Below are 55856 nucleotides of genomic sequence, written 5' to 3' on the forward strand. Positions count from 1 at the left end.
TTCCGACCGGTGCTGTTCGATGAGGTCGCTGATATCGTCGCCGACCGGCGTGAACGGCAGCGGCGGGAACGGCCCACCCACCGCCACAGCCGAGGAGAAGATCGCCGAATCCTTCAGTACCTCAGCGGATTCCTCGTATCCGGTCACGGCGTAGACACCGTAGTGCGGCTCCTGGGTGACCGGGCACTTCGACCGCAAATGATCGAAATACGGATGTGGATCGGGAATCAGTTCGGGGTCGGTGAAATAGTTCACAGTGTCGAAATCGGTCACGGAGAGCTCCTGACGATCGAGAAGCCGCGACAAGCGCGCACTTCGATGGTAACAACCATATTCATATTTGAGAACCTCATTCCCGCTGGGCGACAACGAACCCGCTACCACCGCAGAGGAGGAGAATTAGGGGAGGTAGACCCGGCTCGCCAGCCAGCGGCCGTCGACCAGTTCCATCGTCATCTGGACCCGGCTGTGGTCGACGCGCGGATCGGTGACCGCGGCGTTGGTGACGGTCTGATCGATGAACAGCAGCACTTCGACCTTGGTCTCGGTCTTGGTCTTCACCGCCGCGTCGAGCACCGTGCCGGTGCCGGTCGCCTTGTTGTCCAGCAGCAGCTGACGCAACTGGCCGCTCGACCTGGTGTACATGTCCTTGAATTCGCCGGTCGACCCGTCGAGTACGGCGGCGAAATCACGGTCGAGGTGGTTGGAGTCCACGCTGGTGAGGGTGACGGCGTAGGCGCGCGCGGCCGCGAGACCCGCCTCACCGGCGGCATCGATATCGGATTTCTCCTCGAGCTTCCAGCCGAGGAAGCCGGCCACCGCGGTCGCCAGCACTGCGAGCACCACGACCGCCGGAACCGCGAGCTTGCGTGCGGTTCCGGCCCATCGGATGCGCCGGGCGGCCCGCACGTCATCCGGCTCACTCACCTCGGGGCTCTCGTCCGGCGTGGTCGCAGCCTCCTCGGCGACCGCAGGCTCCTCGGTGACAGGTTCCCGTGTGTCGGTGTCGTTCATGGTGATTCCTAACGTGGATGGTTGCTTGTCGCGCGGGCGGCCGGATCACCGTGGAACCGGTGTAGGCAGCTCCGGACCGCCGTATGTGAGCGGGATGGTCCATGGCCCCAGTGGCGTGGGAATCGCCTGGGTGTCGGCCGCTCGTCCCGGCGGCGGCGCACCGGGAATCGCTTCGCCGGGCGGCCGTGGTGCGTTGCGGGCGCCACGGATGAGCACCGACGGGTCGTCGTTCGGGCAGTAGGTGTAGAGGTACGGTTCCGGAAAGTCCGGCTGCGAGGGCGGGTGCCGCGGGAGGTCGTAGTCGCAGGAGTACCTCGGGTAGAGGTTGACCAGCCCCCACAGGCCACCGTCGTGGAACGCCGCGGTCAGGTTGCCCAGGGTGGAGCCGGGCCGTTCGGTCGGAAAGAAGAATTCGCTCAGCGCGGGCACCCGGGAGTTCGCCATCGCCGACACCGCACCGAGATTGCCGAGCAGACCGGTGACAGCGTGCGAATTCTGTGCCATCACCGCGTCCAACGCGCGCAGCGTTCCGGGCGCGACGCCGAGCAAATCGACGAATCCGCCGGTCTTCGCTTCCACACCGGCCATCAGTTCCTTTGTGTCCGAAGCGAATTCGCGCAGGGCGGGGGCGCCGTCGGCGGCGGTGGTGAGGACGGTTCGGCCGTCACGGATCAGGCTCACCGTTTGCGGCAGGACCGAGTCGAGCGTGGAGATCAGGAAGACGCCGCCGTCGATGATGTCGGCCAGTTTGCGCGGGCCCGCTTCGCTCACACCGAGTTCGGCGACGATCGCGCCCAGCTGTGCCGGATCCACCTGGGCGAGCGCGGAATCGAGCTGGGTGAGTGTCTGCCACAGCGGCACCGGCGTCGAGGTGCGGTCGACGCCGATCTCGGCGCCGTCGCGCAGAGCGGGCCCGCCGTCCCCGGCCGGGCGGAAGTCCAGGTACTGCTCCCCCGCCGGCGACAGGCTCGCGACGCGCACCGCACCGTCGGCGGGGACGGCGATATCCGCGTCGATGGTCGCGGTCGCGAGCAGACCGGTCGGGGTGAGTTCGACCGACTCGACCCGTCCGATCGGCACCCCACGTAGCGTCACGTGCTGTCCGGGTAAGAGGCCGCCGGACTGGGCCAGGTGCACCCGGACCGTCATCGTGGCTGCCGTGGGATCGACGCCGAGCGAACCGAAGACGAGATAGGCGGTCCCGAGCACGAGGGTCGCCAGCAGCGCGGTTCCGGACAGGAAGGATCGGTGCCGGTGCCCCCACCGCACCGAGGCGAGGACCATCCGGGCAGGCGCGTCGACCGATGCGGCCAGGCGCCCGCTCATCGGGCCGGTCCCGTCACTCGCTGCTGCAACCGGAGCAGGGTGTAGGTGAGGGTTCCGACGAAACTCTGCCAGTCGCTCGCGTCGGGCACGCGGCTCCCCGGATCGCCCGGGTGTGCCGGGTCGGGCAGCGAGCCGATCGTGATGTCCTGCAGGTCGGCGTTCACGTGGGCCGAGGTGCCGTTGGTGACATTGATGATCGGGCCGAGGATGGCGTTCATCGCCGCCAGGCTCGCGTTCGGCTCGGTCGCGGCGGCGTCGAGGCCTGCGGAGATCCGGTTGATGTCGGCGACCATGCCGACCGCCGCGGTGCCATCGATCGCGGGGAATTCGGCCAGTTCTCTGCTGATCGCGTCGATCTGCCGGATCAGCGTGAGCGCCTGCTGGGAGCCGCCGGTGACCACCGACAGCGCCGGGCCGGCCAGCTCGACCAGTTCACCGAGCGGACGGCGCTGCTCGCGCAACTGCCGGGTCAGCGCCTCGACTTCGACCAGGGCGGTGCGAATATCGGCCGATCGCGCGGCCAGCGCCTGCACGACCCGCGTCGACCTGTCCAGCAGCGCGGCGAGATTCGCGCCGCGATCACCCACCGCGCGACCGAGCCCGTTGACGATATCGGTGAGGTTGCGGATGACACCACCGTTGACCAGCAACGACGCGGTGGTCAGCAGTTCCTCGATGGTGGCGGCGGCCTGGGTGGAGGCGAGTGGAATGGTGTCACCGTCGCGCATCAGCGGCCCGCCGGGCGCGGCGGTCTCCGGTGGCGTGAGGGCCACGAAGACGTCGCCGAGCGGTGTGGCGGTGCGTAATTCGGCGCGGGTGCCCACCGGCAGGGCGACCCCGTCCTGGATCCGCATGGTGACCACGGCCGTGTAGTCGCGCACCGACATCTCGGCGACCTCACCGACGTCGGCACCGAGTACCCGCACCTTGGCCCGCTCGGGCAGATTCAGGGCGTTGGCGAACCCGGCGTGGATCTCGTAACTTGCCCCGCCGACACCGGGTGCGGGCAGCGGCAGGTCACCGAGGCCGGTCGAGCAGCCGGTCGCCGAACTCAGGACGAACCCCGTCACCAGGACGGCGGTTGTGCGACATCGTCTGGTCATCGCGGCAACCTCGACATCGCCTCGAGCATGTCGGTGATCCCGAAGTCGGGGCCGAAGTCCTGCAATGTTCCAGTGCTGCAACCGAGTTGGCGCAGGCCGAGAATATTGCAGACCTCCTTCACCAGCTGGCCGTCGAAGAACACCTTGTCCAGCAGCGCGTGCACGCGTACGCCCCGGTAGTCGACGTCGATGGCGTTGTAGGCGTTGTTGAGCAGTAGCGGGGTCACGTCCAGGAACTCCGCGACCTCGGTGCGGTAGTCGGCGAGCGCACGGGTCACCGTGTCCGCGTGCTGCACGGTGGAGCGCAGGCTCGCGCTGTTGTGCTCGAGCAGTTCGGTGCTCTGCCGCATGATCTCCACGATCTGCGCGCCCGTGTCGCCCGCGCCGATGTCGAGCTCGGCCAGCACGTCGCCCAATTGCGTGGTCGCCCCGCCGAATTCGCGGATCGCGCGGTCGTTGTCGGCCGCGGAACGCACCAGCACCGACAGTTCGTCGACCACCGCGGCGATCGCCGCCCTGGTCTCCGATCCCCCGTCCGCGCCGAGCCGAAGGGCGGTGGACAGTTCGTTCAGCGTGGTCCGCAGTTGCGGGCCGCTACCCGACGCGATCTCGGCGGACACCGCGAGCAGCCGCGCGATCGGGCCGTCGGTGGGTGTTTCCCCGGACAGCTCGGCGGCCATGCCGTCGGCGGCACCGAGCAGGCGGTCGAATTCGACCGGTGTTCGGGTGCGTTCCAGGCCGAGTCGTGCTCCGTCGGCGAGGGTTTCGCCACCCCGGTACACCGGTGTGAACTCGACATGCCGATCGGTGAGCACCGAGGTCGACACGGTCACGGCGGTCGCGTCCGCGGGGATGGGCACGTCCCCCTCGACGCGCAAACCCACCTCGACGTGGGAACCGCGCGGGGTCACCGAGATGACTTCACCCACCGGCATCCCGAGCACGGCGACCGCGTTGCCGACGTACAGACCCGCGGCATTGTCGAAGTGGGCGGTGACGATGATCGCTTCGTCCGCCGGATCGACCGCGCACCCGGCGAGCCCGCCGAGAGCGAGAACCAGGGCGAACCGGACCACGGTGGTGAGTGCGTTCATCGACAGTCCTGGAAGTAGGGCGACATCGCGAGCTGATCGGCGCGACCGCTCAGGGCGCACATCCACGAGTCGATCAGCGGCCCGGCGGGGGCGGTGAAATCGACCTCGTTGGCGGTGCCCGAGGCGTTCGCGAAGTTCCGGATGGGGACGGGCAGGATGTGCAGGATGTTGCGCAGCAGGTCGTCGTGCCTGGCCAGACTGCCGAGCAGCCCGTCGAAACCGCGCAGCAGCTCCTCGATCCGAGGCCGGTCCTCGACCACCAGAATTCTGACCTCGTCCGCCAGGCGCCGCGTGGCGTCCATCAGGGTCTGGAGGGCGCCGCGCCGGGCGAGGATCTCGGTGACCAGGTCGCGGCCCTGTGTCGTGATCGCCGCCAGGTCGCCCCGTTGCTCGGCGACCACGGTGGTCAGCTGCCGCACGCCGGTGAGCAGGCTGCCGAGCTCGTCGCGGCGACCGCCGAGGATCGCGGCGAGCGAGCGCAGATTGTCCAGCAGGCCGGGCAGGACCGTCGGCACCCCGTCGAGTTGGTTGGCCAGCGCGTCCAGGGACGTGGCGATCCGGCCGGCATCGATCTGCTCGAAGGTCGTCGTCGCATTGTCGAGCGCCTCCTGCAGATCATAGGGAACAGAGGTGTGGGACAGGGCGATCCGGTGATCGGCGATCTCGCCGTCGCCTGCCGGGCTGAGTTCCACATAGCGGGCACCGAGCAGCGTGGTGAGCTTGATAGCCGCCCGGGTCTCGGCTCCGAGCTGGGCCGACCGATCGACGCTCAAGGTCACCAGTACCCGGTCGCCTGCCAACCGCTGCCGGTCGACGGTGCCCACCGGCACACCGGCGATGGTGACCCCGTCACCCACGCGCAAACCGGCGGCCTGCGTGAATTCCACCTCGTAACGCTGCTGCCCGACATGCAGGGAGTTGAACCCCACCGCCCCGGCGACCACGGCCAGCAGCAGGCCCAGTGCCAGCAGCCCGAGCATGCTCTTGGACAAATGCTTCGATGTCATTGCCTCACCTGCAGATCGGTGATTGTCGGATGGTGCCGGTCGGCGAGGCCAGTCCCACGATGGTCGGGACGAGCGTCGTGAGCCCGGGCAGGAAGGTCACACCCATGTTGCACAGGTAGGTGTTGAGGTAGGAGCCCTCCTGACTGACCCTGGCCAGACCCTTCAGCAGTGCGGGCAGGTTGAAACCGAGGTAGGCGAAGCCGTCCTTGTTCTCCATGAAGTGGCGAGTGAATCCCGGTTCCCGCGTGAGGAATTCGTGCGCATGGGGACGCACATTCTCGACGACGGTCGCCAGTCGTCCGGTCGTCGACGCGGCCGTGGTCAACGCGGTGAGCACCTCGTCGCGGTGCCGCGAGAGCCCGTCGATGATGGACCGCGACCGGGTGAGCAGGGTGCTCACCGAACCGCTGTGCCGCGACAGGTCCGCGACCACCGCGCTGAGGTTCGTGATGACGGCACCGAGCACCTGATCCGGCCCGGCGAGGGATTCGGCGAGGGTGGAGACCTGGGCGATCAGCAGGACCAGCGAGGTGTTGTCGCCCTGCAACGCGGTGACGAGCGCGGCGGTCACATTGTCGACCTGGTGCGGGTCGAGCCCGCCGAACAGCGGTTCGAAACCGTTGAGCAGCACCGAGATATCGAACGAGGGTTCGGTGTGTTCGAGCGGGATCCGCTCGCCGGGGGCCAGTTGGCGCGGGTCGCCGAAGTCGGCCGGGGTGAGCCCGAGATAGCGCTGGCCGATCACGTTCTGATAGGTGATGGCGGCTCTGGTGTTGCCGTACACCTTCTGATCGGATTCCACCCGGAACCGCACCTCGGCGCGGTTGCCGACCAGCGAGATCCCATCGACACGACCCACCCGGACACCAGCCATGCGGACGTCGTCACCGACGCGCAATCCGGTGACATCGCTGAAGAGCGCCGAATACGTGGTGGTCGAGCCGTCTATCCCCCGGTGCAGTGTCACGAAGGTGACGCAGATCAGGCCGAGGGACACGGTGACGAACAGGCTCAGTCCGAGCAGGGATCGCCGGAAACTCATCGTCCACCTTCCAGCGGCAGTGGGCCGTCCGAAAGCAGTTGCGCCAGAACGAGTTCCGCGGCGTCACCCTGACCGCTCAGTACCCTGCGGATCAGCTCCTGAATCTCGGGTGACAGGTCGGGCACCGGGTAGGAAGCCGGGTCCATCGTCGGTGCCGGCTCCTGTTCGGCGATGGTGGTCGGTGCCGTGGCGCAGCTCGGTGCGGCCAGCTCGCCGTAGCGGGGGCAGTCCGCGCGGGTGTAAGGCGTGTGCGGGCTCAACCGGAACTGGAATTTGCCGGTGCCGGTGTTGGTTTCGGAGTTCCAGAACTCGGCGAACCACAGGTCGGAGATCGTTTTGATCCGTACGACGATCGGCGCGAAGGCACCCGCACCCGCACCGACCACGTCCAGCACTGGATCCAGATCTTTTGTCACAGTGACGATCTCGTCGCCGTGTTCGGCCAGACCGCGCGCCAGTGCCGAGGTGGTGGTCGCGCCCGCCGACAGCAGGTTCAGCAGCTCGGCCTGTCGCTCGACGACCGTGCGCAGCGGCAGTACCGCCGAGTGCAGCGTATCCAGCAGATCCGGTGCCGCCGCGTTCAAACCGCGGACGGCATCGGCCATGGCGGCGAGCGTGGAGGGAACGCCGTCGGGTGCGATCAGCGCGTCGAACTCCCTGGTGATCCGGTCGAGTTGCCGACCGGCACTGACGAGGTCGTCGCCCCGACGGTCGGTCGCCTCGGCTACCGCGGCGAGCAGGCCGACTGTTCCCGTCGACCCGACCCGCGCGGTGCTCGCGATGATCTCGCGCAGCTTGGTCAGCGCGGTCTGCAGCTGGACAGTGGCCAGGCTGCGATCCTGCGGAATCTCGGCACCGGCATGCAGCGCAGACCCGGGACCGTTGTCGACCAGCTGGATCGAAGACACCGCGAACACGTTGCTCGGCACCACCCGTGCGGTGACCGTCCTCGGCACGCCCGACGCGTACGCCGGGTCGAGCAGCAGCCGGACCCGGTTGGCGCCGCCGTCGGCGGCGAGGGTCACCTCCGCGACCGAACCGATCAGCAGGCCACGGAATTTCACATCAGAGCGGGCGGGCAGCCCGTCGCCCAGTTCATCGAGCAGGGCGATCACTTCCACTCGTGCGTCGAACCGGCCCGTCGATTTCATCAGCAGCGCCGTGACGACCATCGTCGTCACCACGATCAGCAGCAGCCCGCGCAACACGAGGGCGAGGCCACCCGGCCCACGTCCGTCCTTCTCCAGCATCGGCAGCGGCATCTACCCTCCCAGCCGTGCACTGGATCCGATGCCCCACATACCAACGGTGAGCAGCAGATTCACCACGATCATCACCGAGATGGCCGCCCGCATCGCCCGCCCGGCCGCTGTGCCGACCCCCTGGGGGCCACCCGCGGCGTAGAAGCCGTAGTAGCACTGGATGGTCGACGTGAGGACGACGAACACGATCGCCTTGAGCAGGGAGTACGCGATATCGGGACCGTTGAGCACGAGCTGGAAGTAGTGCTGATAGGTCCCCGCCGACAACCCACCCGACAGTCCGACCACCACTTCCACCGCGAGGTAGTTCGCGGCGAGGCAGACCAGATACAGCGGCACCATGGCGACCACCGACGCCAGGATCCGGGTGCTCACCAGATACGGGATGGCCCGCACGGCCATGGATTCCATCGCCTCGATCTCCTCGGCGATGCCCATCGCACCGAGTTGCGCGGTGAACCGGCAACCCGCCTGCGCGGCGAAGGCCAGCGAGGCCATGATGGGTGCGAGTTCCCTGGTCGAGGCCGTCGAGGCGATGAGGCCGACCGTCGGCTCCATCCCGAGCAGGTGCAGGGCGTTGTACCCTTCCAGCCCGACGATCGCGCCGCCCGCCGCACCGAGCACGATGATGACGCCCGCGGTGCCGCCGCCGACGACGATAGAACCGTTCCCCCAGGTGATGTCGGACAGGATGCGCACGAACTCGGCGCGGTAGTGGCGCAGCATCACCGGAATCGCGAACACTGCCCGGCACAGGAAGGTCCCGATGTGACCGAGCCGCATCGCCGCCGCCGCCAACCGGACCGCGGCCAGGTAGATGGGCCGAACCCCCGGCGGAAAGTACCGTGCCGCCATCACAGCCCCTGCCGCGGCAACAAGATCATGTACAGCTGGGTGAAGGCGACGTTGACGATCATCAACAGCAGGATCGACGACACCACGGTCGAGTTGACCGAATTCGCCACCCCTGCCGGACCGCCCCTGGTCGAGAGACCCTTCTCGCAGGCGACCACGGCGACGATGGCCCCGTACACCGTCGCTTTGATCATCGTCAGCGCCATGTCACCGACCGTGGCGAAGGACGAGAAGGTGGCGACGAAACTGCCCGGCGCCCCACCCTGGACGAACACATTGAACAGGTATCCCGCGAGAAACCCGACGAAGCACACGATTCCGGTGAGCGACACACCGATCAGCACACCGGCGGCCAAGCGGGGGACGACCAGCCGCCGGGTCACCGAGACGCCCATGATCTCCATCGCGTCGAGCTCGTCACGGATCTTGCGCGATCCCAGGTCGGCGCAGATCGCCGAGCCGACCGCCGAGGCCATCAACAGGGCGGCGACCATCGGCGCGCCCTGCCGGATCACCGCGAGCCCGCTCGCCGCCCCGGCCAGCGAGGTGGCACCGACCTGACCTGCCAGGAGACCGAATTGGATGGACAGCGTCACCCCGATGGGCAACGCGACGAAGATCGTGGGCAGCGCCGCCGACGACGCCATGAACGCGGCCTGCCGGACGAACTCGGTGAACGCGAAGCGGCCGGTCACGAGGTCGACGACGAGGAATCGCACGGCGCTTGTGCCGAGCAGGAATTGGCCGCCGACGGTTTCCAGCGCGGTGATCGGATGGCGGCGCAGATAGCCGCGTCCCCAGTCGCCGATCTGGGTCGCGGCCGGTTTCGTCTTCGACGCGCCGACCTCGATGTCGGCTCGGTCGGCTGAGGTCATCATCAGCTCGCGGAGACCAGCCCAGCGGTGTGACGCAACGCGCCGACGCTGAACACCTCTGTGGCACCGATCGTTTCGCCGGGATGACCCGCCGAGGCCACCGCACACGCCTTGAATGCTCGCGCCGCGCGGCTCACCGGGTGATGCGCGGTCCCGACACGCTGCGCGAATTCGTCGGGCAGAGCGTCACCCCAGAGCGCGACCTCGGCGGCACCGTGGTCGAGACAGTGCAGAATTCCCTCGCGCACCCGCGGGTCGGTGGCACACATCTGCGCGGGCGCGGCGAGCGCGTGCGGCCAGGTGTCGTGTTTCGGCTCGGCCAGAGACTGCTCGAAGTCCAGGACGGTGGCGCCGAGGATCCGGAGCGGGCGGACATCGGAGTGATCGATCACGAGAACCGTCACCTCCCAGCCCGCGGTGGTCTGATCGAAGAGCCAACCGCCTGCGTGCCGCACGACCTCCAGCGCGTTCGGCGCGATGATCGCCAAGCGGTAGCGGAGGGGATGCCTGCGGGCGTGGGCTCTCCAGTGCGCGGAATCGACGATTGCAGCCATGGTTCCCGTCCCGATCTTCGAAACTGACGATCGCGAAGGGGTCGATGGGCGGCGGATTGTTTCGGTGCCCGAACCCCCTGCGGAACCACACGGTAATCCGATTACTCATCGAGGCGCAGCGGTCTGCGGCAACTAAATAGTGATCTGCATCACATCACTGTGGCGGTCGATCCGGCCCGTACGGCCCGGCGAAGGAGGGGTCGACCACCGGTTCCGAGGCGGACGGACGCGGCGCCGCATCGACACCCGCACGCCGCGGATCGCCGTGCAGCGTGATCCTGCGGATCGCGCGGTCGAGGATCGGCAGAATGTCGGTGACCTCGATGTCCCGGTCGACGAACCGGCCGGTCAAGGCATAGATCATGTTTGTGAGGACCAGCGCGATGTCCTCGACGTAGTCCCGGTCCATCCCCTCGAACAACGCCTCGGCGAAGGGCCACACCGCACTCACACCCTGTGCGTCGAGTCGCCTGCCGGTGGCGGTGCGGCGGGCGCGATGGTAGGCCTCGAGCATGCGCGGATTGCGTTCCCACGGCTCGAAAACATGGTGCAGCACCCGCATCAGCCCATCGGCCAAGGACTCGTCCGGGCGCGGCTGATCGAGTTCGGCGTAGCTGTTGATGTCCATCCATCGCGCGACGGCGGCGACGATCAACTCGTCACGGGTGGTGAACTTCTTGTACACCGTTGCCAACGAAACCCGGGCGCGGCGGGCCACCTCTTTCACCTGCAGCGCGTCATAGCCTTCCGACATCAGCATGTCGACCACGACATTGATGATCTCCGTCGAAGAATCCGCGTCAGATGTCCGTCTCACTCCGTTACGTTAACCTCGCCGCCCGAACGAACGTGCGCCCCTCCCCCGCATCCTCCAGCCTCGGAAATCGGGAACACCGGAGGAGCGCGGTGAAACTGTCGCGATGCCGCACCGGTCCGGATTCGACACTGCGGCGACGAAGTGACACGGATGGTGTGGTTGCCGAAAACGGGGCAGCCCGGGTTGCGGCTCGTGGCGATTCGATGCCGGTAGGCACCGACATCGTCTGCCGGAACGACTTGTGATCAGTCGGGCAGATAGCGGATCGGGACAGCACGCTCGATCCCAGCTGCCTCGAGGTCATCCAGGGTGAACACCTGATTCGCTCGATCGCCGAGTAGACCGCCCAGGAGCAGGTCGAGCAATTCGCGATGCTTGGCTCGCGAGGCGTCCACTGCCGCGCACAGTTCGGACACGAACTCCCGATGCGCTTCACCGATTCCGAGGTGGTCCAGCTCTTTCAGCAGCGCTCCCGCCACCAGGTAACCGTCCCACGGGGTTCCCGTGCGCTGCAACGACTCCGCCGTGTCGAGTAGCAGGCCATGCACATACTGGTTGCGGCCTCGGCCGACACTCTGGCGTGAGGTCGGCAGATCCAGGTCGAACAACCCGCACAGCCCATCGAAGTAGGCGCGGCGTTCCGCGGCCATCCACCGCGGATTACGTTCGTCGGTAACGACGTCGACATAAGCATCGCGTAACTCACCCACCCCGAACCGGGTCGGCGGGTTCGGTACCAGGCTCTCGTAGTCCTCATCCGGCAGCACCGTGTCATTGTCGTGGAACCGCCTCACTGCCGCGATACGAACTATCGTCAGAGACCGAACCCCGGCATCCACATCGAATCCCCCTTATCGTCGACACCATCGGCCCGACCGGTGAAGCGGTGGCAAATTTCACCGTGCGTCATGCCCGCTACTTCGACCGCAATCTCGGTCGGTGCTCAGCTACTGCGGAGCCGCCGACATGATAGACCGCGTTTGTGGTCCCAGTACCAGCTCGAGGTCACCGCCTGAATCGGCTCAATGTAGACGCGCGGAGATAACGGTGGCGATGTCGATCGTCTTGGCGCACACGTCCCAGTCAACGCCGGAGGTGATCCCCGCTGCGGCGATCCCGAGATAGAACGAGCCACCGGAGGGCACCGATACGTGCACGCTACAGCTGCCGTTTCGGCCATCGGGACGTACCTCAGATTTCAACACCGCGCGCTGTCCCCCGATCGCGATCTGCTGTTCGAGTGGATCCGAAACCCTTCGCTGAGAGAGATCGCTGAGGTCTGCTTTGGCCGGAGCGAATCGAATGTTGAAACGCCCCGACAACGACGTCTGGATCGAGAACCACGAACACGCCGACAAGTCCTCCGGAGGTGTGTCGGCTCGAACTACTGGGTCGAGCACGAAACGTGCGAGATCCTCACTGTCCAGCACGCTACATGGATGAAAAGTGAGATCGGCCAATGTCCACGGCTGCGGTGCCAACGCGGGAGCCGGCGAGGTCATTGCGCTCGCCGTCGTCACGGCCGCAGGCTTCGAGCCGACATCGATGCCACACCCGGCCGTCGCCACGGCAACCACCCCCATAGCCGACCACCCCAGCCACCACGGACGGGCGCAGGAACCTATCGCCATCAGACATTCCTCCCGCCGCCATGAAACCAGAGCTCGCAACACGGCGCACAGCGCGCCGCTCCGAGGCCTGGGTGCTGCTGAAATCAACCGCGTAGTGGTGCGGACGAACTGTCGGTGAATTCGATGCCGACTCCGCTGGTGCAACGCAAGTGGTCCGTCAGGGTACGGGCCCTGTGTTGGCCTTGGATAGCGAAAAGCGCAGGAGGCCGACCGGCTCGGCTGTAACCTGTTCGAGGGCCTGATCGTGCTCATGCATGCGGGTCGCGTTACACCATGACCCGCGTCGTACAAAGGGCTGCGCGGATCAGCCTCGTGCACTGCGTAATCGGCTCTCCCGATAGCAGGCGAATGCCACCACCAGTCGTTTGGCGATTTCGGAGAACCCGTGGGAGTTATATGGAACCCGATCGGATCGAGTCCTCATGGCAGGCAATGACTCATCATGAGGGACTGCGATCTCGGAGATGCCGGTTCGATGTGTAATCCGTTGCGCCTGAGCTCAACTGAAGCAGCCCTCGATCTCGTGTGGACTGGTTGTCCGCTCGAAGACGGAGCGTCTAGCGTGTTGGCGTGAGCGTGTATCGGGATCCCGTGGACGGCAGCGAGTACCGCTTGGATGAGCCCCGGTGGCGGTCCGGGGCAGGACGCCCACTGTGGATCGACCCGGGAGCCGGACTCGACCGTTCCGATATCGATGTCTCCGCACGATCGCTGTGGCGGTACCGCGCGGCGCTGCCGGTGGAGTTCTCGGACCCGATCTCGCTCGGTGAGGGCTCGACGCCGCTGCTGGAACGGGAATGGGAGCGTGGCGGGCGACCGCTGTTCAAACTGGACTTCCTGAATCCGACCGGCAGCTTCAAAGACCGCGGCACGAGCGTGATGCTGTCCTATCTGCGCGATCGCGGGATCCGGTCGATACTCGAAGACAGCTCCGGCAATGGCGGCTCCTCGATCGCGGGGTACGGGGCCGCGGGCGGTCTACGGGTGAAGATCCTCGCGCCCGCGTCGACATCGTCGGCCAAGATCGCGCAGGTTCGAGCCTTCGGCGCGGAGTTGCAGCTGGTGGAGGGCCTGCGCGAGGAGTCGCAGAACGAGGCGATCCGTCAAGCCGAGGGCGACGCCTTCTACGCCAGTCACAACTGGCAGGCGTTCTTCCTGCAAGGCACCAAGACCCTCGCCTACGAGCTGTGGGAAGACCTCGGGTTTCGCGCGCCCGACAATGTCGTCGTCCCGGTCGGCGCGGGCAGCAGTCTGCTGGGATGCTGGCTCGGGTTCCGTGAACTGTTGCGCGCGGGACAGATCGAGCGGATGCCGCGTCTGTTCGCCGCGCAGCCGCTGAACTGCTCACCGGTCGATGCGAGCTTCAGCGCCGGCACCGACCAGCCGGTCGAGCGCGCGGTGGCGCCGACGATCGCGCAAGGCACGTCGATCGCCCGCCCGCTACGGCTGACACAGATGATCGCGGCGCTGCGCGACAGCGGTGGCGCCACAGTCACGATCCCCGAGAACGACATCGTGCACGCGCTGGAGAAACTGTGCTCGAGCGGCCTGTTCGTCGAGCCGACCAGCGCATGCGCGGCCGCGGCGTACTCTGCCCTGTTGACGTCGGGACACATCACGCCGGCGGAGGAAACCGTGGTCCTCCTCACCGGCTCAGGGTTGAAGGCCGCGCCCACAGTGGCCGAACTGCTGGATACAGCGCACGAATGAGCGGCATCGCACACAACCCCGCATTTCGCTCGGGACCGCGATTTGTCGAGGGTCTGGACTCCGATCCGGTCGGAAAAACGGCGATCTGCATACTCGCGATGACGGTCTACTACGGCAGAAGCCGGTTCAGGACGGAAGTCCGTCGGGGAAGCACACGGGACGCCAGATCGTGCCGCAGAAGAAGTTGTTCAGGTCAGCGGAACCGCTGGCGATAGCGCCGGTACCGATCGGGTGGAGTTCATGACTCTGCGGTACGGCGACAGCATGCGCCGGGGCAACAGACGTCAGAACCGCACCGCCCAGCAACGCGCTGGCGATGAGGACGCGATCGACGCGAATCATATGAAACCGATCTGCTCGAGTTAAATCCGGTCACGAATATGACCTCGCTCAGCACATCGATCACCGAACACCGGCCGTTACGAGCCCAATGCCGTTGTGGCGTAGCCGAACCGAGGACGGATTCTGCCAGCCGCCTTCGCGCGCCGGTCGTCACCACGCGTCGGTCTCAGCCGAACGCGAGCACCGTGGCTTAACGCGGTCATCTCTTCTTCGGCAGGTAGAAAGCTGGCGCGGGCCCATCCCGGGCGCCTGCGAGAACATGCAATCGCCCGGAAGCCTTGCCTCGTGTAGTGACCATCTGACAGGATTGGGTCACTACAAAGGAGCGCACATGCCCCGACCTCTACTTCCCGACCGCCGGGGGCGCATTCTTGCCGCAGCACAGCAACTGCTGCTGGACAAGGGGTGGCCCGCAACGACGGTGTCGGCGATCGCCGCTCGTGCGGGTATCGGCAAAGGTGCCATATACCTGGAGTTTCCGGACAAGCCCGCGATCCTCGCCGCTGTCCTGCAAGACCGGATGCGGCAGTTGAGCGTTCAGGTGCATACCCGGGTGGTCGAGGCCCCGGACCTCGTCGATCTGCCGGCGGTCTACCGCTTCGGGGTCGAGGCTCTCCTCGCGGATCCGTTGATGTGCGCGCTGTACACCGGTGATCAGAACGTGCTCGGCGACTACGTTCAGGCCGTCACCGACGACCGCTATCTCCAGCGCCAGGACTGGCTCGGCGACTACATCGCTCGCCTTCAAGACATCGGTGTCATCGACCAGACCATCCCCGCCGACACCATCACCCAGGTACTCAGCGTGTTCACCGTCGGTCTGATCCATGCGCCGGGAACGCTCGGCGCGACCAACGCGGAAATACTCTCGGCCACTGTGGGTTTGTTCGCTGATCTCGTCGGGCGCGGGCTCGCGACCGGCCTCCCCACCGACCCCGAAGCGGCGCGCGCGGCACAGCTCGAATTGCTCGAACGGCTGGAAACCCAACTCGATCCGCAGGAGCCGCCATGACCGACATTTTCGACACCTACACCGACGTGACCGTCGCCGGAGGCCCGGTACGGCTGTATCGCGCAGGCGATGTCGGGCCGCCGTTGCTCCTATTGCACGGCGGCATGCTTGACACCGCACAAGGTGTGTGGCGGCGGATCGTGCCCGACCTCTCCGCCGACCATCGCGTCTACGCCATAGACCTCCCCCGCCACGGCAACAGCCGCCCCTGGCAAGGAGTCCTCGACGACGCCTTCTACCGGCGGTTCCTCCACGAGCTGCTCGACACTCTCGACCTGCCCCGAGTCGCGATCATCGGAATCTCACTCGGCGCAGGCGTCGCGACCGGATACGCCTTGGACCACCCTGAACGAGTCACCGCGCTGATCGCCATCGGCCCCGGCGGAATCGGCGCAAAACGCCCAGCACAATTCCTCACCTGGTTACTCATCCGAACCCCCGGTGTCCTGCGGCTCACCAGCCGATACCTCGCTCGGCATCCCCGATCGATCTGCAAGTCGATGGCCAGCACCCTCACCGCAGGCGCGAACACCCCCGATTTCGACACCATCGTCGAGCTGGCCACCGCCGAAGCCGTAGCGAAAGCCGAACACGGCGAACCGGTTCTCGACGACTGGATGACCCGCGCATACGGCCCATTCGCCATGCGCCTCAACCATTTACCGGCCCTCCAGAACCTCACCACACCCACGCTGTGGATCCGCGGTGGCAACGACTCACTCGTCGGTGCAGCCGAGATCTCGGCTGCGGCTGCCGCAACACCGAACAGTCACCTGGTCACTATCCCGGACGCCGGACACATCGTCACCTACGACCAGCCCGAGGAATTCAATCGTCTTGCTCGCGGATTCTTGGAGGCGACACTCGATCGCTGTTGACCGAGCCGCTTCGCGACAGCGCTCTTCCGAGAACCACCCATATGATCGGTCGGCTGAATCATCTGACGGTATCAGTGATTCCAGTACAGACGCTGCCATCCGCCACGATGTTCGCGTGGCCCCCGCCTGGCCTCAACGACATCCATTACAGTCGATGATCGTGGATCAGCTTCAGGAAGTACCAACACCGCCAACGATCTTTCGATCTTCGTGGGTCCGTTGGCTGGAGCTGATTCTGTTGGGGCTGATCGGGATCGCGGGCGGCTGGTTGCTCCTCGTATTCACCACCACCACCGAATCCGCGCTGACGTTCCCTGTCCTCGGTGCGATCATCTCGGGAACCCTTTCTCTGCTGCTCGGACTGCATCACCTCGTCCGTCGTTCACCCGATGTAGCAGTCGACGATCACGGGGTGACGTTCGACCCGTTCGGCCGAATTCCGTGGGCCGGGATATCGCGTATCCATCTGCGCGCATCCCAGACCATGAGGTACCTGGTCATCGAACTGGTCGAGCCTGGGCCGAAGCTCACTGAAAGACGTTGGCCCAGATGGGTGTACGGCCCGATCGGCAAGATCTATGCCGGATACCCGCTCACCGTCTCGGAGCGCTGGCTACGCCCGATATCGCTGGACGACATCGCTGATGAACTCCTCAGACGAAACCCTGGCCTGGTCGTCACAAGATCAGAACAGTCAGGACTCCGCTGGTGGTGAGGTCTGTCCCGAGCCGTTTCGACCCTGTGGAAAGACCCCGGCTAGCCTGGCTCCCGGATGGGCGCCAGCGGACAACGGCGACGATCGCCAACAGCGCCAGCGCGGTCGTCTGCGAAATCAACAACGCCGAACCAGCGGCACAGTACGGCTTTGACCCCCTAGAAAGTCGGTGGGCACCCAGCCCGTAGCCGCGCCGAGTGCGAGTGCGGGGCCACGCCTTAGATCTTGTCACCCAATCGAATTCGCTCGAGCGGCCACGGATCTCAGCCTGTATTGGTGTGCTCGACGAACACGAAGGCATTGTTAGGGGTACGGATGGAGTCAAAGCGTGTCGGCCGCAAGGTCGTCGACCCCGGTCGCCTCGATCCGGACACTCCGCAGCGGTGTTCCTTCCAGCAGTTCCAACAGTGGCTGTCGGCACGTATCCAGACTCCGGTCGGCAATGAACGCGTACTGACGCTGCCCAAAGCGGCAGCGACAGTGACGCTCGTGCTAGCGGCGGCGGTCGCGTCAGCGGGCTGTAGCTACCTCCCTCTGATCTCCGAATTCAGGGATGGGTGTAAAAAGCTGTCGAATAGCGACGTCATCGGTGTGTTAGGTGCAGGAGCGGAAGTCGACGGATTCAATTACAGGCCTCAGCCTTCCGTGGCTCCGGACCCGGGCGCGGACAGAAACGTGCTGGCGGGAGGGGACATCTGCGCTCGGTATGTCAGCGGATGGAAGGACGGCGACCGCCGGGGCAACAGTATGGTGTACGCGAGGACTCAGACCGGAAGCGATGCGACAGCTGTATTCCGACGTGAGCGGGAAAAAGCTCTGAACCGCGACCCCCAGGACACGCAAACACTGAGAACCTTCTTCTCGAGCGACACCCGGCTCGGCGACGAAGCGTTCTGCACGGTCACCAAGGACGCCGACGACCCCGCCCACGGCGTGCTGGTACGTTTCGGCGACAAGGTGGCATACGCCGATGTTCCGACGCTCGGCAACCTGACAGATGCGGAAAACTGCGATCGGGCCCGACGGCTCGCCAGCGAACTCGGCTAGGTATTGTCTGCCACTGTTTCGAGCCATTCCACTGCAAGGGTCATGGTGAATCCGGGGCGGTAGGGCAGGGCAAGCCACTTTCGGTCCGGGCCGACGGCGGCGAACCACAGTGCACCAATGCGCGACGTCGACTTTCACCGACGGCGCCTGCTCACCGAAATCGAAGATGTGTCGTCGGGTATCCAACCATTGGCGAAGATATCGCGTGCTTGCAACTCTACAATCAGGGTGCAGTCGATTCGTATTGGCCTTCAGGGGTTCCCAAGACGAAGCGATCCCACCGTGATCTGGTGCATGGATTACCTGTTCCGACGGCGCACCGGTGAGGGGCTCATCATCTGAACCTAACAGTGCGACATGCCGGCGCGGCCAACCGTCGTCATCGAGTCGTTGTCAGTGGTTGGCTGTGCGTACGGCGGTTGCGGCCAGGGTGGTGTAGTTCATCGTGAAGGATCCGCCCAAGGAGTCGATGGCGTTTCCAACCGCGTCCAGTATCTCCGCCTGCTGATCGGGACGGAGCTGGGTGAGACCGCCTGTGGTGGGAAGCAATTCCAGCCATTGCTCGCGTGTATAGGACCGCTGCCAGTCGAATAACCACTGTTCGGGATCGTCGAACTGTTCGTTCTCACGGATCTGGGCGGCGAATCTCGCGTATCCCTCCTGGTAGAGCGCAAGGGGGCGTCGAGCGGGCTGGCCGCTGAGCGGGGAGTCCGGCGCGATCCGCCGGTAGGCCGCGGCGAACGGTTCCGCCACCTCGGCGGGTGGCTCGTACACGTGACCGAAGATCGCCAGTCGTCCCCCGGGACGCAGCACGTCGGCCGCCTTGGCGGTACCGGTCACGGGGTCCACCCAATGCCACGACTGAGCGGCGATGACCGCATCGAAGGTGCGGCCACGTGGTTGCCACCTCTCGAAGGTCGCTACCTCGACCTGCACGCCGTGGGCTCGCGCGAAGTCGGCCATCCGGGCATCGGGTTCGACGCCGAGCACGTCGCAGCCCGAGGCTTGGAACTGCCGGGCCGCGATGCCGGTACCACAGCCGACATCGAGCACGTCCGCCCTGGAGTTCCCGGCGAGAATCCGCTCCACCAGTCCTGCGGGGTAGCGGGGGCGCGCGCGGTCGTAGCGCTGCGCGTCGATGCCGAACGACTCGGCCATGCGCCGATCCTCGCGCGGCAGGGGTGGTTCTTCTCGCGATAGAGTGGGCATGCGCCCACTCTAGTGGGCGCATGCCCACTAGGCAATAATACCGGTGAATCGACGCACGAGAGGACCGCCAGTGCCGACTGGGATGCATCTTCGCGATGCGCGGCAGCAACTGTTCGATGCTGCCGAACGCGTACTGCTACGTGACGGTCCGAACGGGTTGACCAGCCGGGCAGTCACCGAGGAGGCGCGCTGCGCCAAAGGTGTTCTGCACCGGCACTTCACCGACTTCGACGCTTTTCTCGCCGACCTTGTGATCGATCGGGCCGCGCTGCTCGAGGCCCAGGGGAACGCGCTGCGTGCGTCCGCCGGCACCGGCACGGTGGCCGCCAATCTGACCAGCGCACTGCCCCTTCTTTTCGGGCCGGTTCCGGTGGCGATCCTCCCGCTCATCACCTTTCGTGACGAGCTGCGCGCGCGACTGCGGCAAGCCAGGCCCGGCGGCGGTATGGCGATCCTCGCCGAGGCGACAACCGCGATCTCCACCTACCTGACCGAAGAACGTGAACTGCGCCGCATCGCCGCCGACGCAGACATCGACGCACTCACCCTCTCCCTGGTCGGCGGCGGGCACCTGTTGTTCACAGACCGCGACCCCAGCCCACCGACCACAGCAACGATCGAAAAATTCGTGACAGCGGTCATCTCCACCGCCCTGCAGCGACGACCCGACTGAGCATCCACCGGCGCGCCGATCCAGACTGGGCCCAGAACGGAAATTCATTAGCTGACGGCAAGAGCCCTATTGCCACTCATCGAACGAACCGCGCCGGATGAGCTCTCAGTCGGCGCGGGCAGTGGCTGCCAGCGCAGCATATTGTTCTTCGAACCTCTGATTGCCACTGCTGCGGAGTCGATCTCCCGGACCGAGTTCGCCGGACACGAGCATTTGGGGCACCGCCGGACTCGTCACCACACTGACCGGAAACTCCGTGGTAGAGCGGTGGCGCAGTTTCGAAGTACCGAAAAGCTAGATTCCGGCCGCCGGTGCGCAGGTGCCGAACCTCGTATGGGTCGCCGATTCACCTACAGCTCGACCTGAACGGAATGGGCGTATGTGGCGTTCGTCTTCGACGTGTTCTCGAGGTCGATCGTGGGCTGGACTGTGCCATCGACGGCAGACGATTCACCTCGGTCCTGTTCACTGAAACCCTTGCCTTGCAAGGACTGTCGGCCTCGATCGGCAGCGTTGGCGATGCCTGCGGCAACGCACTCGCCGAGTCGATCATCGACCTGTTCAAGGCCGAAGTCGTCTGTCGGCACGGGGCGTTCAGGACCGTTACTGATGTCGAATTCGCGTTGCACAGGAGAACCCACACCGTCAACGATGCCTCCACGATGTTCTGTACCGACACAGGCGCTCTCGCACACCTCACGCGCCTTCCTCGAGTTTGATCGAGCACAGACAGGCGCTGACCGGCTTCCTGCCGGCCTTCGAGGACGCCGCCCGCTCCATAAGTCGATCAGCGGTGTACGAGTAATTGGGTTAAACTAACTCGTACTCCACTGTTTGACATACAGGGACGGACCAACATGAGCGCTACCGACCGATCAGGTGCCGCGACAACTGCAGGTGGCCGAGCCGGGAACCGGCGCGCTGACGCCCAGCGCAACCGGATCTCGATCCTCGCAGCGACGCCCGTCGCCCTGCGGAAGAACCCTGACGCCTCCGTCGCGGACATCGCCGCCGAGGCCGGTGTCGGGCGGATGACGCTCTACGGGCACTTCGCCACCCGAGCCGAGCTGATCGAGGCAGCCTTGGTCGAGAGCTTGGAACGCGGTGACGCCGTCCTGTCCGAAGTCCCGCTCGACGGTCGACCCGCCGAAGCGCTGGCGCGCCTGGTCGAGGCGAGCTGGAACCTCGTCGACCAGTCGCGTGCGCTGCTCGCCGCCGCACAGAAGGAACTCTCGGCGACCCGCATTCGCGAGTTGCACGAGAAGGCCGAAGCACGGATGCGCGATTTGCTCGAACGGGGGCAGCGGGAAGGGGCATTTCGCGGCGACCTGCCGGTGAGCTGGTTGCTGGCCACGGCTCACGTCGTCATGAACGCCGCCGCCGAGGAGATCGCCGCAGCGCGCCTCGACCCCGGGGATGCCGCCCGTTTCATCGACGCCGTACTTCAACCCGCGTTCGCCCCCGCTGCCACGAAGGAACGATCGTGACTCGGCTCATCGCCAGCATGTGGACCACTGTCGACGGCTTTGTCGCCGGGCTCGACGACTCGATGGACTGGTTGCGTGCCGACGCCGATCTCATGGAGTACGAGACCGACCTGGTCGAGAACGCCGGCGGCCTTCTGCTCGGCAGGATCACCCACAGCGATTTCGCCGCGTACTGGCCTGCGGTCGCCGCCGGTGAGATCGACGCCGACGAAGGCACCAGACGCTACGCGCGTCGCCTCGATCAGCTCGACAAGTTCACCGCCTCACGCTCCGGCGAAATCGCCGACTGGCCGGGAACGCAACAGGTCGAGCACGTCACTGCCGCCCGAATCCAGCACATCAAAGACCATGCGGACGGTGACGTGATCACCTACGGCAGTCTCAGCCTGATCGCCGCACTCAATGAGCTGAGCCTGATCGACGAGTTCCATCTGATTGTCAATCCGACCCTGCTCTGCCGCGGCAAGCCCCTCTTCGACGAAGACCAGCGCCGGACCGAGATGGACCTGCTGGAATGTCGGCCGTTCTCCGCCGGTGCCGTTCTCCTCCGGTATGCAGCGACTTCGACGACGAACTGACCGATCCCCTGAGCGAGAAACAACATGTCCACACCATGTCCGGTGAGTACAAACCGGGCGCAATTCAAGGGAGAGCAACGATATGAGGCCACTCCGATACTCGATCAACGTCACGCTCGACGGCTGTTGCCATCACGAGGCGGGGCTCCCGCCGGACGAGGAGTCGATGCGCTACTGGACCGCTGAGATGCAGCGGGCCGATGCCCTGCTGCTCGGTCGAGTGACCTACCAGATGATGGAGTCGGCGTGGCGGCGCCCGGCCACGGGCGTGTGGCCTGACTGGATGGACGAGTGGGAGATCCCGTTCGCCGAGGCCATCGACCAGGTTCGAAAGTACGTCGTGTCGAGCACGCTCAGCGCGGTCGACTGGAACGCTGAGCTCATACAGGGCGACCTGGGGCAAGCAGTCCAGCAGCTCAAGCAGGAACCGGGCGAAGGCCTATGGGTGGGCGGAGTGACACTCCCCCTGGCGCTGGCGGATCTGGGACTCATCGACGAGTACGAATTCCTTGTGCAGCCGGTCCTCGCCGGGCGCGGACCGACGTTGCTCGCCGGCCTGCGCGAACGCATCGAACTCGAGCTCGTGGATCGGCGGGACTTCCAATCGGGCGCGGTCGCCGTGCGATACCGGCCCACCCATGTAACCGCTTGACGCGATCGTCGTGGAACATCGGCCGCTGTCCTGCGATGAACGACGTTTCCCGCGACGGACACGACGAGTCGTCCTTCCCCCAACTCGAGCGCCGGACATCCACCGAGCGCGAGCCGAACAGAGACTGCCGAGTATGAACAACAGAACGACGAACCTCGACACCCACGCCCACCCCCACCCGTCCAGCCGCGCTGCGGCTATCGGAGGCCACCTGCTCGCGCGCTGGCCGTCGGTGCTCGGCCTGCTCGCACTGCTTGCCAACAACACAGACGGTGCCGATCCCCACGTCACGGCGATGATCATCATCATCGCAGCGACGTGCTACCTCGCGGCCGCCGCGGTCGGTTCTCGACGAAGCGGCTGGCTGATGGTGGCACTCGTCAGTGTGGCCGTCGTCCTCGCCGAGCTCACGGGACTCGACCCGACTGCCACGGTTCTTGTCCTGGGAGCGGGGTTCGCGATCTTCGGGCTTCTCCGCAGAACCGGGGCAGATCGACGAGAGGTCGGCCGGCAGGCTCTTGCCTTCATCGGCTTCAGCGCCATCGCCCTGACCGCCATGATGTCAAGCCCGACCCTGGCCCTCTACCTGGCAGCCACCGCCTCGCTGGGACACACCGTATGGGACGTAGTCCATTTCATCCGCGACAAGGTCGTCAGCCGCTCACTCACCGAGGCCTGCTTCGTCCTCGACCTCGGCCTCGGGATTGCGCTGCTGCTCACAGCATGGTCCACGCACCCCCTATAACCTCGAGGGGCATCCGGTTGCGATGCTGGCGGGTATGAGCCCGATGGGCTCGAAGTGCATGCGGTGCGAGGCAAGCCGGCGGTGATCCGGCGGTTGCGACTGACCCGCCAGGGCTGGGAAGTGCGCCGGTGGAAGTGACCGGACTGGCGGGGTGTCTGCCGCTGCCGGCGAATCAGACCGTGCCCCTGACCTTTTCACTGGAAGGTCCTGGTTCGGAGCTGTTTTCCGTGGCGGCCAGAAGCCGGGACCCCCAGCCGGCGATGAGCTCGATCGCTTCGGGTGGTCCGTGCACGACGAACGGTGCTCCGATGGAGGCGAGGCAGAAGGCCGCCCAGTCCAGTGACTCCGCGGCGATGTGGACATCACAGATTCGGGCATCGAGGGCCTCGACGGTGCCGCAGTGCGCGATTTCAGCTCTGATCTGTTCGGCCGGAGCCTCGACCGTGGCGTACACACGGTATCTGGCGGGCATCGAGCCGAGCTGGTTGCGGACGTATTCCACCGGGTCGTCGCCGGGTAGGCCGCGGGGAGCGAACCGCGCTCCGGTGCGGTTGGTGCGCGCGATACGATCGACGCGGAATGTGCGCCAGTCGGTACGGTCCAGATCCCACGCCACCAGGTAGAGGCGGTTCTCGACATTGACGATCCGGTGCGGCTGAACTGTTCGGTCCGAGACCACGCGTTCGCCGTCGTGGTAGGTGAACGAGACGGTGTCGGCGTCGCGGCAGGCCAGCGCGAGGGTCGTCAGCGCGGTCACATCGTCGATGGCGGCCCGTCGGTATCCCTCGCCCGCCGGGGTGACCACCGTTCGCAGGCTGTCGATTCGGCGTCGAATCCGGGCGGGTAGAACCTGGACGATTTTGGCCATCGCGCTGATGGCGGCTTCCGCGGAAGCCGGGTGGATACCGGTCGCGATCTCCTTGAGACCGAGGACTGTCGCCGCGGCCTCCTCCTCGCTCAACACCAGTGGCGGCAGGGCAGCGCCGGAGCTGAGTTGATAGCCGCCGCCGGTTCCGCGGGTCGTGAGGATCGGATAGCCCAGCTCTTGGAGACCGAGCACGTCGCGCCGGACAGTCCGCTCGCCGACGCCGAGACGGCGCGCCAGCTCGGCTCCCGACCAATGACGACGGCTCTGCAGCAGACCGAGCAGGGCAAGGGCGCGAGTACTGGTGGACACACCTCGAGATTAGGGCACTTGTGGACACATACTGTCCGGAACTGGGGCAAAACTGGGGTCACCAATCAAAGGAGACAGTATGTCCGACAATCCCGCAGTTCCCTTGGCGCCAGCCGGCTCGGCGACGGTCGACCCCTTCATCTGGACCGATGATGCGCCGGGTCTGATCAGTTTCCTGGTCGAGGTGTTCGGCGCGGTCGAGGTCCCCGAGGCCCGCACCGCGGACACCGATGGGCTGGTGCTGCATTCCGAGCTGCGGATCGGCGACTCGACGCTCACGATCGCCGATCGCAAGCCCGGCTGGCCGTACACGCCGGCGTTCATCCGGGTGTATGTCGACGATCCGAAGGCCACGCTGCAACGCGCCGCCGATCGGGGCGCCCGGATCGTCACCGAACCGACCGATTTCTGGGGTGATGTGCTCTCCCGTTTCGCGGATCCGTTCGGGCATCTGTGGTGGGTCTACAAGCACAACCCGGTAGCCGCCTCCTGGGAGGATGGCTCGTCGTCCGACAGCGGATCCGAATGGGCGCAAACCGATTCGGGCGCCGACGAGCAGTCCTGGGAATCGTTCGCGACACCGGAGTTGGCAGCTGTTCATTCCTCGCTGATGGAGGCGATGGCCTCTCTGCAGGATCCGCGCACCCGCTGACCCGCTGCGATTGTCGGCAGAAACCTAGGCAGCTTTCTCGACCGGGTGCGGTCTGCGCGAAGTGATCGGCGCACCGATCAGGGGCCGCCCGGTTGCGACCGCCAGCGCGGTACCGACCACCCCGATCAGTCCGCGCAGGCTCGGCGCCGAGATGCTCGACGACAGCACGGTTCGCGTGCTCGGTGGCGCCAAGGGATCGGCAGCGATGCGGTCCGACAACCAGCGCAGACTCATCGGGGTCGACAGCGGAAGCAACGTGAAGTGGTCACTCATGCGGTCGCGTACGTAAGTGACGTGGGTGCCCGCAGCCCGGTACCGTTCGACCTGCTCGTCCACACTGCCGCAATGGATCACCTGATCATCGACCGGCTGCATCACCAGCAGCGGACAGGCTGGGGCAGACAAACCCAACCGCAGATCGTCGAGCACCGCGCGGATCTTCGGTTCGGCGAGAATCTCGTCGAGCGGACGTCGTAGGTGGTCGTCGAAACTCTGCCCCGACATCCGCAGCAGCGCGACAATCGGCGGTAGTTTCTCGACGGCTGCCAGCAACGCCTGTCCCTCGGGCAAGATATCGGCGTCGAGGGCAGCGTCGAGGTCCGGATACAGCCGACGCAGTGCCGCCACCACCATCAGCGGAAAACCGGAGAATCGACTGCCGTGCAGGCGAAGGAACACCTCGCCGGGATCGCCGACCGGTGCGCCGAGCACCGCACCCACCAGGTTCAATTCGGGCGCGTAGCTCGGAGCCATCTCGGCGGCCCACGCGCTGGCCATGCCACCACCGGAGTACCCCCACAATGCGATCGACGTCCGCGGATGCAGGCCGAGCGGCGTGAACGACAGCGCGGCCCTTGCCCCGTCCAAGCTGCGATAGCCCGGTTCCCGTGGCGCGCCGAAACTTCCCTTCATACCGCCGTGATCAGCGATACTGACCGCCCAGCCACGCCGGAGCGCATTCGCGATCAGCGGCCATTCGAGCCGGGTGATCGAACCCGGCGCCCGCGTATGGTGGCGCAACACGTAGGACGGCGCACAACGCTCGGTCACCGAGTCGATTGCGGACTGGAACAACAACAGCGGGCGGTCCTGGTCCGCGACGGCCCCGGCCGGGAGCACGACGGTGGTTATCGCGATCTCCGCCCGCCCGAAAAGGTCATTGCTGCGATAGGCCAACTGCCAGGCTTGGACCTGCTGCCGGACCGATCCGAACAGTGACAGTTCGACCCGTCTGCTCCGAATCAACGAGCCCGGTGCGTAGGCGGCGATATCGGCGGGGCAGCGCATGAAGGGGTCGAGAGAGGGGAGCTGCGGGACGTCGCGGTGCGGTTCGGTACTTCTCGGCCCTGGCGAATGATCAGTTTCGGACACGATTTCAGGGTCTTCCTGGGTTCGATAGACGAGCTGTGCGATATCGAAGCCCGGGTCCACAGACCCCATCTCACAAACGGCCGAAGGCGACCTTGCCCACTACGAAGCCTAGGCAGCTCTCACCCGATTCGCGGGCAGCCGGACACCAATTGTGTTACCTCACAGCACGTTCAGCGCACATATTGTATCCCGACGCAACGACTGTCCCCGCTGAGCAATCGCCGAAAAGCCGTGGGTCGAATGGAGCCGCGAGATCCGGCCGACGCGTGTTCGCCCGGTGTGTGATTCGGCGAACCGACCCCGGCCACCCGAGCTAGTAGGTGGCGGCCGCTGGGCGCCGAACTCTTCTGAACACCCCTCCCGGCCCGAATGCTTTGTCCGCGAACCGTTTTCCTATGAGGGCGTGTGTGTCGGTGTCCGGGTGCAGGCCGTCGGGAAGTGGATGGCGCTGTGCGTCGCGCTCGCCGTAGAGAGTGCGACCGTCGAGGTAGTGCAGGTTCGGATCCTCGGACCTGCTGTCGATGATCTCCGTCAAGGCATCCCGGATGACCCGAAGGGTCAGGCGGCCCAAGGTGGTATCGCACTTCTTTCCGGTCGCGACGAATTGAAGGGAGCCGGTGCCCAGCGTGGTCGGATCGATCGCGCCGGGGCCGGGGGTGTCCTCGTGGATCGCGCAGTGGATGGGCGAGATCAGCAGCAGCGGCGTGGTGGGGTGGCCGTCACGGATGGTGTCCAGGAACCCGTGAACGGCGGGAACGAAGCTGCGCAGCCTCATGGAGTCGTGGTTCACCACATTGATTCCCAGCTTGACACTGATCACGTCCGCTGGAGTGTCACGCATGTGGCGGGTGGCTTTGATCGCGAATTCGGCCACCGTCTGGTCGTGAATCTCGACAGCGTCTTGTTCACGACTGGTCGCGAATCTCGACACCACTGCACCAACCTGGTTGCAGTACGGCGGTACCCAACTGATCTCCCGTATCGGGGGTTGTCAGCAGTCATCGTGAGGGATCGTCGCGTTGCCGCCCGGCGGACCTGGACAGCAGCATTGGAACGTGTTCCCGCATTCTTTGGTGTCGCGTCCGGGTTCCCCGGATGAACCGATAGGCGGCATTAGCGGACGTCTGAAAGTCTTGACCGAGAGTCGAGATTTCAACTGCGGTAGTCGAGTAGCTCGGTCAAGTAGTGGGCGCGGTCCTGCTCGCCGAAGTCACGAAGCGCACCGGCGAGCTTGAACCCGAGATTGTCTGCATCTGGATCCTCGAGGCAGTTGTAGATCCAGTTCAGCGTGAACTGCGTGACTCCGGTGTCACTGACTGCGCGGACGTCATCGAGACGCATACCTTCGCCATCGATGACGCACCGGACACCGGAGCACGTCTTGGCCAGTAGTTCGGCTAGGTACACCGAGTACGCCAACACCTTGACCGCGCGGAGGGAAGGTTCTTCGTCGGGGTCTTCGGCCATCGATTCGACGACCCCCTGAACGAAAAAGACGCTCGGATCGGTCCCGTCGAGGTTGGCACCTTCTCCTCTGGCCCAGTCGAGGAATCGATGTGCTTCCGCCAAAAGTTGATCACTCACGACGGCATCGTATGTGGCAGGACCGACGCACACGTTTTCACGCTCATCGGCATGAACCGACGTTCGACCGCGCTGGCAACTCGCCTGGCGACGCTTACCGGCCGTGCCCCATTCGTGCCCTGAGCCAGGGTCAGATGGGGTAAATCCGGGTACCTCACGCGTAACCGGTAGCCCAGGTCAGAGCGCTATTCCCGCCTATTCGCCTGCTTCCCAAGTAGTGAGATCTGCCGTCGGCAGATGCGGACGTTCGTCACCGCGCGGTATGCGGCAGAAGAGTGCGTGTGTCCCGGGGTCGACGTGGTCAATCGGTCGAAAAGAACAGGGTGTCCGCGACATACCAACTGGGACCTCGTCCCTGCCCGCTCAGCCAGGTCTCGTGCTCGAATTCCAGCTTCTCCACCAGGGTGGTGAGATCGTCGACGAAGTCTTGATCGATCTTGTCGATGACCGACCGATAGGCATCGGCGACAGCTTTCGTTCGTGACAGTGCCAGGTGGCCGACTTCAGGGTATCCCTCCAGCGAACCCGGTATGCGGAAGGGGATTTCGGCTGGCGGCCCGGCAAACAGGAACCCGAACGAACACAGTTCCTGAGGCACCCCACAGCGTTGAAGTTCCTTGTCCAGCTCGAAGAAGTACGAGATGGGGTTGCGAAAGTACCCGACCTGCACGGGATCGGAACCACTGCTGGCGATGATGATCTGCAGCGCGGCGTGATACGCGCAGCCTGCGTATTCTCCTGGCGAATCGGCACGGCCTCGGACCAGGTGATCGAGCGCGTCAGGTATGGACAGATCCCAGAAGACGTCTTGGTGATCGAGGGCGTCCTGATAGGCGCTGGCTCGATCCTTCATAGTGTCAAGGACGCGCACCTGATTCGCGGTCAATGATGTTGCGCCGATATACGAAAGAACGTTGTCGAGTTTGGCGCTACGCAACTCGATGCAGTGACTACCCATGCGCCCATGGTCGCAAGGCGCACCGACAAGAGCGGGCACTGGGATGCTCGCTCATCGGCAATACAGTGCGTTCGACAGGGCTCATCCAAGACCGGTACCGCATCGCCGATTTGAAACATGTTCATTCGCCGGATCAGGGCAGTCGGTGGTCAGACACCTGGCTGCTGAGTGGTCCGATGACGGGCGGCGATCAACAGACGTCTCGCGGGCGGTTCGGTACCGGTCGGCGGGCTGGGTGCTGTCGAGATTCACGAACACCACATCGAGCGGTGTTGGGATTCGCGACCAAGGTGGTGCCGAGATTCGCGACCAGAACCAGGCGGGCCATGAACGGATCCACGAGCGCGCTGCCGCCGAAGCCCAGGTTGCGCAACTGCGCGCCGCCGCGCACCGCCGCGACGACAGGCCAGATGCGAGTGGGGCTCGTGGCGTTGGAGCCCTGACTGATCGAGCTGCCGTGTGGTAACCACTCCGGACCGCTCGGCGGTGCGGGCCGCAGTGGGGCGTCGGACCGCAGTGCGATCAGATCGATCTGTTCGTTGTGCGGGAGCCAGATCTCGACCGTATTCTCCCCGGGCGCGAGAGCGGTGATGGTGACGAGTTCGGAAGCCCCCGACTCGAACGTTCGGGTGCCGGTGCGCGGGTCGATCTCGATGGTGTCCCCACCGGTGAGGACGTGAGAATGGTGGAAGACGCCGTCGACCACCACGTCGACGGCACCGCGGGCGCGGGTCGCGCCGCGGTAGCTGACGCGGGTGGCGTGCACTTGCATACTGATGTCGACGCTCGTGGTGCGCACGGCGACTCGTACCCCGGAAGGTTGCGCTTCCATGAGGGTGAGCTGCGGATCGGCGAACCGCTCTCGGATCGGCCGGGGAAGTCTGTGGGGACGTACGCCGCGCTCGGATGCTTCCAGCTCTACTGCACCGCGGATCAATTCGGCGGTGAGCTGTGTGGTGATTATGGAGTTGCTCTCTCGCGGGCAGTGCCGCGGTTGTGCCAATGGGTGAGGAGGAAGTCGAGGGCGTCGATCAGTTCCGGCCACGACTGCTCGGCCGGTGGCGTGCTGTGGGCGAAGCTCCCGCTGCGTTCGAGGTCAGAAATCCGCTCAACGCGCTACCGATGATGCGGGTGGCGTGAACCCGATCGGGGACGGCGATGTCGTAGCCGAGCAGGACGGCGTCGGTCACCTGCACGATCCGGCGTGCGGCGCCCGAATCGACGGCCGCCTGCCCCGCCTGTCGCTGCAAGGACGCCCATCGGCCTGGATGTTCGGTCGAGTACGCACGGTGTGCGGTCGCGAAACCCACCAGCGCGTCCTTCTTCGACCGACCGGCTATTGCGTCGCCGATGTTCGCCGCGAGTTCGCCGAGCCAGGGCGGTAATGCCGTCGCGTAGGTCGGCGAGATCTTCGACATGCGAGTACAGGCCGGGCGTTCGCACGCCGAACGATCTGGCCACGGCCGCGAGGCGCGAATCAATACGCACCACTGCGAGGAAGTCGATAACCCGGGAGTTCGAGCTGGGCGGGCAAGCCGCCAGCTCGGCCGACGCGCGTACCGCCGACCGTTCAGTCATCGAGGAAGGCCAGCAGCTCCGCGGTGACGAATCGCGGGTTCTCCTCGACGAGCCAGTGCCCGGCACCGGGCACATCCACCGCTCGCACGATGTTCGTCAGCCGACCGGCCGTGCTCGCCCGCACCGGTTCGACCTGCCCCTGCGCCGTCAGAAGCAGGGCAGGAACGGGGGTCGGCGCCGCTGCGGCAGAATCGCGGACGTCCTGGTCGAGGGCTCGGTACAGCTCGAAACCGCCCGCCAGGTTTTCCGGGCGGGTGTAGGTCCTCGCGTACTCGTCGATCTCGGCGTCGGTGAACGGCGACCGTCGCGAGGTCCCGCCGAAAGCTGTTCCGCCATAGGAGACCTGGGGGAAGAACAGGGCGAGGTAGTCGCGGACTTCGTCGCCGACCATCGCTTCGGGCACTCCCGGTTGGGAATGGAAAGCGATGTGCCAGCTCATCGAACGATAGGTGGCCGCGTCGACGGCAGGCCCGGGCAGCGGCAGGTCGAGGTAGCCGAGGCTCGCGGTGTCGGCGGGGAACTGGCTCGCGTAGTGGAAGGCGACCGCCGCGCCGAAGTCGTGTCCGATGACGTGCGCGTCGCGCACCCCGAGCCGATCGGCCACGAGGGTGTGGACATAGCGCGCCAGGGTGGCCTTGCTGTAATCGCTCGGTGAGCCTGTGCTGTCACCCAATCCGGGCAGGTCGACGGCGTAGACGGTGTGTTTCTCGGCGAGCGCGGGCATGATCTCCCACCAGCCGTACCAGCTCTGCGGCCACCCGTGGATCAGCACCACCGGTGTGCCGCTGCCACCGGCCACGTAGTGCATACGAACACCGTCGACGTCGGCGAATTCGTGTCGGAAGGTCTTGTCGAAAGCTGGATCATCCTTGGTCGCAACGGCATACGGGGGCACCTCCTCCCCCGTCGCCTCGGTGGCGCATGCCGCGGCGCTGAGTGCGAGTACGGTGGCGACTGCGGTGACCCCCACCGCGCGGGCGTATCGACGCAAGCGTCCTGTCGTAGATCGAGCCGTGATGATCATTGTGGCTTTCCTGTAGTTTCGGGGATTTCGTTCCGCCCCACCACCTTTCCCGCGACCGCCACGACTCGACAACGAACCTTGCCACTCCAGCAAATCCCCCAGAATCATCGCCGGGCGCGCGACACGGCCGAATAGGTCACCGGATCAGGCCGCCACAACTCCGCAGCGGCTCGTCTTCGGGCACGAGATCTGTGGCCGCCGCGCCGGTTTCCGGGTCGTAGGGGTAGGACACGTGCTGGTGCACGAGCAACCAGCGTCCGCCGCGCTTGCGGAATACCCGGGTGCCTCGCGACCAGGAGTGATCGACCCGTCCATCGGCGTCCTCGGCGCTCATGTGGTTGAGGCCCCACACCACGGCGAGATCACCATGGACCTCGACTGCCATCTCGGGGACGTCCCAGGTCACCCGCCCGGGGGCGGATTCGAGTCCCCGTCGGCAGACCTCGCGGACGTTGTCCGCGCCGGTGTAATGCAGCGGTGCGTCGTGTTCGTAGGATTCGACGTCGGTGGCGATCTCCGCCATCAGGCTGTCGAGGTCCTTCTCGGCAGTCGCGGCGAACCACCGCTGATGCAGTGCGCGAATCTCGGCGACGTCGTCGGCCGGGTCGGCGGTGGTGTCGGGGAACGAATGGTGTTCGTGGGCCACCCTCCACCGGCCACCTTCCTTGTGCAGGCCGAGAGTGAGGCGGAGGCGGGTATCGGGTTCGGCCGCAAGTTCTTCCGGTGATCCACATCGAAGCAGAGCGTGTGCGTAGGCGATGTCGGCGCCGGCTGAAATGTTCAGCTCGACGATGTCGAAGGTGGCGCCGCGGCCGAGCCAGGTGAAGAACGGTGGCCAGGTCTGCCGGTAGGCATCGATGCCACGGACGCCGTTCTGCGGTGGCGGTACGTCGTACATGACGATGTCGGCGGTGTGGTCGGCCAGCACACGGTCGAGTTCACCGGCGCGGACGGCGGCGGCCCACTCGTGGATCAGGGTGCGGATCTGGTCTTCGTCGTGCGACATGACGGTCTCCCTTCGGGGTGCCGAGGTCGGGCCCCGGCCGGTGGGAACGTCCCACTACCGGTATGACCCAGCCGGCGGTGCCGAACTGATCGTCAGTCGGTCACGAATTCGGGGAGGGCGAAGCGGGCGAACAGTGCGGGGTCGAGGAACGACACCACGTCGGTGATCGCACCACCGCGCACTGTCAGCACATCGAGGGCCATGGCCGCGAAGACGGAGCGCTCGGGGTCCCACCAGTAGGTGCCGAACGCTGGTTGACCGTTGGCCACGGCCGGGCGGAAACGCCAGCGCCAGTGCAGCGGGCCGGTCACCAGGAATTCCCGGATCGCGGATTGTCCGGCATACCACTCGGGCAGTGGCGGCATGGCGTAGCGGGCGTCGGTGGCGAGCAGCGCGATGATGCCGTCGACATCGGCGTTCTCCCAGGCGGTGGCGTATCGCTCGGCGAGGCGACGCGCCTGCGGATCGTCGGGCGCTACCGGCGGTTCGCGCTGATCGAGGCGGGCTCGCGCCCGTTGTAGGGCGCTGTTGGCCGAGGCCACGGTCACGTCGAGCAATTCGGCGGTCTCGCTCGCGGTGAAGCCGAGGACATCGCGCAACAGCAAGGCACCCCGCTGCACGCCCGGCAACTGCTGGATCACCGCGACGAACGCCAATTCGATCGACTCGCGCGCCGTATAGCGCGCCTCCGGCCCCGGCTCCCCCACCCCGATGCCGGGATACGGTTCGAGCCATATCCGTTCGGCCGCAGGCGCATCCGGCTCCGGATCCATCGGGAGTTCGCGGCGGCCGCGCTGCTCGAGCATGGTCAGGCACCGGTTGGTCGCGATCTTGTACAGCCATGGCCGGAACTTGCCCGGGTCGGCGAGGTTCGCGCGCGAGCGCCACGCGCGCAGCAAGGCCTCCTGCAGGGCGTCGTCGGCATCATGGACCGAACCGAGGAAGCGGTAGCAGTGCACGTGTAGTTCCGCGCGCAAGGGGCCGACGAGGCGGTCGAACTCGGCGCGATCGACGGCGGGACCATCGGCAGTGTCCACCTCGCGATCATGGCACACCTCAGGGCCGGGGTGCCCGGGCCCAGATTGTCGGCGGCGCGATTCAGATAGGTCTTGTCGGCGCCTCGCTCTCGGCCGAAAACGAACATGGCGTGAGTGGACATCGGCTGGCAGGGTGAGGTGCATGGAGAACTTGCGGGACGCCGAGCGGCGGTTGCAGGCCGCGCAACTCGCCGGGGATGTGCAGGCGCTGGATCGTCTGCTGGATGACCGGTTGATCTTCACCTTCGGCGCAGACGTCTACACCAAAGCCGATGATCTGGAGCTTCACCGCACCCGCACGCAAGTGATGACGGCCTTGGTCGAAGAAGAGTTGAACGTCCTCACCGACGGGCGCGCCGGGGTGACCTGGTTCCTCGGGACCGTCGAGGGCACCGTCAACGGCGAACCTTTCGGAGCCAGGATGCGCTACACGCGTTCATGGTTGCACGACGATGAGCACGGCTGGCGGATCATCGCAGCACACGCCAGCGCAATGGACTGATGGTGGGTGCGTGTTCGCTGTCAGCGGCGGGTGGTCCGGGCACGGATGTGGATGCGTTCGCCGTGTCGCCCGAAGAGGCTGAGGAGTTCGACGCTGCCGCGGCCCGCCGCACCGAACCAGTGCGGAATCTGGCAGTCGAACTCGGCTGCCTCACCGGCGTCCATGACGAAATCGTGCTCGCCGAGCCGGACGCGTAGTCGTCCGCGCAGCACGTAGAGCCATTCGTTGCCCTCGTGGGTCCGCAGGTAGGGCTCTTCGTCGTGGGCGGGGATGATCATCTTGTAGGCGCGGAGATCGCCCTGGTGCCGCGACAGTGGGACCAGCACCCGGCCGTCGTTCTTGGTGGGTTCCTGCGGCACACGAGGATCGACGATTCGGGGTGCGGCGACGATCTCGTCGAGCGGTATCCCGAGCGCGACCGTGATCGGTAGGAGCAGTTCGAGGCTGGGTTTGCGCTGTCCGGATTCGAGCCGGGACAGCGTGCTGGTCGACAGACCGGTGGCTCGGGCAAGGTCGGCCAAACTGAGTTTGCGCTGTTCGCGGGCACGTCGCAAACGTGGCGCGATCTGCTCGATCACGGCACCGACGGTCGGTTGATCATCCATCCGGCCAGCCAACCAATCCATCCCGGAATCGGCAAGGTTGTTTGCCGATACCGCACGGGCACACCGATGCTCGTCTCGGAGGTGCTCACATGAACGAGACAGTGGATACAGCGATGCACGGGTTCCCATCCCGCGACGGCATACCGCCGACGGAGTTCGTCGCGACCGGCGTCGACGGAATCGAGGTCGAACGAGAACGGTTGGCGGCGTACAGGTTGCGCCTGATCGGCGGGTCCGAGCGCGAGGACGCGTCGGCAGGTGATCGTCGATGACCGTCACCGCACAACTCACGGAACGACGCAGCGACCGCTTGCCCGTCGGCGTATACCTGCTTGGCTTCAGCCTGTTCGCGATGGGCACCGCCGAGTTCCTGCTCGCAGGTGTGCTTCCCGAGGTGGCCACCGACCTCGATGTGCCGCTGTCGTCGGCCGGCATGCTCATCACCGCCTTCGCGCTTGGTGTCGTATTCGGTGGACCGCCGTTCGCCGTACTCAGCCTGAGGTTGCCGCGCCGCACCGCACTGATTGCCACACAGGCCGTCTTCGCCCTGAGCATCGCGATCGGCCTGCTCGGCAGCTATCCGGTACTGCTGGCTTCCAGAGTCGTCGCCGGTATCGCCTATGCCGGGTTCTTCGCGATCGCGTCGGTGACCGCGATCGGCCTGGTCACTCCCGACCGCAACGCCCGCGCGTCCGGCGTGGTGGTGAGCGGGCTCAGCGTCGCGATGGTCGCAGGCGGACCGCTGGGCACACTACTGAGCCATTTCAGTGGGTGGCGGGGCGGATTCTGGGCCGTGGTCGCCCTCACACTCGTCGGGATCGCCGGTTGCGTTCTCGGGATTCCCGCTGCCGCAACGGTTTCCCGATCAGGCACCGGATCGGTCGTGGCACGCGAACTCGCCACGATACGCAAGCCGAGGCTGTGGGTGATCTACGCGATCACCATCGCGACCACCGCGGCATACATGCTCACGTTCAACTACCTGGCCGCCATGCTGGCCGACATCACCGATATCGGCGAGGTCTGGATCCCGGCCGTCCTCGCGCTCTTCGGCATCGGCGCCTTCGCCGGACTGACGATCGGCGGCCGGATCTCCGACCGGCGCCCCCACTTGGCGCTGGGCACCGGAACCGGCGCGATCGTGATTCTGTCCGTGGTGCTCGCGGTGTCGATGCGACAGGTCTGGATCGTTGTTCCAGCCGTATTTCTGCTGGGAGTTGCGGCGTTTGTGCTCAACCCCGCCCTGTACGGCCGGGTATTCGCCATTGCAGGCGACGCGCCGACCCTCGCGGGAGCCACCACGGTCTCAGCCTTCCAATTGGGTATCAGCTGCACCCCGGTGTTGGCGGCCGTGATCCTCACGCAGGAGATGGCTCTGACGTCGGTTTGCCTGCTCGGAGCCGTTCTCGCAGTGCTGGCCGGGCCCCTGATCCAGCTCGACAAGTCACGACCGGCAGCCTAGCGTAAGCCGCTGTGGCTCTTCCGATCACGGTCTTCGGGCGGCGTGCGGTAGTTCATCATCCACCGCAGCCGATCGGGGCCGACGGGCACAGCTCGGCCCGGCCCCTCGTACCGCAACTGCCCCTGCTCCACCGTGAACGGCGGAGCTTCCGCGGGTTCCACACTGTCCGAAAGCTGCACGTTGAACACCATCACGCTCCGGATACCAGCCGAGGCACCAGGTCCGCGAACAGTTTCCGGCGCGCATCCGGTGCGAGATGTCCGATCATGTGCATGACGAGTAGCCGGTCATGACCGCGCCTCCTCCGCAGGGACAGCCGCGTCCTTCTGCTCGGCCGCCGTCCGCGGGACGAGCAGACCCGCGATCACCGTTCCGAGGGCGATCAGCGCACCACCGAGCAGGAACGCGGTGGAGTAGCCGTCGCTGAGCCCGGCGGGCGAGCGGTCGTCTCCGGTGACGGTGGCGGCGATCGTGGTGAGCACCGCGAGGCCGAGCGCGCCGCCGAGCTGGCGGGAGCTGTTCAGCAGGCCGGAGGCCATACCGGCTTCCTCGGCGGACACACCGCGCATGGCGATGGTTCCCATGACCACGAAACTGATGCCGATGCCGACGCTGGCCACGATCGAGGGGCCGAGGATGTCGGTGAGGAAGGTGCCGCCGGGGCCGCCTGCGCCGAACCAGGCGATGCCGACGGCGCCGAGCAGGCCGCCCGCCACCAACGCGGCGCGATAGCCGAACCGGCCCACGATCGGCGCGACCAGGCGCATGCCGACCACGGCACCGAGCGCGAACGGGACGAAGCAGATGCCCGCGGTAGCCGGGGAATACTGCAGTACCGACTGCATGTGCAGCGACACGAAGTAGAAGGCGGTCAGCTGGCCGGCGGTGATCATGAAGCCGAAAATATCGGCGCCCGCCACGCTGCCGTGCGTGAGCAGCCCCAGGCGCGTGAGCGGTTCGCGGACTCGCAATTCCACCGCCACGAACGCGGCCAGCAGCAGCGCTCCGGCGCCTAGCGTGCCGAGGGTGACCGCAGACGCCCAGCCGTGTTCGTCGGTGCGGACCACACCGAAGATCAGCAGCAGCATGGACGCGGTGACCACTACGGCGCCGACGACGTCGAGCCTGGGCCGCTGCTGCTCGACCGCGCCGCCGATGCCACGTACCGCGGTGGCAAGTGCGGCGAGCACGATCGGGACGTTGATCAGCAGGACCCACCGCCAGTCGGCGAAATCGGTGAGCAGGCCGCCGGCGACGACGCCGAGAGCGCCGCCGAGCATGGTCGCCCCGGCCCACAGCCCGACAGCTCTGGTCCGGGCCGGCCCCTCCTCGAAGGTCACGGTGATCAGCGCCAGCGACAGTGGCGACAACGCGGCGGCGCCAAGACCCTGCACCGCCCGCGCGCCGATCAGCACCGATTCATGGGTGGCCAGACCACCGGCGAGGCTGGCCGCACCGAACAACACGAGCCCGGCGATCATCGTGCGACGGCGGCCGATCACATCGCCGAGCCGCCCGCCGAGCAGCAGGAAACCGCCGAAGACCACCGCGTAGGCGTTGACCACCCACTGCAGCATGGTGGCCGGGAGGCCGAACTCGGCCTGGATAGCGGGCAGCGCGACGTTCACCACCGACAGATCGAGCGAAACCATGAACTGCACGATCACCACGGTCGCCAAGACGGCGGCCGGTTTGTTGACTTGCGACATCCGACTCTCCCCAGCGTGATTCGATTTTACGAACGCGTATTTTTATAATCGAAGCACACCCGAATTCACCTGTCGAGAGCGCCATCGGAAGAATGGAGCGCCGTGCCGACCTCCACCCCCCGCCGCCGCGGCCGACCGGTCCGCCTGGAGCGAGACGCGGTCGTCGCCGCCACCGGCGACATGCTCGCCACCGACGGCGCCGACGCGTTCAGCATGCGGCGACTCGCCGGGCGACTCGGCGTCAGCACGGCGGCGATCTACCACCACTTCCCCACCAAGGGCGCACTGTTCTTCGCCGTCCTCGATGCCCGCGCCGACGACCTGCGGAAGCCGGATCTCCCCGAAGACCCCAGGGACCGGCTGGTCGCGGTAGTCCTCTACCTCATCGAGACCCTGCACGAATTGCCCTGGGTGGTCGACATTCTCGTCACCGGCGAGACCTACGGCCGGGCGGCGATGTGGATCCTCGACGAGTTCGTCAGCTGCGCAAGAGCTCTCGGCGCCACCGAGGAGCAAGCGGTCTACCTGTATTCGGTGCTCTGGCGCTTCACCCTCGGCGAACTCACCGCCCGCCGGGCGGCCGACGACCGCGCCGATGCGACCCGCCGCGGTCATGCACCTCCGCATTGGACCGAGTCCGCCGCCACCGACCTGCTCGACGAATTCCCCGCCGCGGTCGGCGTACTGCCGCAATGGACGACCGCGATGGCGCGGTACGACGTCCGCAGGGCCGTCGGCGACGTCGTCGACGGCCTCGTCGCGAATCTCGCGCCTGCCGACGGCTGACCCACACCGCCACCTCCAGCCAACCGCCCGCTCGCCGGGTCAACCGACAGGCCGAGGTTCGGCTGCTACTGTCGAAAATGGTTGCCATTAGCAGCGATTGCGAATGATCGCGTGCTCGCCCGTCGGCACGGGCGCGAGACGGGAGCAGCAATGCCTGGAGGGCGGATCACCTCGAAGCCGAACCGACCGGCGAGCGAACGCGCCGGCTACTCATTGAACCGGCGCGTTCTCGATCTCCGCATTTTCCCGGGAAGATGCCGAGATCTATCAGGCCGTTACCCGCAGCAGTCCGCCCCAACCACGCGTCTCCCACCCGAACACTCGATCGGCGTTCTCCTCAAACTAGGCGACCGAGGCCGAGCGGGCGGCCGACGAGGCGATCTACTGCGGATCCACCATCTCGACCCTCTTTCGAACCACTCGACATGATCGGCTTCGTGTCGCGCGACCCGGCGGTGGGTCGACTACGGTCGGTGGTTTCTCCGGCGGTGGCCAGGTGGTCCACGCGGTGGCGGCCGCGTGCTCGGCGACAGATTTCCCCCAGTCCCACATAGTTTCGCTCCTCCCCTGAGCTACTCGGCGGGTCTCATCCAGGCTATCCGGCGAATATCACGCGGCGCCAACAGTTTTCGCGTGTGAGCAGCACAGCGGCCCGGGCGCGGTCGACGGCTCTCGTATGCTGACGTGGTGCGCCTGATCGATCTGACCCGGCCGATCCACACCGGCATGCCGGTGTTCCCGGGCGATCCGGAAGTTCTGCTGGAACCGGCGTTGTGTGCCGCCACCGACGGGGTGAACGTGCTGCGCGTGCATCTGGGGTCGCAATCCGGGACACACGTCGACGCGCCGGCTCATCTGGACGACAGCCTGCCGACATTGGACCAGCTACCTCTCGAGCGCTTCGTCGGCCCCGCCTGGATCGTGGATGCGCGGTCGGTGCCGGCCCGCACCGCGATCGGACCGACACTGTTCGACGTCGACCTGCCGGCTGCCACGATCGTGCTGATCGCCACCGGTTGGGCTTCGCGATGGGGTACCTCGGACTACTTCACGCACCCGTATCTGCACCCGGAAGCAGCGCAACTGCTGGTGGACAAGGGAATCCGGACCATCGGCATCGACGCGCCGAGCATCGACCCGTCCGGGGTCGACGACTCTGACCTGCCCGCGCACCGGATCCTGTGCGGCGCGCACGCCGTGATCGCCGAGAACCTGACCGCGCTCGACGAGTTGTCGAACGCGCAGGCCGCAGGCGAATCGATCGAGGTTTCGTTGTTCCCGCTACCGCTGCGTGAAGCCGATGGCGCCCCGATCCGGGCAGTGGCCCGGATCGGGGGTCGAGGTCTCGACTGAGCAATCTCTCCGGCAACACCTCAGACAAGCCGAGCCGGGAAATCCAACCGGTGTTCCTGGATCAATGCACCGGACGATTGAATTCAGCTGTTCTTGAAGGGGTTGAACGTCTTTCCGAGGAAGTAGCCCAGGCGGACGGGCAGGGGCTTCATAGCGGCGGCGGAAATCTTGTTGACGATGCCCGGGACACACACGGGGTTGCCCTTCATCACCGCATCCCACCCCTCGGTGACTACTGCGTCGGGCTGCTGCCAGAGGATGCGAGGCAGGTGGTCGGCTTTGTCGCGCGTGCCCATGACATCGTGGAATTCGGTGCGGGTGAAGCCGGGGCACAGTGCGGTGATGTGGATGCCGTGGGGTTTGAGTTCCATGTCGAGGGCTTGCGAGGTGTCGAGGACGTAGGACTTGATGCCGGTGTAGAGCAGGCCGGCGCCGGGCGGGGCGAAGGCAGCGACCGACGACAGGTTGATGATGCGTCCCCAGTGACGCTTCTTCATGCCGGGAATGACGAGGTGGGCGAGTTCGGTCGGGGCGGTGACCATCAGCTGGATTTCCCCGGCCAGGGAGTCCCATGCGGTGTCGGCGAAAGCCGTCTTGCCCGAGAGACCGGCGTTGTTGATCAGGACGTCGACGTCCAAGCCCTGCCCGTCGGCGTAGTCCACGATCGCGGCGGGTGCGGCGCTGTCGGTGAGGTCGGCGGCGAACACCTCGCAGCGCACATCGTGGCGTGCGCTCAGCTGCGCGGCGAGTTCCCGGAGACGATCGGCGCGGCGGGCGACGAGCAGCAGTTGGTAGCCGTTCGCGGCGAGGTGATGGGCGAACGCCGCGCCGATGCCGGCGGACGCGCCGGTGATCAGCGCGGTGCGAGGAGTTGTGGTCATGATTCCTTCATTCGGGTTGGGCCGGGAACGAGTGGTGTCAGGCGGGCGGACCGGGCAGCTCGCGGGAGCCGGGGGTGAAGTCACGGCGGGCTTTACCGATGTCTCCGCGATAGGAGCCGATGGGACCGGTCAGCAGGAAGGGCCGGGGAACGCGGCGCTGGGCATCGGTGAATCCCCAGGTGCCGATGCCCAGGTAGACGCCGGGCGCGGCACGCCGCACCTCGTCCACCATGTGGATCGAGCCGCAGATCGAGGTGTAGGCGCGATAGACGAGCGTGTAGGACGGTGCGCCGTCATAGCGGGACGGGGCCGAGAGCGTGCGCATCGGGTAGCGCTGCCGGACTCGGCCGCCCACGCCGAAGGTGTTGTAACCACGTCCGCTGTTCTCGTCGACGGGCCGGAACGCCTTGCACCGCCACGGCTCCAGCGGGTTGGCCACGGCCATCTTTCCGGTCACCACGGCGAACAGGTTCGGCTGGGCAAGCAGAGCCGCGGCGTACTCGCCGTCGATTTCGGCAATCGTTGGGGCTTCCAGGGTGGTGAACAGGGCAAGCAGACCTCGGGTGTCGAGTCGGCGCAGCTCGTCGGCCACGTTGTCGGAGTCCATAGGAACCAGCCTCATCTCGCAATTTCTTGAACGTCGCTCAAGAAACGTACCGCCTTCTTGAGCGAGGTTCAAGATAAAGTGGTGAGGTGCCAAGGAATCGACGTCCGCAGAACCGTGAGGAGAAGCGAGAGGAGATCATCGCCGCTGCCCGGCGCCTGCTCATCGACGACGGCTTCGACTCGGCGTCCACGGCGCGGATCGCCAAGAGCGCGGGAGTCACCGTCAATACGATCTACTGGTACTTCCAGGACAAGGACGAGCTGCTCATCGCGGTCCTGGATCGCATCCTGGCCGAGGCGCTGGCCACCTACGCGGAGATCGACGGCCTGCCGCTGAACGAGCAGCTGCTGTGGGTGGTCGACCAACTCGAACAGCTGCACGGGCTGGTCAACACCGTGCACGCCCGGGTAGCCGCCTCCAGCTCGGTGGACGCCTGGCACACCGGTTTCCACCAGCTGGCCGACGCGCTGTTCGCCGCGAATCTCCGCGCAGCCGGCGTCGCCGAGACCGACCTCGCCGCCATGTCGGCCATCGGCACCTTCGTCGTCGAAGGCCTCCTCACCCATAAGCACGAGGCCGCGGACAAGCGAGCGGTCATCGACCTGCTCGTCCGCAGCCTCACCACCGCATCCGGTCCGCCGAAGGCCGCTTCCTGAGGCCGTCGGTCCGGAAATCAGCGAACCAGCCGCGATTCTCCGATCACGCTGCCGCACAGGCACATCGAGTACCCGCACGCAGGATGGGCAGTGACTCGTGCGGTGGCCGAGAGCCCTGATCGACTGCCGGTCGGCCGCAATTATGATGCCGGGTCGGCGATCCGCCACGGTGGGTCGAGCCGGTTTTCTCCGGCGTAGAACAGGCAGAGCCGATGACCGTCCGGATCGTGCAGCCATGCCTCGCGCCACAGCCATGGTGTGTCGACGGGCGAACTGTCGAACACCACACCCGCGGCACGTAGCCGAGCGCACTGGTTGTCGAGGTCGTCGGATTCGAAGTAGATGGACACCCGCCCATCGCCGTGCAGGGAGTCGACGAGCTCGACCGAAAACGTGCTGTCCCCATCAGGGCATCGGAAACGCATGTAGTGGTCGTTTTCGACGATCAGCTGTAGCCCGAGCAGCGCATAGAACTGCTTGGACCGGGCGAGGTCGATAGCACCGATGGTGATCTGATTCATCCGCATCCGGCCACTGTGCAACCTCAACCGCAGTGCAGGTCAACTTCGTGCCGCCGGTCCGTTCGACCGGGCCCCGCCCGCGAAAACGCAACGCTCCGGGCGCGTCATCGACTGACTTCCAGCAGATCAGGGCAGTGCGGAGCAGTTGCTCGGGGCAGGCGCACCGGCGAGGCGTTGGGTGAGCCAGTCATGTGCGGCGAAGGTGGCGGGTAGGTATGCCAGCAGGTGTCCGATCGCGGTGCTGGGGAACAGCGGCGGTAGCCAGGCGGTGGTGTCCAGTTGCACGGTCGCGCCGTGTGCGCACCAGTCGACGGCGAGCCGGCGGACCTGAGGGTATGTCAGAACATCGTCGTTGGTGCCTGCGGCGATCAGGACCGGTGCGATGGGCTTGCGCCTGCCGATGCGCTGCTCGTCGATGATGGCCGACAATTCCGGTGAGCTGTCGATGATCTGGGCGGGCATGCGTCCACCGGTGGTGTACCAGGTCGCCGGGCGCAGCATGGTGCGGAAGACGGCTTCGCCGATACAGGTGTCGGCCAGCTCGGCCATCATCTGCTTGCCGGCGGGGTTGGTTGCGGCATCGATGATGGGGGCTGTTTCGGGATGGTTGGCGACGATTCCGTTGAGTACATAGCCCAGCAATCCCGTTCCGAAGCCACCGATCACACCGGGGATGATCCCGTTGACGGCCGGGGCGCTGAGCATGAGATCGCGCAGGTCGGCGGGCGGAGCTCCGGCGTACGTGCCGCGCACGTCGAGTTCGGGAGCGTATTCGCCCTGCAGTTCGGCGGCCGCGGCTGCGGCACCACCACCTTGGGAGTAGCCGAAAATGCCACTGGGACGCGAGATTCCGGTCAATGCTTCGGCGGCGCGAACGGAGTCGAGGACCGCATGGGCTTCGGCGGCCCGGTTGACGTAGTCGTGCACGGCCGGGGTGCCCAGGCCGTGGTAGTCGGTCATGACCACGGCCATGCCCCGTGCGAGCAGCGCGTAGACGGTGATCATCTCGTAGCTGACCCAGATGTCGAGGGGGAAGGTGTAGTGGATGAGCTCGGCCAAGGTTTTCGACGGTGCGCACTGGTCGCCTTGACCCTGGGTGCCCGGCGCGACCGCGATCAGCGGGCGTGGGCCCGGCCCGTGCCACGGCAGAGTGGGTTCGAGATAGGTACCGGTGACTGCGGCCGGTTCACCGTGGGTGTCGGCGCTGAGGTACATGATGCGAGTGGCGTTGGCGGGTAGTTGGCCTTGCTGTCCGGGGATGGCCCAGGCCAGCGCATACGGCTCGCTGCGCAGGATCTGGCCTGGTTCGCCGTCCGGGAGGGGTGTGGGCGGGAGGTAGAAGTCACCAGCCTGCCCCGAACCCGAGGACGACCCCGTCGCCGAGCCGGAATCCGGCGCAGCCGCGGCTGATCCGGCTCCGACGCTCAGGGCCGCCGTGGCCGTCAGAGCCAGCACGGCGAGCATCACCCACGTCTTACGCCGGCCGACCGGTATGCGCTGTGCTCCGACCGATTCTGTGAACATCAATTCCTCTTTTCTGAATCGAATTCAATATGAATTCGATTCAGATTCCCATGCGAGGGAGAGAGTGTCAACGGTCACATCTCCACCGAAGTCGCATTGCCGATTTGCGGGGCTCGGCCTGGTGGCGAGCATCGCCGGAGACCGGAAAGGAACCGCGACGGCCTCGGACGACGGCGTATCCCGGTCAGCCGGTGCCCGCCGCGGGGCACATCCTGAGCGGGCATGTGGAACTGACCCCATGCCATGAATCCAGGCCGCCCCTGGGCAACAGCTCTCAGCTGGCGGCGACGGTCAGGGCACGCGAGACGGTTAGGCGGGCGGTGTGCATCGAGGCGGCGAACGCGACGTGGCGCGCGCGCCGGTTCATGAAGTTCGCCGGCAGGTGCGCCAGATCGTTGACGCGTGGGCAGATCGCGATCACCCGGGTGCCGCGAGCACGCACGGTGGAGCGACGCGGTCGAGGCCACCCCGCCATCGATGTAGGTCCTGCCTCCCGCGGTCACCGGCGGCATCCAACCCGGCACCGCCCACGAGGCCTGCAACGCGGTCGCCGCCGACACCGCAGGAGCATCGGGGCCACCGAACGCGACCCGCTGACCGGACTCGGTATCGACCGCGACCATCCGGGCAGCGGGATGGTTCAGCCATGCCCCTTCGCGTGTGTAGGCCTCGGCCAGGCGGGCCAGCCAGCTCGCATCGCCACGCCCCGTCGGGGCGATGCCTGACAGGGCGGCCAGTCCGCGCTGCGAACGCAGCAAGCCAGGGTTGAGCAGGCGCGGAATAGGTAGCGGCGGCAAGGAAGGTGGTGCGGCGTCGTGGTGATCACGCAACCGTCTGTCGTGGGCCGTGCCCTGCTGCATGCGGACCAACTCGTCGACCGAGACCCCGCCGGCGAGCAGTGTGATCAGTTCAGCGCCCGCGGAGGTGCCTTGCATGAGGTCGGCGGTGCGGGGATCCCAGTCCAGTTGCTTCGACAGAGCATCAAGGGCTGCGACGATCCAAGCCGCGCCGATCGTGCCGCCGCAGCCGATCACCAGTGCGCGTGAGGTCATCGGGAACCGGCCTTGCGGCCACGCTTCGGCGCCGCTGAGGCGGTGACGGCTGTGGCGTGTTGATCGGCGTGGCGTTCGATGCGCTCGGTGTAGGCGCGACGGCTCTCGGCATCGATGCCGGTCAGCGCGCGGCGGTCGTCGACGAGGTGACGCACGCGGTTTTCGATGAAGCTGGGCACCAGTGCCTGCACCGCCGACCAGCCCGGCGCCAACCAGCCTGGGACAGAGATGGTTTCGGGTGTGCGGTGCACGCTGTCGACGACGGCGCGGGCGACGTCTTCGGGATCCACGGTGGGTATTCCTTTGCCCAGGGTGGCCCCCGACGACAGTTCCGTGCGCACCGCGGAGGGCAGTACCGCGGTGATGGTGACACCGGTGCCCGCGTATTCGCGGCGCGCGGCCAGCGACAAGCCGAGGGCGGCGAATTTGGAGCCGTTGTAGGTCACCATGCCGGGGATCGGGATCATCCCGGCCATCGAGGCGACGTTGACGATGTGGCCGCGACCGGTTTCGACCATGCCGGGGAGAACGGCGCGCATGCCGTTGATGACCCCGCGCACGTTGACGTCGAGGATCAAGTCGGTGGTTGCTTCGGTTTCCTCGGTGAAGCTGCCCAGCGGCATGACCCCGGCATTGTTGACCAGGACGTCGAGGCGCCCTTCGGCGCCGATGACCTCGGTGAGGAATTCACGCCATGACTCGACGCCGGTGACGTCCAGGCGTGCGCTATGGCAGTGCGGGATCGCCGCGGCGGTGGCCGCCGCGACGTCGGTGTCGATGTCACCGATCCACACCCGGGCGCCCTTGGCGCTGAACGCTTGTGCGGTGGCCGCACCGATTCCCCGGCCGCCGCCGGTGATCACGACGACAGCGCCGTTGAGGTCGATTCGGGAATTGCGAGACATCGTTGTCCTTGTCCTGGTCGGTTGTCAGACGGTCGTCGACTCGGCTACAGCGCCCTGGTGTGCGGGCGAGCCGATGAGGAAGTCGCGGTCGTCGGGTTCGGTGAGCATGGCCGTCATCGTCTTGCGGTCGAAAGGCCACAGATCGATGGTGTTCTGGTCGGTGAAGTACCAGGAATTACAGCCGGTGTTCCACACCGTCGGGCCCATCGCTTCAGCGACTGCGTCGTTGAACCGGGCTGTCGCAGCCTCGGTGACCTCGACGGTGTCGAGCTCACCGGTGGCGAACCGATGCAACCAGCGGGTGATGTAGCGGGCGGTCAGTTCGGCCGAGTACTGCAGCGAGATCGAGCCCGTCGGCGAATTCGGGCCGAGCACCGTGAACAGATTCGGAAACCCGGGGATCGCCGTCATCCGGTAGGCGCGTGGGCCTTTCGCCCAAGCCTCATCGATGTGCAGGCCGTCGCGGCCGCGCATGTTCATCGGACGCATGTAGTTGTGCGGGTGGAAACCCGTGGCGAAAACGATGACGTCGACAGGATGTTCGCGTCCGTCGGCGGTGCGGATCCCGTTCGGGGTGATCTCGGTGATCTTGTCGGTCACCAGCTCGGCATTGTCGGCCTGAATGGCCTGGTAATACGTGCCGGAGACGACCTGCCGCTTACACAGCGGCTGGTAGTCCGGTGTCAGCGCGTCTCGCAGGTCCTTGTCCCGCACCTGCGCTCGTAGTGACAACCGGGCGAGCTGTTGCAGCGCTGTCCGCCGCCAGGTGGGGCGCAACGCGACATCGGCGAGGATGCCCGAGGCCCACAGCGACACCGCGTACACCCGATCATGCACCGTGGGTGAGGCGGCGAGAAGCTTTGCCACCAGCTTGGATTGGGCCGACCCCATCGGTGCCCACAACACCCATTGCGGAGTGCGGGTGAACTGGCTCAGCTTCGCCGCCCCCGGCTGCAACGCCGAAACAACCTGCACACCAGTCGATCCCGAGCCGATCACCGCGATCCGTTTGTCCACGGTAACGAGCGAATCGTCCCATCGCGCCGTGTGCACCGTGTCGCCGGTGAAAGTGTGGAGGCCCGGGATCTCAGGGACGAACGGGTGATGCAGTACCCCGGTCGCGGCGATGACGAAGTCTGCCGTCAACTCGGTGCCGTCGGCAAGGGTGACGACCCAACCGCGTCCGTCGAATACCGCGTCGGTCACTTCGCTGTTCAGACGCAGGTGTTCACGCAGCCCGAACTTGTCGACGACCTCGGCGTGGTAGCGCTGGATCTCCGGACCGGTGGCCCAGACCCGGCTCCAATCGGGCTTGGGCGCGAACCCGAACTGATAGAGCTGCGAGGGCACGTCGCAGGTCAACCCCGGGTAGCGGTTCCAGAACCACACCCCACCGACGTCGGATCCCTTCTCCAGGATCACGAAATCGTCGAAACCGGCCTTCTTGAACGTCACCGCCGAGGCGATCCCGGCGACACCGGCACCGATGATGATGATCTTCGGCGCACGAACCGGCCTTATTGCCATCAGCTTTGCCTTTCGAGCAGAGGAGTGGTTCACGACCCGGCCAGTGCGTGCAGTTTCGCCCGCAGGACCTTGCCGCTGGCGTTGCGGGGGATCTCGTCGAGCACGACGAACCGCTTGGGCACCTTGTAGCGCTCGAGACCTTCGCGCACATGCTGTTTGAGCGCGTCCTCCCCCGGCGCGGCAACACCCGGTCCGAGCACGACGAACGCGTTGAGGACCTGTCCGAATTCGGGATCGGGGACGCCGATCACGACCGCTTCGGTGATGTCGGGGTGGGTGGCGAGGCGGTCCTCGACCTCGCCGGGAAAGACGTTCTCTCCGCCGGAGACGATCATGTCGTCGGCGCGGCCGTCGATGAAAAGCCGTCGCGAAGCATCGAAATGGCCCATGTCGCCGGTGGAGACGTGCCCGTCGATGACCTCTTTGGTCGAGACCTTCGCGGTGGGGTCGGGGGTGTATCCGGTGTATTCCAGACCGCTGCGCACGAAGATCTCACCGATCTCACCTGTCGCCGCCTCGCTGCGGTCCGCGCGCAGGATCCGCACCGACACCCCGAGCGCGGCCCGGCCGATCGTGTCAGGCGCGGCGACGAGATCGACCGGCGTGGCGATGGTGACCAGACCGGCCTCGGTCGAGCCGTACCCGTTGACCAGGATCGGGCCGAAGGCCTCGATCAGCTTCGAGATCGTGGTCGGCGAGATCGGTGCCGCACCGGTCACCATGACTCGCAGTGACGACCGCGCTGACCGGGTCTCGGCCAGCCCCGGCACAGCGAGTAGTCGTTGCAGCATGACCGGCACGGCCATCACCACGCTGACCTGGTGGCGGGCGATGTCGTCGAGCGCGGTCGCCGCGTCGAAACGACGTCGGCAGATCGCGGTGCCGCCCAAGGCCAGTGGCCCGAGTAGCGACAACAGTCCGAAGCCGTGGAACATCGGCGGCGCGACCAACACCCGGTCGGTTGACCGCAGCCGCAGGATCGCCATCGCGGTCAACGTCAGCAACACGATTGCGCGCGGTTCGACCGCGCGCGGCACACCTTTCGCGAGACCTGTGGTGCCCGAGGTCAGCAAGGTCAGCTTCACCGCATGGCGCACCCTCGGCGGTGCGGGATGACTGCGGGCGGCCAGGTCGTCCAGCGTCGGTAACCCCGTGAGGTCGGCGTGCGGTTCACACCAAGCCAGCACCCGCAATCCCGCGAAGTCGGCCTTCTCCACGGTGACGGCGTATTCGTCGTCGTAGATCAGCACATCCGGGTCGTGCCGGGCGAGGATCGCTTGCAATTGCGGGGCCGGCAGTTCGGTGTTGATGAAGATCAGCTCCGCGCCCAGCTGCGCGCCCGCGGCCATCGCCTCGGCGAACCCGCGATGGTTGCGGCAGATGATGCCCACCGATTTCGGCGGTGCCGGGCACGCGGCGAACAGGGCCGCGGCGATCGCTTCGGCCCGCTGCTGCAGCCGGCGATAGGTCAGTTGCCCGCTATCGTCGATGATCGCGACCTTGTCCGGGTGCCGGATGGCGGTCGCTGCCAACAACATCGCCGGTGTCGGGCCGTACCGGTAGAAGCTGCGCGCCAACGCTGCGGCCTTGCGCGGGCCGACGGGGGTCAGCATTCCCGACGACAGGACCGCCGGGATCGCCGAACTCCACTGACGCAGACTGTGATTCAGGTCAGCGGACATCCGTGCGCACCTGCCCGTTCGCGGAAGGGCTGGTGGCCTGCGCCGTCGGTGCGGTGGCCTCGGTCGGGGTCACCGGAACATGCGGGCGCAGCCGTGACAGCGAGGCCTCGGTGTCACCGAGATTGCGGAAGATCCGCTCGACGAGCAATTCCAGCGGCAACCGCAACACCGTCGCGTTGATCGCCGACGGGAATCCGTACAGCGGAGTCATCGTGCGCGGCTTCTTCACCACCGCCTTGGCCAGTACCTTCGCCGCGTCGTCGGGAGTCTGACCGGGCAGCACCCGCATCCACCGGCTCGGCGCGCTCATCCGCGTGTGCAGCAATCCGCCGTAGAACGTGGTCAAGGTGACCCCGTCGGCGCGCGCTTCCATCCCTACCGCACGCATCCACCAGTCGAAAGCAAGCTTCGACGAGAGGTAGAACCCCCACTTGGGAGCGTTCGGGAACATGATCCCCACCGTGGAGACGTTCACGATGTGACCGCTACCGCGCGCCCGCATCCCCGGCAGCAGAGCCAGGGTGAGGCGCATCGGCCCGAGATAGTTCGCGCCGGTGGTGGCGGTGATGTCCTTCGGCCGGTCGTAGGACAGGTGGATCGATCGGCGCAAGGATTTGCCTGCGTTGTGGATCAGCACATCGACCTCGCCGAGGTCGTAACGCACCGACGCCGCGAACTCGGCGACCGACTGCTCATCGGTCAGGTCCAGCCGGTACGGATAGGCCTCTCCCCCAGCAGCGTTGATCTCCTCGGCCACCTCGAGCAACCGTTCCATCGAACGAGCGGCGATCACCACCCGGGCACCAGCCGCCGCGAACCATCGCGCGGTCGCCTCCCCGACGCCGAACGACGCACCGGTGATCACGACCACCTTGCCCTCGACCTCACGACGCAACGCCGCCTGACTGCGCAACCCGCGCGGTCCGATGACCCAGGCGACCGCGCGGGCGAACGGAGTTTCGACGATCCGCGAGGGACCGGTGGGCAGAACTTCAGACATCAGTGATCACTCCGTCGTCTTCGACATGGTGGACAGGGAGCCCAGAAAGGCCAATGCTTGGGGATCCGACAGCGTGGCGTCGATCGCCCGCTGGGTCAGCTCGATATCGGGGTCGGTGCGCAGGGCGGCCAGGATCGTGCCGAACATATTGCCGACGACCAGGTCTTTGACCTGCTCGCGGCTGATCTCGCGGGTGCGCGACCAGTGCAGGACCAGACCTTCGATGAAGGACACGAAGCCGTTTATCGCCGCCCGCAACACCGGTGACGAGTCCGTACCGGTCACCTCGATGAGCAGAGCTTCGGTCAATTGGGTGCGGTGCCGGTCGCGGATCTGACGCACTTCGGCGTCGGCGACATCGGCGAACAGCGCTTCGAACGCGCGCGGCTGCTGCTCGGCTTCATCGAGCAGCCGGTCGATGCCCCGGTTCAGCCGATCCAGCGCCGGGCCGCGCATGGCCAGCAGATCTCCCCAGAACTCTTCGGCGGCCTGCTCCAATACCGCGAGGTAGAAGCCTCGTTTCCCGCCGAAGTGGTAGCTGATCGAGCCCGCTGCCACCCCCAGGGAGCGCGCCAGGTCGACGATGGAGACCTCTTCGTAGCGGTCGCTGCTGAACGCCGCCTTGCCTGCCGCGAGCAGCGCCGCACGCGAGGCCTCACCGCGCCGATTGCCGACCATCACACCTCCCGAGTTGTTGAATCAGATTCAGTAACTTGAGCGTAAGCGGCTTCGGCGACGTCGGTCAAGGATTTTCTGAACAGGATTCAAATATCTGGGCGTGGAGGGCGCTGCCGCCGCACAACAAGGCTCCTCGCGAGTGGGCGTAGTCGTCGGCATTGAAGCGAATATGCATCAATCGGTGTGGATTCGAAGCAAGTGGGCACTCGACCGCTAGCTGGACGAATTCAACCCCGAGGAGGCCGAGAATGAGCACTGTCATCGAAGCCGTCGACGTGCACGTGCCGGTGGCGACCGCCTACAACCAGTGGACCCAGTTCGAATCGTTCCCCCAGTTCATGCACGGTGTCGACCGCATCGAACAACTCGACGACACCCACACCCGATGGACCGTCGACATCGCCGGAGCTACCCGGACATTCGATGCCACCATCACCGAGCAGCACCCGGAGGAACGCATCGCCTGGAAATCCGACGATGGACCGCAGCATGCCGGAGTGGTCACCTTTCATCGGCTCGACGACTCGACGACCCGGGTCACCGTGCAGATGGACATCGATCCGGAGGGTTTCGTCGAGAACATCGCGGACAAGACCGGGGTGCTCGATCGCCGTATCAAGGGGGACGTGCGCCGCTTCAAAGACTTCATCGAAAGCCGTGGGTCGGAAACCGGAGCGTGGCGCGGCGATGTCGATCGCCCCAAGCCCTAGTCGCGAATCAGCATGCGGTGTGTGATCTTCGGGGTGACCGGCTACATCGGTGGCCGGTTGGTCCCCGAATTGCTTCAGGCCGGTCATGATGTCCGGGTGGTCGCCCGGACACCGGCGAAACTGGCCGAAGTGCCGTGGCTCGATCGGGTCGAGGTGGTCGAGGGCGATGTCACCGACAGCGACCAGGTGCGCGCGGCGGTGGCCGGTCGGGAGGTCGTCTACTACCTGGTGCACTCGTTGACCCGCCGCGACTTCGCCGATATCGACCGTGAAGCCGCGCGGATCGTCGGGGCGGCCGCGTCATCGGCCGGGGTCGGACGCATCGTCTATCTCGGCGGGATCGTCCCGCCACACACCGAACTGTCCCGCCACCTGGCCTCCCGTGCCGAGGTCGGCGAGATCCTGCGTGCATCCGGTGTTCCCACCGCGGAGTTGCGTGCGGCGGTGATCATCGGATCCGGGTCGGCAAGTTTCGAGATGCTGCGGTATCTGTCCGAGCGCCTGCCCGCGATGGTCACCCCGCGGTGGGTTCACAACAGGATTCAGCCGATTGCTGTTCGAGACGTTCTGTATTACCTGGTGCACGCCGCGGAGTTGCCGGCCGAGGTCAACCGCGCCTTCGATATCGGCGGACCCGACGTGATGACCTACTTGACCATGATGCGCGAATACGCCGTCGTGGCCGGGCTGAATCGTCGAGTCGTGCTGCCGGTTCCGGTGCTCACGCCGTGGCTGTCCGCGCAGTGGGTCAATCTGGTGACCCCGGTGCCCCGTGCGCTCGCAGTGCCGCTCATCGAGTCGCTCGTTCACGAGGTCGTCTGTGGCGAGCACGACATCGCCGCATACATCTCGGATCCGCCGGAGGGCCTCACCCGGTACGGATGTGCCGTGGAGCTGGCGCTGACCCGCATCCGCAACGCCGAGGTGCCCACCCGTTGGTCCGATGCCAGCACCTACGGCGCACCCTCCGACCCCTTACCCACCGATCCGGACTGGTCCGGCGGCTCCCTCTATGAGGACATTCGCGAACATCACACCTCCGCAGATCCGGACACGGTGTGGGCGGTGATCGAATCCATCGGCGGTGAGAACGGCTGGTATTCGTTCCCGCTGGCCTGGTCGCTGCGCGGCTGGATCGACCGGGTGGCCGGGGGTGTCGGACTTCGCCGCGGCCGCAAACACCCTCGGCGCCTGCACTCCGGCGAGGCGTTGGACTGGTGGCGCGTGGAATATATCGACCGGCCACACCTGCTGCGCCTTCGCGCCGAGATGCGGGTCCCGGGCCTGGCATGGCTCGAGCTCGGTGTCGAAGCCACCCCGAACGGTGGTTCCCGATACCGCCAACGCGCGATCTTTCAACCGCACGGTCTTGCCGGGCACCTGTATTGGAAGGCGATCAGCCCCTTCCACAGCGCCGTTTTCGGGGGCATGGTCCGCAACATCACGAGTACTGCAGAACGCACCCCCGACAGCACGCCGAAAGGTTGAAGATTCGGACCCTCGGATCGGGGCCCGAGGTATCCGCATCTTGGGTTCGACCCGAACAGATCAGCCTTCGGTCGGGGTCAGTGCCCGTGCACGGCTACCACGCCGCGCCCACAACGCACGAGCCAGCGCCGAACCGGCGACGCGAGTCCGGCGCGCATTGCCCACGGTCGCTCGCGCGGTGAACACCGCGAACTCGCTCTGTTCGATCCGGTCGAGAATCTCCGAATACAAGATGGCCGCGGTGGCGACGCACGGTCGAGATACCGGGTGCAGCAACGCGATTCCGGCATCGGCGTACCGGTACCAGTCCCGGGCGACGGCGTGTTGAGCGGCCAGCGCCGACCGCACCTTGGGGTCGGTGCGCCGATTGGTCCGGCACCACTGCAAGCGGGCGCGGTCCACACCGAAAGCAGCCAGCTCGTCGGCAGGCAGATACACCCGGCCACGGTCGAGGTCTTCGGCAACGTCGCGAAGGAAGTTGGTGAGCTGGAAGGCTTTTCCCAGCGCCGCCGCGTAGGGCGCGGCCTCGGATCGGGGGCCGATGGTGCCGAGCACCGGCAGTACCTGCAGGCCGATCACCGCTGCCGAACCGTGGATATAGCGATCCAGCGCGGCCCGATCCGGGTAGTCGGTCACCGTCAGATCCATCCGCATCGAGTCGAGGAAATCGTCGAACAGCGCGTGCTCGATCTCGTATCGGGCGGCGGTATCGGCAAGCGCGGCAAGGATCGGGTCGTCGTCGTGGGTACCGCGAAGACTGTCGCGCATGGTCTTCGCCACCGCGTCCAGGCGTGCCGCCGCAGAACCGGTGGCGTCGCCGGTCGGGGGTTCGTCGACGATGTCGTCCGCCCATCGGGCGAAACCGTAGAGCGCGTGGATCGCGGGGCGCTGGGCTGGCGCGAGCAGCCGGGTGGCGAGGAAGAATGTGCGTCCGTGCCGGGCGTTGAGCTCCCGGCATCTCAGATAGGACTCACGCAACTGGGCATCACGGATACCGGCGGCGTCGAGTTCCGTGCGAGTCATCGTCGTTCGCTCCTGGCCGCGGTGGAGGACGAAGACCGCGAGGTGGTCACAGCGCCGGTTACACGGTCGGCGGCGAGACGACCCGACAACAGTGCCGTCGGCACGCCGACACCAGGAACGGTGCCACAGCCGGCCAGCACCGCATTGGTCACTCCGCGTGGCATGTTCGCGGGACGGAACGGACCGGTTTGGGCGAAAGTGTGCGCGAGCGAGAACGGAGTACCGGCCAGCATGCCCTGCCGTTGCCAATCGGCGGGGGTGTCCACATGCACGATCGTGGAGTTCTCGACGAAGCCCGGAACCAACCGGTCCTCGACGATCGCCGCGAGTTCCTCGCTGTAAGCGGTGGCGCGGCGATCCCAGTCCAGATCCTTGCCGCGATACAGGTTGGGCACTGGAGCGAGAACGGTGAACAGGTCCTGCCCGTGCGGGGCGAGGGCAGGGTCGGTCGCGGTGGGCCGGGTGACCAGCAGCGACGGGTCCGTCATCAACTCTCCCCCATCGATCAGTTCGTCGAAGGTCTGTTTCCAGGCGGCACCGAAGACGAGATTGTGATGTGCGGTCGGCACGCCGGCGGGAAAGCCGACATGCATGACGACCGCGGACGGTGCCGGTTGCCAGCTGATCGGACGCCGCGGAGAGCGATCGAGCAATTCGTAGGCGGTGGCTAGTTCAGTCGCCAAAACGACTGCGTCGCAAGGGATTCTGCGTCCATTTTCGGTGAACACAGCGGTGATGCGTGAACCGTTCCGTTCCAGGTCGTGGACGGTCTCGTCGTAGCAGAACCGCACACCGGCATCCACGGCTGCGGCGGCCAGGGCGTCCGGTAGCGCACGCATTCCGCCGCGCGGAAAGTACACACCGCCCACGGTGTCCATGTAGGAGATCACCGCGTACAGCGCCAGGGCTCGCTGTGGCGAAACACCCGCATAGAGGGACTGGAAGGTGAAAATTCGCCGCAGCCGTTCATCGGTCAGGAAAGATCCGACCGCCCGGTCGAGGCGACGAAAACCGCCCAACGCGATCAACCGCGCGAGCGCCGGTGTGAGCAGAGAGAACGGAGAATCGACGTTCGTGGCGACAAACCGATCGAATTCGACGCGATACAGTTCGCTCAACCACGCCCGCAATCGGCGGTAACCCGCGACTTCCGCGGGCCCGGCGAATGCC

61 protein-coding genes (2 of these 61 only partly in view) are annotated in these 55856 nt (G+C 66.1%); 19 read left to right on the forward strand and 42 right to left on the reverse strand.

The window, feature by feature from the left end; all coding sequences use genetic code 11:
• From HYG95_RS01095 to HYG95_RS01160, 14 genes are all read right to left on the reverse strand, one after another.
• Positions 1–273 carry the 5' end (the start) of a cytochrome P450 gene (locus HYG95_RS01095; protein ID WP_181696132.1) on the reverse strand. The gene continues 1005 nt to the left of window position 1, outside the view, so only the first 273 of its 1278 coding nucleotides appear in the window; it begins with the start codon at positions 271–273; the stop codon falls past the left edge of the window.
• A 126-nt stretch (positions 274–399) separates the two neighbouring features.
• A complete protein-coding gene (locus HYG95_RS01100; protein WP_181696133.1) occupies positions 400–1014 on the reverse strand; it encodes a hypothetical protein in 615 nt (204 codons plus the stop codon).
• Positions 1015–1059: 45 nt separating this feature from the next.
• Positions 1060–2340, reverse strand: coding sequence for an MlaD family protein (locus HYG95_RS01105; RefSeq protein WP_181696134.1), 1281 nt, complete (start codon positions 2338–2340; stop codon positions 1060–1062).
• Entirely contained in the window at positions 2337–3443 is a 1107-nt protein-coding gene (locus tag HYG95_RS01110; RefSeq protein WP_181696135.1) for an MlaD family protein, read from the reverse strand. Before HYG95_RS01110 ends, HYG95_RS01105 begins: the two co-directional genes overlap by 4 nt.
• Positions 3440–4537: an MCE family protein gene (locus HYG95_RS01115; protein ID WP_181696136.1), complete on the reverse strand. Its 1098-nt coding sequence runs from the start codon at positions 4535–4537 to the stop codon at positions 3440–3442. The genes HYG95_RS01110 and HYG95_RS01115 overlap by 4 nt, the downstream gene beginning before the upstream one ends.
• On the reverse strand, positions 4534–5544 hold the full coding sequence (locus HYG95_RS01120) for an MCE family protein (RefSeq protein ID WP_181696137.1): 1011 nt from the start codon (positions 5542–5544) through the stop codon (positions 4534–4536). The genes HYG95_RS01115 and HYG95_RS01120 overlap by 4 nt, the downstream gene beginning before the upstream one ends.
• Positions 5545–5548: 4 nt before the next feature.
• On the reverse strand, positions 5549–6586 hold the full coding sequence (locus HYG95_RS01125) for an MlaD family protein (RefSeq protein WP_181696138.1): 1038 nt from the start codon (positions 6584–6586) through the stop codon (positions 5549–5551).
• Entirely contained in the window at positions 6583–7848 is a 1266-nt protein-coding gene (locus HYG95_RS01130; protein ID WP_181696139.1) for an MlaD family protein, read from the reverse strand. The genes HYG95_RS01125 and HYG95_RS01130 overlap by 4 nt, the downstream gene beginning before the upstream one ends.
• Positions 7849–8703, reverse strand: coding sequence for an ABC transporter permease (locus tag HYG95_RS01135; RefSeq protein WP_181696140.1), 855 nt, complete (start codon positions 8701–8703; stop codon positions 7849–7851).
• Positions 8703–9581, reverse strand: a complete 879-nt coding sequence (locus HYG95_RS01140; RefSeq protein ID WP_370465635.1) for an MlaE family ABC transporter permease — start codon at positions 9579–9581, stop codon at positions 8703–8705. The genes HYG95_RS01135 and HYG95_RS01140 overlap by 1 nt, the downstream gene beginning before the upstream one ends.
• The gene (locus tag HYG95_RS01145; RefSeq protein ID WP_255494921.1) at positions 9581–10132 is read right to left on the reverse strand and encodes a hypothetical protein; all 552 of its coding nucleotides are present in this window, start codon (positions 10130–10132) and stop codon (positions 9581–9583) included. Before HYG95_RS01145 ends, HYG95_RS01140 begins: the two co-directional genes overlap by 1 nt.
• A gap of 154 nt (positions 10133–10286) precedes the next feature.
• The gene (locus HYG95_RS01150; RefSeq protein WP_370465636.1) at positions 10287–10949 is read right to left on the reverse strand and encodes a TetR family transcriptional regulator; all 663 of its coding nucleotides are present in this window, start codon (positions 10947–10949) and stop codon (positions 10287–10289) included.
• Positions 10950–11194: 245 nt separating this feature from the next.
• Positions 11195–11716, reverse strand: coding sequence for a hypothetical protein (locus HYG95_RS01155; protein WP_181696142.1), 522 nt, complete (start codon positions 11714–11716; stop codon positions 11195–11197).
• 255 nt (positions 11717–11971) lie between these two features.
• Positions 11972–12532 (reverse strand): DUF3558 family protein, encoded by a 561-nt coding sequence (locus tag HYG95_RS01160; RefSeq protein ID WP_181696143.1) that lies wholly within the window; start codon positions 12530–12532, stop codon positions 11972–11974.
• Positions 12533–13150: 618 nt separating this feature from the next.
• Between HYG95_RS01160 and HYG95_RS01165 the strand changes: the two genes are divergently transcribed.
• Positions 13151–14290, forward strand: a complete 1140-nt coding sequence (locus HYG95_RS01165) for a threonine synthase (RefSeq protein ID WP_181696144.1) — start codon at positions 13151–13153, stop codon at positions 14288–14290.
• Between the two features lie 126 nt (positions 14291–14416).
• On the opposite strand, the gene HYG95_RS01170 is transcribed toward HYG95_RS01165, so the two are convergent.
• On the reverse strand, positions 14417–14632 hold the full coding sequence (locus HYG95_RS01170) for a hypothetical protein (RefSeq protein WP_181696145.1): 216 nt from the start codon (positions 14630–14632) through the stop codon (positions 14417–14419).
• A 259-nt stretch (positions 14633–14891) separates the two neighbouring features.
• On the opposite strand from HYG95_RS01170, the gene HYG95_RS01175 reads away from it, so the two are divergent.
• From HYG95_RS01175 to HYG95_RS01190, 4 genes are all read left to right on the forward strand, one after another.
• Positions 14892–15644 carry a TetR/AcrR family transcriptional regulator gene (locus HYG95_RS01175; RefSeq protein WP_220138913.1) on the forward strand — a complete coding sequence of 251 codons (753 nt, stop codon included), beginning with the start codon at positions 14892–14894 and terminating at the stop codon, positions 15642–15644.
• A complete protein-coding gene (locus HYG95_RS01180; RefSeq protein WP_181696146.1) occupies positions 15641–16522 on the forward strand; it encodes an alpha/beta fold hydrolase in 882 nt (293 codons plus the stop codon). Before HYG95_RS01175 ends, HYG95_RS01180 begins: the two co-directional genes overlap by 4 nt.
• Before the next feature lie 160 nt (positions 16523–16682).
• Positions 16683–17237 (forward strand): hypothetical protein, encoded by a 555-nt coding sequence (locus HYG95_RS01185; protein WP_181696147.1) that lies wholly within the window; start codon positions 16683–16685, stop codon positions 17235–17237.
• Positions 17238–17552: 315 nt separating this feature from the next.
• On the forward strand, positions 17553–18284 hold the full coding sequence (locus HYG95_RS01190; RefSeq protein WP_181696148.1) for a hypothetical protein: 732 nt from the start codon (positions 17553–17555) through the stop codon (positions 18282–18284).
• Positions 18285–18677: 393 nt separating this feature from the next.
• On the opposite strand, the gene HYG95_RS01195 is transcribed toward HYG95_RS01190, so the two are convergent.
• Positions 18678–19493, reverse strand: a complete 816-nt coding sequence (locus tag HYG95_RS01195) for a bifunctional 2-polyprenyl-6-hydroxyphenol methylase/3-demethylubiquinol 3-O-methyltransferase UbiG (RefSeq protein WP_181696149.1) — start codon at positions 19491–19493, stop codon at positions 18678–18680.
• A 70-nt stretch (positions 19494–19563) separates the two neighbouring features.
• Between HYG95_RS01195 and HYG95_RS01200 the strand changes: the two genes are divergently transcribed.
• A complete protein-coding gene (locus tag HYG95_RS01200; protein ID WP_181696150.1) occupies positions 19564–20166 on the forward strand; it encodes a TetR/AcrR family transcriptional regulator in 603 nt (200 codons plus the stop codon).
• Between the two features lie 350 nt (positions 20167–20516).
• Here the strand turns inward: HYG95_RS01200 and HYG95_RS01205 are convergent, their stop codons facing one another.
• Positions 20517–20807, reverse strand: a complete 291-nt coding sequence (locus HYG95_RS01205; protein ID WP_181696151.1) for a hypothetical protein — start codon at positions 20805–20807, stop codon at positions 20517–20519.
• Positions 20808–21023: 216 nt separating this feature from the next.
• On the opposite strand from HYG95_RS01205, the gene HYG95_RS01210 reads away from it, so the two are divergent.
• From HYG95_RS01210 to HYG95_RS01225, 4 genes are all read left to right on the forward strand, one after another.
• The gene (locus HYG95_RS01210; protein ID WP_181696152.1) at positions 21024–21653 is read left to right on the forward strand and encodes a TetR/AcrR family transcriptional regulator; all 630 of its coding nucleotides are present in this window, start codon (positions 21024–21026) and stop codon (positions 21651–21653) included.
• Entirely contained in the window at positions 21650–22231 is a 582-nt protein-coding gene (locus HYG95_RS01215) for a dihydrofolate reductase family protein (protein ID WP_181696153.1), read from the forward strand. Before HYG95_RS01210 ends, HYG95_RS01215 begins: the two co-directional genes overlap by 4 nt.
• A gap of 82 nt (positions 22232–22313) precedes the next feature.
• Positions 22314–22883: a dihydrofolate reductase family protein gene (locus HYG95_RS01220; RefSeq protein WP_181696154.1), complete on the forward strand. Its 570-nt coding sequence runs from the start codon at positions 22314–22316 to the stop codon at positions 22881–22883.
• Between the two features lie 133 nt (positions 22884–23016).
• A complete protein-coding gene (locus HYG95_RS01225; RefSeq protein ID WP_220138914.1) occupies positions 23017–23628 on the forward strand; it encodes a hypothetical protein in 612 nt (203 codons plus the stop codon).
• Between the two features lie 172 nt (positions 23629–23800).
• On the opposite strand, the gene HYG95_RS01230 is transcribed toward HYG95_RS01225, so the two are convergent.
• Entirely contained in the window at positions 23801–24805 is a 1005-nt protein-coding gene (locus HYG95_RS01230) for a YafY family protein (protein ID WP_181696155.1), read from the reverse strand.
• Positions 24806–24884: 79 nt separating this feature from the next.
• On the opposite strand from HYG95_RS01230, the gene HYG95_RS01235 reads away from it, so the two are divergent.
• Positions 24885–25457, forward strand: coding sequence for a glyoxalase/bleomycin resistance/extradiol dioxygenase family protein (locus HYG95_RS01235; protein ID WP_181696156.1), 573 nt, complete (start codon positions 24885–24887; stop codon positions 25455–25457).
• A gap of 24 nt (positions 25458–25481) precedes the next feature.
• On the opposite strand, the gene HYG95_RS01240 is transcribed toward HYG95_RS01235, so the two are convergent.
• The 9 genes from HYG95_RS01240 to HYG95_RS01280 all read right to left on the reverse strand — a co-directional run bounded on the left by HYG95_RS01240 (position 25482) and on the right by HYG95_RS01280 (position 34015).
• The gene (locus HYG95_RS01240) at positions 25482–26828 is read right to left on the reverse strand and encodes an alpha/beta fold hydrolase (RefSeq protein ID WP_356982410.1); all 1347 of its coding nucleotides are present in this window, start codon (positions 26826–26828) and stop codon (positions 25482–25484) included.
• A gap of 313 nt (positions 26829–27141) precedes the next feature.
• The gene (locus HYG95_RS01245) at positions 27142–27762 is read right to left on the reverse strand and encodes a hypothetical protein (RefSeq protein WP_181696158.1); all 621 of its coding nucleotides are present in this window, start codon (positions 27760–27762) and stop codon (positions 27142–27144) included.
• A gap of 218 nt (positions 27763–27980) precedes the next feature.
• On the reverse strand, positions 27981–28412 hold the full coding sequence (locus HYG95_RS01250) for a hypothetical protein (protein WP_181696159.1): 432 nt from the start codon (positions 28410–28412) through the stop codon (positions 27981–27983).
• 301 nt (positions 28413–28713) lie between these two features.
• Positions 28714–29370 (reverse strand): hypothetical protein, encoded by a 657-nt coding sequence (locus HYG95_RS01255; RefSeq protein WP_181696160.1) that lies wholly within the window; start codon positions 29368–29370, stop codon positions 28714–28716.
• A 190-nt stretch (positions 29371–29560) separates the two neighbouring features.
• Complete coding sequence (locus tag HYG95_RS01260; protein WP_370465637.1) at positions 29561–30415, reverse strand: hypothetical protein; 855 nt, start codon at positions 30413–30415, stop codon at positions 29561–29563.
• Entirely contained in the window at positions 30402–30788 is a 387-nt protein-coding gene (locus HYG95_RS01265) for a TetR-like C-terminal domain-containing protein (protein WP_181696162.1), read from the reverse strand. Before HYG95_RS01265 ends, HYG95_RS01260 begins: the two co-directional genes overlap by 14 nt.
• Before the next feature lie 152 nt (positions 30789–30940).
• Positions 30941–31918 carry an alpha/beta fold hydrolase gene (locus tag HYG95_RS01270; protein ID WP_370465638.1) on the reverse strand — a complete coding sequence of 326 codons (978 nt, stop codon included), beginning with the start codon at positions 31916–31918 and terminating at the stop codon, positions 30941–30943.
• A gap of 190 nt (positions 31919–32108) precedes the next feature.
• Entirely contained in the window at positions 32109–32978 is an 870-nt protein-coding gene (locus HYG95_RS25070) for a nuclear transport factor 2 family protein (RefSeq protein WP_181696164.1), read from the reverse strand.
• A gap of 92 nt (positions 32979–33070) precedes the next feature.
• On the reverse strand, positions 33071–34015 hold the full coding sequence (locus HYG95_RS01280) for a sigma-70 family RNA polymerase sigma factor (protein ID WP_220138915.1): 945 nt from the start codon (positions 34013–34015) through the stop codon (positions 33071–33073).
• A gap of 142 nt (positions 34016–34157) precedes the next feature.
• On the opposite strand from HYG95_RS01280, the gene HYG95_RS01285 reads away from it, so the two are divergent.
• Positions 34158–34517 carry a nuclear transport factor 2 family protein gene (locus HYG95_RS01285; protein ID WP_181696166.1) on the forward strand — a complete coding sequence of 120 codons (360 nt, stop codon included), beginning with the start codon at positions 34158–34160 and terminating at the stop codon, positions 34515–34517.
• A 20-nt stretch (positions 34518–34537) separates the two neighbouring features.
• Here HYG95_RS01285 and HYG95_RS01290 read toward each other — a convergent pair whose 3' ends face one another.
• On the reverse strand, positions 34538–35122 hold the full coding sequence (locus tag HYG95_RS01290) for a helix-turn-helix domain-containing protein (RefSeq protein WP_181696167.1): 585 nt from the start codon (positions 35120–35122) through the stop codon (positions 34538–34540).
• Positions 35123–35211: 89 nt separating this feature from the next.
• Between HYG95_RS01290 and HYG95_RS01295 the strand changes: the two genes are divergently transcribed.
• Both HYG95_RS01295 and HYG95_RS01300 read left to right on the forward strand, forming a co-directional pair.
• Entirely contained in the window at positions 35212–35394 is a 183-nt protein-coding gene (locus HYG95_RS01295) for a hypothetical protein (protein WP_181696168.1), read from the forward strand.
• A complete protein-coding gene (locus HYG95_RS01300) occupies positions 35391–36584 on the forward strand; it encodes an MFS transporter (RefSeq protein WP_181696169.1) in 1194 nt (397 codons plus the stop codon). The genes HYG95_RS01295 and HYG95_RS01300 overlap by 4 nt, the downstream gene beginning before the upstream one ends.
• Here the strand turns inward: HYG95_RS01300 and HYG95_RS01305 are convergent.
• Positions 36581–36775, reverse strand: coding sequence for a hypothetical protein (locus tag HYG95_RS01305; protein ID WP_181696170.1), 195 nt, complete (start codon positions 36773–36775; stop codon positions 36581–36583). The genes HYG95_RS01300 and HYG95_RS01305 overlap by 4 nt on opposite strands.
• A 96-nt stretch (positions 36776–36871) precedes the next feature.
• Positions 36872–38293 (reverse strand): MFS transporter, encoded by a 1422-nt coding sequence (locus tag HYG95_RS01310; RefSeq protein WP_181696171.1) that lies wholly within the window; start codon positions 38291–38293, stop codon positions 36872–36874.
• Between the two features lie 102 nt (positions 38294–38395).
• Between HYG95_RS01310 and HYG95_RS01315 the strand changes: the two genes are divergently transcribed.
• Entirely contained in the window at positions 38396–39079 is a 684-nt protein-coding gene (locus HYG95_RS01315; protein WP_181696172.1) for a TetR/AcrR family transcriptional regulator, read from the forward strand.
• Between the two features lie 687 nt (positions 39080–39766).
• Positions 39767–40432 (forward strand): cyclase family protein, encoded by a 666-nt coding sequence (locus tag HYG95_RS01320; protein ID WP_181696173.1) that lies wholly within the window; start codon positions 39767–39769, stop codon positions 40430–40432.
• A gap of 83 nt (positions 40433–40515) precedes the next feature.
• Here HYG95_RS01320 and HYG95_RS01325 read toward each other — a convergent pair whose 3' ends face one another.
• Both HYG95_RS01325 and HYG95_RS01330 read right to left on the reverse strand, forming a co-directional pair.
• On the reverse strand, positions 40516–41313 hold the full coding sequence (locus tag HYG95_RS01325; protein ID WP_181696174.1) for an SDR family oxidoreductase: 798 nt from the start codon (positions 41311–41313) through the stop codon (positions 40516–40518).
• A gap of 37 nt (positions 41314–41350) precedes the next feature.
• Complete coding sequence (locus tag HYG95_RS01330; protein WP_181696175.1) at positions 41351–41920, reverse strand: hypothetical protein; 570 nt, start codon at positions 41918–41920, stop codon at positions 41351–41353.
• A gap of 86 nt (positions 41921–42006) precedes the next feature.
• Between HYG95_RS01330 and HYG95_RS01335 the strand changes: the two genes are divergently transcribed.
• A complete protein-coding gene (locus HYG95_RS01335) occupies positions 42007–42576 on the forward strand; it encodes a TetR/AcrR family transcriptional regulator (RefSeq protein WP_181696176.1) in 570 nt (189 codons plus the stop codon).
• 140 nt (positions 42577–42716) lie between these two features.
• Here HYG95_RS01335 and HYG95_RS01340 read toward each other — a convergent pair whose 3' ends face one another.
• From HYG95_RS01340 to HYG95_RS01375, 8 genes are all read right to left on the reverse strand, one after another.
• A complete protein-coding gene (locus HYG95_RS01340; RefSeq protein WP_181696177.1) occupies positions 42717–43103 on the reverse strand; it encodes a VOC family protein in 387 nt (128 codons plus the stop codon).
• Between the two features lie 120 nt (positions 43104–43223).
• Positions 43224–44621 carry a lipase family protein gene (locus tag HYG95_RS01345; protein ID WP_255494922.1) on the reverse strand — a complete coding sequence of 466 codons (1398 nt, stop codon included), beginning with the start codon at positions 44619–44621 and terminating at the stop codon, positions 43224–43226.
• A gap of 74 nt (positions 44622–44695) precedes the next feature.
• Positions 44696–45673 (reverse strand): patatin-like phospholipase family protein, encoded by a 978-nt coding sequence (locus tag HYG95_RS01350; RefSeq protein ID WP_370465639.1) that lies wholly within the window; start codon positions 45671–45673, stop codon positions 44696–44698.
• On the reverse strand, positions 45670–46578 hold the full coding sequence (locus HYG95_RS01355; RefSeq protein ID WP_181696178.1) for an SDR family oxidoreductase: 909 nt from the start codon (positions 46576–46578) through the stop codon (positions 45670–45672). The genes HYG95_RS01350 and HYG95_RS01355 overlap by 4 nt, the downstream gene beginning before the upstream one ends.
• Before the next feature lie 24 nt (positions 46579–46602).
• On the reverse strand, positions 46603–48105 hold the full coding sequence (locus HYG95_RS01360; protein WP_181696179.1) for an NAD(P)/FAD-dependent oxidoreductase: 1503 nt from the start codon (positions 48103–48105) through the stop codon (positions 46603–46605).
• A 29-nt stretch (positions 48106–48134) separates the two neighbouring features.
• On the reverse strand, positions 48135–49787 hold the full coding sequence (locus HYG95_RS01365; RefSeq protein ID WP_181696180.1) for an AMP-binding protein: 1653 nt from the start codon (positions 49785–49787) through the stop codon (positions 48135–48137).
• On the reverse strand, positions 49777–50787 hold the full coding sequence (locus tag HYG95_RS01370; protein ID WP_181696181.1) for an SDR family NAD(P)-dependent oxidoreductase: 1011 nt from the start codon (positions 50785–50787) through the stop codon (positions 49777–49779). Before HYG95_RS01370 ends, HYG95_RS01365 begins: the two co-directional genes overlap by 11 nt.
• A gap of 6 nt (positions 50788–50793) precedes the next feature.
• Positions 50794–51465 carry a TetR/AcrR family transcriptional regulator gene (locus tag HYG95_RS01375; RefSeq protein WP_181696182.1) on the reverse strand — a complete coding sequence of 224 codons (672 nt, stop codon included), beginning with the start codon at positions 51463–51465 and terminating at the stop codon, positions 50794–50796.
• Positions 51466–51713: 248 nt separating this feature from the next.
• Here HYG95_RS01375 and HYG95_RS01380 point away from each other — a divergent pair, with 248 nt between their 5' ends.
• On the forward strand, positions 51714–52175 hold the full coding sequence (locus HYG95_RS01380; protein WP_181696183.1) for an SRPBCC family protein: 462 nt from the start codon (positions 51714–51716) through the stop codon (positions 52173–52175).
• Positions 52176–52187: 12 nt separating this feature from the next.
• Positions 52188–53663, forward strand: a complete 1476-nt coding sequence (locus tag HYG95_RS01385) for an SDR family oxidoreductase (protein WP_181696184.1) — start codon at positions 52188–52190, stop codon at positions 53661–53663.
• A gap of 60 nt (positions 53664–53723) precedes the next feature.
• On the opposite strand, the gene HYG95_RS01390 is transcribed toward HYG95_RS01385, so the two are convergent.
• Positions 53724–54686 carry a phytoene/squalene synthase family protein gene (locus HYG95_RS01390; RefSeq protein WP_181696185.1) on the reverse strand — a complete coding sequence of 321 codons (963 nt, stop codon included), beginning with the start codon at positions 54684–54686 and terminating at the stop codon, positions 53724–53726.
• Positions 54683–55856: the 3' portion of a phytoene desaturase family protein gene (gene crtI / locus HYG95_RS01395; protein ID WP_181696186.1), read on the reverse strand. The gene runs 353 nt beyond the window's last position; the window shows 1174 of its 1527 coding nt (coding positions 354–1527); the start codon falls outside the window, past its right edge — the gene reads right to left on this strand; the stop codon is at positions 54683–54685. The genes HYG95_RS01390 and crtI overlap by 4 nt, the downstream gene beginning before the upstream one ends.

The organism is Nocardia sp. GTS18 (assembly GCF_013839555.1).
Taxonomy (GTDB): Bacteria; Actinomycetota; Actinomycetes; order Mycobacteriales; family Mycobacteriaceae; genus Nocardia; species Nocardia rosealba.

Bases quoted from the DNA above. Each gene is read 5' to 3' on its own strand.
- HYG95_RS01100 (WP_181696133.1), bottom strand. From the start codon at position 1,014: ATGAACGACACCGACACACGGGAACCTGTCACCGAGGAGCCTGCGGTC.
- HYG95_RS01105 (WP_181696134.1), bottom strand. From the start codon at position 2,340: ATGAGCGGGCGCCTGGCCGCATCGGTCGACGCGCCTGCCCGGATGGTC.
- HYG95_RS01110 (WP_181696135.1), bottom strand. From the start codon at position 3,443: ATGACCAGACGATGTCGCACAACCGCCGTCCTGGTGACGGGGTTCGTC.
- HYG95_RS01115 (WP_181696136.1), bottom strand. From the start codon at position 4,537: ATGAACGCACTCACCACCGTGGTCCGGTTCGCCCTGGTTCTCGCTCTC.
- HYG95_RS01120 (WP_181696137.1), bottom strand. From the start codon at position 5,544: ATGACATCGAAGCATTTGTCCAAGAGCATGCTCGGGCTGCTGGCACTG.
- HYG95_RS01125 (WP_181696138.1), bottom strand. From the start codon at position 6,586: ATGAGTTTCCGGCGATCCCTGCTCGGACTGAGCCTGTTCGTCACCGTG.
- HYG95_RS01130 (WP_181696139.1), bottom strand. From the start codon at position 7,848: ATGCCGCTGCCGATGCTGGAGAAGGACGGACGTGGGCCGGGTGGCCTC.
- HYG95_RS01135 (WP_181696140.1), bottom strand. From the start codon at position 8,703: ATGGCGGCACGGTACTTTCCGCCGGGGGTTCGGCCCATCTACCTGGCC.
- HYG95_RS01140 (WP_370465635.1), bottom strand. From the start codon at position 9,581: ATGATGACCTCAGCCGACCGAGCCGACATCGAGGTCGGCGCGTCGAAG.
- HYG95_RS01145 (WP_255494921.1), bottom strand. From the start codon at position 10,132: ATGGCTGCAATCGTCGATTCCGCGCACTGGAGAGCCCACGCCCGCAGG.
- HYG95_RS01160 (WP_181696143.1), bottom strand. From the start codon at position 12,532: ATGGGGGTGGTTGCCGTGGCGACGGCCGGGTGTGGCATCGATGTCGGC.
- HYG95_RS01170 (WP_181696145.1), bottom strand. From the start codon at position 14,632: ATGATTCGCGTCGATCGCGTCCTCATCGCCAGCGCGTTGCTGGGCGGT.
- HYG95_RS01175 (WP_220138913.1), top strand. From the start codon at position 14,892: ATGCAATCGCCCGGAAGCCTTGCCTCGTGTAGTGACCATCTGACAGGA.
- HYG95_RS01180 (WP_181696146.1), top strand. From the start codon at position 15,641: ATGACCGACATTTTCGACACCTACACCGACGTGACCGTCGCCGGAGGC.
- HYG95_RS01190 (WP_181696148.1), top strand. From the start codon at position 17,553: ATGGAGTCAAAGCGTGTCGGCCGCAAGGTCGTCGACCCCGGTCGCCTC.
- HYG95_RS01195 (WP_181696149.1), bottom strand. From the start codon at position 19,493: ATGCCCACTCTATCGCGAGAAGAACCACCCCTGCCGCGCGAGGATCGG.
- HYG95_RS01210 (WP_181696152.1), top strand. From the start codon at position 21,024: ATGAGCGCTACCGACCGATCAGGTGCCGCGACAACTGCAGGTGGCCGA.
- HYG95_RS01220 (WP_181696154.1), top strand. From the start codon at position 22,314: ATGAGGCCACTCCGATACTCGATCAACGTCACGCTCGACGGCTGTTGC.
- HYG95_RS01225 (WP_220138914.1), top strand. From the start codon at position 23,017: ATGAACAACAGAACGACGAACCTCGACACCCACGCCCACCCCCACCCG.
- HYG95_RS01235 (WP_181696156.1), top strand. From the start codon at position 24,885: ATGTCCGACAATCCCGCAGTTCCCTTGGCGCCAGCCGGCTCGGCGACG.
- HYG95_RS01255 (WP_181696160.1), bottom strand. From the start codon at position 29,370: ATGGGTAGTCACTGCATCGAGTTGCGTAGCGCCAAACTCGACAACGTT.
- HYG95_RS01265 (WP_181696162.1), bottom strand. From the start codon at position 30,788: ATGTCGAAGATCTCGCCGACCTACGCGACGGCATTACCGCCCTGGCTC.
- HYG95_RS25070 (WP_181696164.1), bottom strand. From the start codon at position 32,978: ATGTCGCACGACGAAGACCAGATCCGCACCCTGATCCACGAGTGGGCC.
- HYG95_RS01285 (WP_181696166.1), top strand. From the start codon at position 34,158: ATGGAGAACTTGCGGGACGCCGAGCGGCGGTTGCAGGCCGCGCAACTC.
- HYG95_RS01290 (WP_181696167.1), bottom strand. From the start codon at position 35,122: ATGGATGATCAACCGACCGTCGGTGCCGTGATCGAGCAGATCGCGCCA.
- HYG95_RS01295 (WP_181696168.1), top strand. From the start codon at position 35,212: ATGAACGAGACAGTGGATACAGCGATGCACGGGTTCCCATCCCGCGAC.
- HYG95_RS01300 (WP_181696169.1), top strand. From the start codon at position 35,391: ATGACCGTCACCGCACAACTCACGGAACGACGCAGCGACCGCTTGCCC.
- HYG95_RS01305 (WP_181696170.1), bottom strand. From the start codon at position 36,775: ATGGTGTTCAACGTGCAGCTTTCGGACAGTGTGGAACCCGCGGAAGCT.
- HYG95_RS01310 (WP_181696171.1), bottom strand. From the start codon at position 38,293: ATGTCGCAAGTCAACAAACCGGCCGCCGTCTTGGCGACCGTGGTGATC.
- HYG95_RS01325 (WP_181696174.1), bottom strand. From the start codon at position 41,313: ATGACCACAACTCCTCGCACCGCGCTGATCACCGGCGCGTCCGCCGGC.
- HYG95_RS01330 (WP_181696175.1), bottom strand. From the start codon at position 41,920: ATGGACTCCGACAACGTGGCCGACGAGCTGCGCCGACTCGACACCCGA.
- HYG95_RS01340 (WP_181696177.1), bottom strand. From the start codon at position 43,103: ATGCGGATGAATCAGATCACCATCGGTGCTATCGACCTCGCCCGGTCC.
- HYG95_RS01345 (WP_255494922.1), bottom strand. From the start codon at position 44,621: ATGTTCACAGAATCGGTCGGAGCACAGCGCATACCGGTCGGCCGGCGT.
- HYG95_RS01350 (WP_370465639.1), bottom strand. From the start codon at position 45,673: ATGACCTCACGCGCACTGGTGATCGGCTGCGGCGGCACGATCGGCGCG.
- HYG95_RS01355 (WP_181696178.1), bottom strand. From the start codon at position 46,578: ATGTCTCGCAATTCCCGAATCGACCTCAACGGCGCTGTCGTCGTGATC.
- HYG95_RS01360 (WP_181696179.1), bottom strand. From the start codon at position 48,105: ATGGCAATAAGGCCGGTTCGTGCGCCGAAGATCATCATCATCGGTGCC.
- HYG95_RS01365 (WP_181696180.1), bottom strand. From the start codon at position 49,787: ATGTCCGCTGACCTGAATCACAGTCTGCGTCAGTGGAGTTCGGCGATC.
- HYG95_RS01370 (WP_181696181.1), bottom strand. From the start codon at position 50,787: ATGTCTGAAGTTCTGCCCACCGGTCCCTCGCGGATCGTCGAAACTCCG.
- HYG95_RS01375 (WP_181696182.1), bottom strand. From the start codon at position 51,465: ATGGTCGGCAATCGGCGCGGTGAGGCCTCGCGTGCGGCGCTGCTCGCG.
- HYG95_RS01380 (WP_181696183.1), top strand. From the start codon at position 51,714: ATGAGCACTGTCATCGAAGCCGTCGACGTGCACGTGCCGGTGGCGACC.
- HYG95_RS01385 (WP_181696184.1), top strand. From the start codon at position 52,188: ATGCGGTGTGTGATCTTCGGGGTGACCGGCTACATCGGTGGCCGGTTG.
- HYG95_RS01390 (WP_181696185.1), bottom strand. From the start codon at position 54,686: ATGACTCGCACGGAACTCGACGCCGCCGGTATCCGTGATGCCCAGTTG.